Source organism: Dryocola clanedunensis, from assembly GCF_038405435.1.
GTDB lineage: Bacteria > Pseudomonadota > Gammaproteobacteria > Enterobacterales > Enterobacteriaceae > Dryocola > Dryocola clanedunensis_A.
On the sequence record NZ_JBBYHZ010000003.1, the window covers coordinates 1 to 54,120 of the forward strand.

Sequence of the window (54,120 nt, forward strand, 5' to 3'; positions counted from 1 at the left end):
CATTTGTCAGCAGACGCTCGGCAAAATCGGTGAGCACCGGAAGAGTGTCGGGCTCCGGCAAATCCAGTTGCTGCCAGAAACGCTTTTTATCATCCACTGATGGCGCGGGATTCAGCCAGCGTACCAGCCAGCGGTGGATGGCCTGTTCATCCTGGCGGAGCGCGGAAATCCCCGCCGCTTTCAGGCCCGCCGTCAGCCGCTCACTGATATGGTTCAGCGCTTCTTCCGGGGCAATATCCTCCGGCGAAGGGGCGGGCAGCCAGCGGTAAACCACCATCCGCGTGCGCCGCCAGGTCGCCCGCCAGCGGGTATGCGTCACGGTGGCGTCATAAAACAGGCCACCCTCGCGGGTGAGCGTGCTCATATGGTCTGCCATCTGTGCCAGCCATTCTCGGGTAAAGGCGCAGTGGCGGACCTCCGGTGCGGCATACGCTTCCAGCATTGCCAGCCATGCCTCGCTGTCGTCCTCATCCTGGCAAAAAAACTGCACTACCCAGGGGGCGCGTTCCTGCTCGTCAAAGGCATCCTGTAGCGCATCGGTGATCGCATCGCGCGCCTGTTCAAGAAACGCCTGAGAGCGGCCTTCCGTGCCCAGCGGTAGCAGCTCGAAGACTGCACCCACCGACCGACCATCTTCCAGCAGCAGTGTCTGCGAGTCAGGTAAAAACTCCACCCACGGCAGCCAGTCCACAAATGAAGGCCCTTTATGGTAGCTGGCGTTCAGCGTCTGTTGGGTGAGTCCGCGTCGCTCACTCATGGCGGCGTCAGGCGCTCACCCGGCAGCGCATACTGCGGACGAGTGTAGAAGGGGAACACCGTGCTGTAGCCGGGAACGGGCGTGTTGCCGTTAAGATGTGGAAAGACATACAGCACCATATCCGGGTTGGGCAGGCGGGGGAACTGCTGGCGGATTTCGCTTCTGGCATCGCGGGTATAGGCAGCCTGAGCGGGGGAGACATCCGGCGGGCGGCGGAGCTGCGCTCTGGCGTCCAGCAGCGAAGCATTGCCGCCACTTTGCTGCTGCCACAGGTTTTGCATGGTGGTGTCGGGAGCGACCGGCATCAGCTCTTCCTGTGAGGTACTGCACCCTGCCAGCAGGATTATCAGAATAATGAAGTAACGCATTAGTCCAGCCCTCCCGTTGCAGTGGTCTGCGGGTATTTCACTTTGCGCCCCTGCGGCTCATAGTCGATGGCAAGTTCTCCGGTGAGATGCACTGCCACTTTGTGGCCCGGCGGGACATAAACGGCATCAAACATCTGGCCGTAGTGCTGTTTCATCCAGTCGGCGGTTTCCTTCAGCCCGCCGCCGATGGCCTGGCCGAGCACGTACTGCCCGTTGTCGCCGGTGACCGCGCTGGTGATGCTGCCATCCTCCACCACGGAGGTGCTTTCGCCATTCGCAAAGGCCTGCGCTGCTGCGCCCGATCCCGCCAGCAGAAACTGCGAGGTGAGGTATTCCTTCGCATTGCTTTTGCGCGTGCCGGGAATGCAGGGCAGCCCCTGTTCGTCCGAGAGCCAGCCGATATTTTGCTGCTGGCTACCCGACTTTTCGCTCTGCGGGACGGTGCGGACAGTGCCGTCATGAAACACAAAGGTCAGCGAGGTGATTTGCCCGCGTACACAGGAGAGCGTCCAGTCGCCCGAGGCAGTGCCGGAGACCACCGCGCCTGCAACATCCGGCAGTTCAGTGCCGTTAGCCGTCAGGTTGTCCTCGCCAATAAGCAGTTTGAACGGGTAAGGATCGCTGACCGTACCATTGACCGGAACCCGGCCAATCAGTGCGGTCATGGCAACCGAGCCGGTCAGCGTGGCGTTTTGCGGCAGGGTCCAGACCTTCACGTCGGGTGGGGTGTCTGGTTTATCCGCTGCTTTCAGATTCACGCGCAGCGGCTTGTCATGGGTTGCCGGGGGCGCGTCAAGCGGCTCCAGCCAGCGCACCTCCTGCTGTACACCCGCAGGCAGTTCGCCGGACGTCAGCCCCAGCCCTGGCGGAATGTCGTCGCTGTGTTTATCACCGAGCTGGTCAAGCTTAGCCAGCAAATTTTGCTGGCTCTTGAGCCATTCATTGCGTAATGCATCCTGCTGTTTGCGTATCTCGTCGCGCAATTGCGAGGCCTGGCTTTGTTGTTGCGCTTTCAGCCGTTTCTCGCTGGCCTGCTGACTTTCCGTGCTGTTCTGCAGGGTTTGCAGCTCGCGGCGGTACTGTTTCATTTGCCCGACCAGGGTGGCGACGGTGTCCGCCGGGGTATCGCCATCAATACCCAGATCGCGCAGTTCTTGCGGCGTGAGTGCTGCCACGGTACGCGACGGGGTTTTATCCGGCGCACTTTTGCCCGGCGAGCGTAGCAGCACCACGATGGTCACCAGCACAATCAGCGGCAGCAGGATTTTCAGTATCACGTTCTGGCGCGGCATCATGGCTTATGCTCCGGTGGTTCCGCCAGCAGGGCATGAGCGGCGCGGCCTTTAGTGACCAGATACACCACAGTGGTGTCTTCCGGCAGGCCGTGCGCACCGAGCCAGTCGTGCTGGAAAGCTGCCGCGATAAACTGCCCCTGAAGCTCGCGGGGATCGAGAGGAATGCGCTGTGCGCTGCGGTTCTGTATGCGCAGGGCGGTCACCGTGATCTCGCCCACTTTCCAGGTGGCCAGCGGTGTGGTGGCGATCGGTTGTTGTGGCAGCAGTGTGGTGACGTTTTTTGCCAGCCCGGTGGGAGTGGGCGTTACACCTGGCAGCGGCTCGACGGTACGCAAAGGCGCGTAGAGATTCTGGGCGGCGTAGCGCACCAGCAGAACGGGCAGAGGTTCAGCAGGTGCAGAAACGGGTACGGTTTTATCGACCGGGGACGCTGCCTGGGGTTCATAGCGCAGTTGCAGCGCCTCCAGCGGTGATGTGCCTTCCGTCGCGTGGATATCCAGCAGGATCAGTTCACCGCTTCCGGTATCGCGTAGCTGAATACGGGTGGCCGGAAATGGGCTATTAGCCAGCAGGAATATTTTACCGCCCGCGCTTTGCAGGCGGACTTTGCCCTCAAGGCTGGCCGGGTAGCCAATGCGTACTGGTTTGCCGACATCGACAATACGCTCCTGGCCGGTGTGTAACTCAACCGGCAGTGGGATGTTCTCCCATTGTACGACTTCTGTAGCCAGTGCGGGCAGGCTGATAAACAGCAGCAGAAGCAGGCGCATCATGGCTTTGCCTCCGTGATCAGGCGTTGCGGCGTGCTGTCTGTGCAGTCAATCGCCAGCCCCCACGGGTTAATCTCTGCATCAATGGCATAGCGCACTACCTGCAACGGGTAGCGTACCAGTGCTTTTTTAACCGGTTCGTTCTGGTAATACTCTTCCACGGCAACATCCAGCGTCACTCGCCACGCATCGCGCCCCAGCACTTCGACGCGCGGATGCGGGCGCTTGTCGTCGCCCTCTACACGGCTGCTGTAGCCGTGGCCGGGCAGTTCATAGATCCCCCGCGTACGGCTTCGAAGTTCGCCCCCGTCACGCCGGAGCTGGTAATCATGGTCCAGCCAGTTCTGGCAGGCGGGCGTAAGATAAGCCCGGAGGGCGCGAAGATTACGGGTGTAGTCCTCCTCCCCGTTATCCGGCCAGCGGTTGAGCTGCTGGAAGATATAGAAAGTGAAGGCGTAAACACTGGCAGGCGGCACCTCCCACCACGGGCGGGTGCTGCCAGTGCGTAAGTCGGGCGGGAAGTACAGCGTGAGATTACGTGGCGCGGTGTACCAGCCATAGCCGACGCCCGCCAGACACAAACACAGCAGAACGATCACGCTTTTCAGCGTCAGGATATGGGCATCGCGCTCGGCCAGCGCATGACGGAAGCGACTCATTTCACACTCCTGCGCACCACCCATACCGTGCTGTGCTGGATAAGTTGTGGGCGTCGTAGCAGTCGATGGCGCTCAAGCCAGGCGAATAACGCCTGATACAGCCAGCTATCCGGCTTACCGCGTTTGATGCGTGCCAGAATGCGCCCGCCGCCCTGGAGAAGCAGCCCGGCACCAGCCAGCGCCGATCCTGGGATCAGCGGCCAGCTGTGCAGTAGTACAGCCAGCGCGATACCGAAAGTGGCTCCGCCGGAAAGCCCGCAGACCAGCGCCAGCAGCAGTTCACTGGTCGTCAGCCCGCGCCAGACAACAGGCTCACGGTTAAGCCGGTCGGGGAGAAAGGTTATTGTTGCCATCACAGAATGTCCGAAGCCTGATTAAGTAACCAGATGGTGATCACCAGTAATATCGCCCCAACACCGGCCATTGCGCCCAGATCTTTCCACTGCTTGCGCCCGGTCTGGATCTCGGAATAGGTGGCAATGCAACTGTTTGCCACTACCAGAAAGCCCACAGAGCAGATCGCCAGCGTCAGCAGGATCACGATGTCGTAGCCGTAATTCTGGATGGTTTCCATAATGCCATCCCCCTGGCCCCGGGACGGATCTTCCATCTCCGGTAAGTCGGCAAGAACGTTAAAAGCGGGGAGAAGTAACAGGAGTAAAAATCGCATCATGCCTCCTCAACTCAGAACCAGCCAGAAACTGACCAGTACCAGCAATACCGATCGTGCTACTACGGCACCAAACCCTTGCCAGCTTAAACGCTGCCGGCAGACACCCTGCCAGGCAACCAGCAATGACCAGGCACACCACAGCAGCATGGCGCTGGTGAACAGACCCAGCATCAGCAGATTGACCGCTTCCGGCTTGCTCAGGCTGGCTGCCTGAAAAGCCGCGATCTGGGCTTCAGTCATGGGCGTTCTCCCGCTGGTAACTGGCGGTTAAAGGTTCCTGATTGCGTGGCTGGGCGCGGGAAGGGGAGAGGTAACGGTTGAGCCCTTGTTCAATTTCGCTGATATCCTGCTGTGCCGCCCGGTAGTCGAAGTAGTAACGAGATTGCGGATTAGTTTTTGTGCTGGCTTTCGCACGCTCCAGCGAGACTTTAACGCTGTCGAGCTGCTTTAACGCCAGGGCCAGCTGGGTGGATTCCGGCGTAGCGTCGGCCAGGGCCCAGAAGGGCAGGATCAGTATCAACAGTAGTGAGCGATATTGCATGGTGAAGCTCTCCTGGTGTTCGGCCTGGACAGGGTAGGAGAGTGGCTGGCAGAGGGTCACCAGGGTATTGTTTGTTGTTGAAAAAAGATTTCGACAGAGGTTAAGGTTCTGAGCGGCTTACATCACTTTGGCTGCTTTGAGCGAAAATCGGACGCCCGCATTGCGTAAACAGGCTTCCGATATTTTGAATATGGACAGACTACTTAACTCGCTTCCCCGTTTCGTCAATAATCTTCTCGCCATCCTCTTTGGTAAACGCTCCTTTCTGATCTTCCGGAAGAATATCCAGCACGATTTCTGAAGGGCGGCAAAGACGCGTACCAAGCGGTGTTACTACAACCGGTCGATTAATCAAGATCGGATGCTGAAGCATAAAATCAATCAACTGCTCATCAGAAAATTTGTCTTCATCAAGACCCAACTGCTCATAAGGTTCGACGTTCTTACGCAGCAATGCACGCACTGAAATACCCATATCTGAAATCAGTTTGCCAAGTTCATCACGAGTCGGGGGCGTATCGAGATAATAAATAATGGTTGGTTCGCTACCGCTGTTACGGATCATCTCCAGCGTGTTACGTGAAGTGCCACAGGCTGGATTGTGATAGATGGTAATGTTGCTCATATCAGTATCTCATTACAAAGTGATAGAGAGCCGCCACGCCAGCGCGGCCAGAGTGACGAAAAGCACGGGCAGGGTCATAATTATTCCGGTGCGAAAGTAATATCCCCAGGTGATGGTCATATTTTTCTGTGCCAGCACATGAAGCCACAGTAGGGTTGCCAGACTGCCTATCGGGGTGATTTTAGGACCTAAATCGCAGCCAATCACATTGGCATAAATCATTGCCTCTCTGACGATGCCGGTCGCAGTGCTCCCGTCTATAGACAATGCACCAATAAGTACCGTCGGCATATTGTTCATCACAGACGACAGGAACGCTGTCAGGAAGCCGGTACCGAACGTGGCAGCCCATAAACCTTTGTCTGCCAGTAAATTGAGTACGGCTGAAAGATACTCAGTCAGTCCTGCGTTACGCAGACCGTAGACGACCAGATACATACCCAGCGAGAAAATTACGATTTGCCAGGGCGCACCGCGCAGCACTTTCCCGGTATTTATGGCATGACCACGCTTTGCTACCACGAAAAGCACCGCAGCCCCAACAGCTGCTATCGCACTAACAGGGATCCCCAGCGGCTCCAGAACAAAGAAACCGACCAACAGGAACAGCAGAACAACCCAGCCCGCCCTGAACGTAGTAGGATCTTTAATCGCATTGGCAGGCATCTTGAGTAGCGAAACGTCATATTTGGCGGGTATATCGCGGCGGAAGAATATATGGAGCATGACCAGCGTGGCAGCTATAGCCGCCAGGTTCACAGGGACCATCACGGAGGCGTACTGCGTAAAGCCCAGTCCGAAGAAATCCGCTGAGACAATATTGACCAGGTTGGAAACTATCAGTGGCAGGCTGGCGGTATCAGCAATGAACCCTGCTGCCATGATAAAGGCCAGAGTCGTCGCCTGGCTGAACCCCAGTGCGAGCAGCATCGCAATCACAATCGGCGTCAGAATCAGTGCTGCCCCGTCGTTAGCAAACAGCGCAGCAACAGCAGCGCCAAGCAGTACTATCCAGGTAAACAGCAGGCGGCCACGTCCGTTACCCCAGCGGGAGACGTGCAATGCTGCCCATTCAAAGAAGCCGGACTCATCGAGCAGCAGGCTGATGATGATGACCGCAATAAATGCCGCTGTCGCATTCCAGACGATATTCCAGACCACGGGAATATCAGCGATATGGATGACACCGGTTACCAGCGCCAGCACAGCCCCGATACTCGCGCTCCAGCCAATACTCAGACCTCTGGGTTGCCAGATCACCAGTACCAGCGTCAGTAAAAATATACTCCCTGCCAAAAGCATCTCAGACTCCGTTATATATGATTATGTGAATATGTATCCTGTCTCAGCAGGAGGTGTAAGCTGATTTGTCCAGCCATTTACGCACATCCTCTCGCATACATTGCCAGGACGTCGTGACCGTCTCTGCCGCCCATGCTGGCATGTGGGGAGACAGGCGGTAGTGAATCCATTTGCCTTCCCGGCGGTCAAGTACCAGTTCTGCTTCACGAAGAATCGCCATGTGGCGAGAAATCTTGGGCTGTGACTCAGTGGTGGCCGCACAGATATCGCAAACGCACAGTTCTCCGGACTCCCGCAGAAGCATGACGATGGCGAGCCGTGTTTCATCCGACAGGATTTTGAAAAGCTGAACAGGTTGTAGCATTTTTCACTCCGTTCCCTTTATAATATACACATATGGTAAATCATATGTGTATATTATAAAACACCAAAGTATCCCGGAGGAGAAATAATGGAACACTTTCCTGCACTGAACGCTGACTGCTTTGATCAACACATCGCTGAACAATTACACCTGCAGGAGCCGCCACGGATTCTGATCCTGTATGGCTCAGTAAGAGAGCGCTCTTACAGCCGCTTTGCCGCGGAAGAAGCAGGCCGCCTGCTGACAGCGATGGGCGCAGAGGTGAAACTCTTTAACCCCTCCGGTTTACCCCTGCCGGATGATGCGCCAGACACGCATCCTAAGGTCACCGAGCTGCGTGGTCTGGTCAGATGGTGTGACGGGATGGTTTGGAGTTCTCCTGAACGGCACGGGGCTATGAGCGCAGTTATGAAGGCACAGATCGACTGGATACCCTTAAGTGAAGGTGCGGTACGCCCTTCGCAGGGCAAAACTCTTGCGGTAATGCAAGTATGTGGCGGCTCGCAGTCCTTTAATGCCGTGAACCAGATGCGTATTCTTGGACGCTGGATGAGGATGTTCACTATTCCCAACCAATCTTCAGTAGCCAAAGCCTGGCAGGAATTCGATGAGAACGGGCGAATGAAACCTTCGTCCTGGTATGATCGTATCGTCGATGTCGCCGAGGAGTTGTTTAAAATCACACTGTTGCTCAAGGGGCAAACCGGTTACCTTGCCGATCGCTACAGTGAACGAAAAGAGAGCCATCAGGAGCTTTCATCTCGCGTCAATCAGGACAAAATATAACGTCGTTGCTTATTGAGCTCAGACGTCCGCTCCTGGCACATAGCCGATTGTCAGGTTTAAACAGACAGATACTGTGCGCAGCAGTGAATATTGTCCCCATCCTCCCCTTACAGCCAGCGTTTAAAGCTGCTCGCCGTCACTCTTAGTACTATTCCTGTCCACAATGCGGCAGCAAACAACAGGGTATTTGACGAAGGGAACACCGGTTGTGCCAGATAGATCAACCAGAGGTTGGTTGTCACCGATGCGCCAAGCTTTCTGGCACAGCAATGAACAAAAACGGATTCATTCCCTGTACCAAAGATCCTTAAATCACGCTGCATCACCCCTTCAGCGATGCCTGTTGTTGCACACAGCAAAAACAGCGGTAACGTGACAATCAGCCTGAGCAGGCGGGCCATAAAACTTATCAGCGCATAAGCCATCGCATGGGTTAGGGTTGCCAGCATCACTTCTGGAAAAATATGCCGGAGCAGTGAATAACCCCATTCATGGAAATTCAGTAGTCCCGTCTGCCCATATTGCAGCAATGCCAGCGCTCCAGCTCCCAGTGGATGGGGTTGTAGATCCTGCGCTAACGCAGCCTGCTCCTGGATCATCACCCGACAGACATGTTCTGCCCCCTCCTGTGGCCACCAGAAATACAGTCCTGCTAACTCCAGTACGATCCGCAATATCAACGCCCCAAGAACCAGCCCGATAATGCGTCCGGCCAGTGATAGCAGCCAGCTAATGGGGCCTTGTGTAGGTCTGGAGGGGGGCGGACGCTGCTCACTCATGCCTGGTTTTCATCGTGCTGGCGCGCCTGCATCCACTCTGTGAGCTGCTGGATGGAGTCCGGCAGCGGCCAGCGTTTGTCGCCGATGGGCAGCGGCAGGCGGATTTTCCACAACTGGCCGCCTTCGAGCAGGGCGAAGGCCTGGCCTTTGGGAAGCTGGATCAGGGCAGCGGTATCCAGCAGCGGAACGCTGCGGGTGACAACCTGCTCGTGGGTGCTGCTGACAAAACTGTTCTGCCCGCCGGGCGTATCGGTGACGCCGGAACTGACCTGGCGGCTGCGGATCTCCACCTGCGGCAGTTGTTTTGTCAGCAGCTCAGCGGTGGCGGTTTCGCGAACGCGTAACATGATCAGGTTGTTGAAGTTCCCCACCACCTGGCCTGCTTTGGCGGCGTTGCCGATCCGCGCCTGAATGTCGCTCAGCGTCTGGGTGTAGGCGGTAACCTGAATGCCCGCACCACCCCCTTTGTTGATCAGCGGGATAAACTCCGGCCCCATCAGTTCGTTAAATTCATCGCAGTGCAGGTTGATAGGCGGCGGTTTTTCGGTGCTGCCGGGGAGAGCGTCATTAAGGCCAAATTTATAGAGATGGCCTGCAACACTGACCAGATCGGCAAACATGGAGTTACCCACAGCAGCAGCGACCACGGCGTCGGAGAGTGCATCCAGCCCGACGTAAACAATCGCTTTCTGGCGGATGGCCTGTTGCCAGTCGAGGATCGGACGCGCGTCATCCAGGTCGTGATAATCCGGGGCGAGCAGGGCGGCCAGTGAACCAGTGGTGAGTTTTTCCAGCAGCGGCAAAAGAGAGGCGACGATTTTATCGAAGTAGGTCTTGTCGTAGCGCACCGCAGAACGCAGGCCATCGAGGATCGGATCGTAAAATTTTTCCTCATTCAGGTACTGTTCCAGCGCCACGACATGGCGGTCGCGTCCCTGCAGGTTACGCGGTGTGTTTTTATCGTTGATCCGTTCAGCCAGTTGGGCCACCACTTCCCAGGCTCGCGCGTTGTGGCGCGGCAGAACGATGCGGGCATAGTCGATAAACAGGGCGTCGATATTCACCACATGACGGGAGATAAGCTGGTAATCCGGGCGCTGGCCCAGCGCGACCAGGGCGCGGGCAATGATATTGACGAAGCGCCAGGCAAATTCCCTGAAAGCGGCACTGTTGCCCTCGCCGGAAAGCTGCCCGGCGATGCGTGATGCGACTTCGGATATGCGGCCAAAGCGTCCGATAGCGTTGTAGCGTGCGCTGGTCGCCGGGTAAGCCAGATGAAACAGGATAAACCGATCGCTGCGTCCGGCACGCTTCGCTTCCACCCACAGGCGTTTGAGCAGATCGGCATCCCCTTTCGGATCAAAAACAATCACCACCTCGCCACGGTGAATATCCTGCGTGGCGAGCACTTCCGCCAGCCGCGTTTTGCCCACCCGGGTGGTGCCGAGTACCAGCGTATGACCGACGCGTTCTCCCAGCGGCAGGGTGACTTCACTTTCTTTCAGCTCCACACCGTGCAGCCACGGATTGCCACCGACGGGTGGCAGCGGGCGCACCGGGTTCAGCCAGTGGTCGGTACTGAGCAGATGAGTGAGCCAGGGCAGGGCGTGTTCGCAGCGTTTTTCAAGTCTCCGCGCCAGTTGGTGGCACAACCCAGGATGCAGAAAACGTGCTGCTTCTGGCTGCAGGCAGTCATACAACCGCTGAGTGTGGATGGGTTGCCAGCGAAACCCTTTTCCCAGAAACAGCCGCCTGCGGCTGACCGGAATCTTCCGGGTGGTGAGGGCATAGCGCGGCAGACGCAGCAGGTTGCGGTGGTAACGAAGGATTTGCCAGCCCTGCCAGCTACGGCGTAGCGCCAGCAGGAGAAAACCGCCCGCAAGGAGGCATGATGCGATGGGGGAAAGCATCAGCAGGGCTGCGCTATTCAGACACAACAGGGCGGCACATAGTGCACAGACGGCACTGTAAAGCTCCACGGGTGGGCGCAGTAACGCCTCCAGTGTATAGCGGCTCATGGCTGTTGCGTCCGTTGCTGCAGTATCCGGCCAACCTGCTGGCGGTAACGGGCTGCCGGTACTCCTCCTGCGGGACGGTGATATCGGGCGGCGGCGTTCAGCCAGCTTCCGGGAGATTCGTCGTAGCGTTCGCGCAGCAGTCGGGCAGTGAGCGTAAGGTTGCGGTAAGGATGCAGTGCGTCACAGGGAGAATCAAACAGGGTGCGGTGCCAGCCAATGTTGATTTGCCCAAGGCCTGCGTCAATGCGTTTCAGCGCGGTCGTGCGGGTGGCGGCAAGCAGTGCATGACAGGCTTCATTCCTGCTGCGATAACGGTAACTTTTTCCGGCGATATTCAGCGTCCATGGCCAGGGCAGACGTTGTGTCCCCAACCGTGAACCGCTTTCGGTCTGTGCCACCGCCCATAACAGTTCTGGCGGTACCTGCCAGCGGTTTGCCGCCTGCTGATAGGCTTCCGGCAACGGCTGAGCCAGTGCCAGACAGGGCAGTAAAGCCATCAGGGCAACACTTCGCGCCATTGTTCACCTCGCTTCTCCAGCGCGACGGGGATTTTGCCCGCACCGGTCTGTAACCAGCGGCCTGCATCGTGGTTGAGGGTGATATTGCGTTCACTGACCTGTTTCGCATCGATACCGTGAGTCTGCGCCCAGCGGCGTACCCGGCTGTCGTCGCCCTGGCTTCCGATCAGCCAGATATCCAGCGGACGTTTCTGGGCCAGCAGGGTACGCAGCAGACTGTCGCAGGCCGGGCAGTTCTCTTTGACAAACAGGGAGACGCGGGAGGTGCTGGCCGCTGGCGTTTTCAGTGGCGTCAGCCCCGGATATAACCGCTGCCAGGCTGCGTCATAAGCGCGCTGAAAGGCGAGTTCTTTTTCCAGCCGCTGAGACTCTTTTCTGACCAGCAATTCGGCGAAATGCTGGCGTTGCGGGTCGGTTTCCGCTTCCACACCCAGCGTGGTGAGGGGATCGAGACCCGGTGACCAGATACCGCGCTCCTGCTGCTTCAGCGCAAGGTAGCGTTGCCACTCCTGCGGGGTGATGCCCCATAGCATGGCCTGTTGTTGCGGCGTCAGTGGTTGAAGGGCCGTGGTGGTGTTCTGGCTGTTTTGTACCTGCAAGGGTTGCGCCTGCACCGTGGCCGTGAAAAGCAGAACCAGAAAGGTACGTTTCATGGCTTACTCCGGTATCTGAAGCGTCAGACGGCGTTTGCCCTGACGGAAAACTGCCCACTGTTCATTCAGCTTTTCCAGCCTCCATCCCTGCCACTGCTCTCCCGGGCGTAGCCAGACGACCTGGTTAAGCCAGAGAGCTTCGGGTGGAACGATGACCGCCAGCCGGGTATCGCCACGCTGTATCACGCCCGCCAGAAAAAACGGGGCCATTGCTGGCCCCAAAACAGGGTGGGACAGGGGACGACGGTGAATAACCGCCGGGAGGAGGGAATCATTAGCAGATGAGTCAGGCTGCGGTTCAAAACAGATTTCGCGGCGCAGATCGTTTACCTCCAGACGCCATGCGCTTCCGGCCAGCATCCGAAGAGCTGCATCAAGGCGCACCGGCCCGAAGTGGTACTGACCCAGCGGCAGCGGGAAGGCATACAGCCTGGCGCGCTGGCTGTCCGGCAGGCACAGGGTGTAGCCGCTGTCGCGCAGCAGATATTGCAGGGTTTCACCGAGTCCGGGATGAAAGCCCGGCGGAATCGACAGGCTGGTGAGCTGTTCCAGTGGCGGCTGTTGCGGCGCAGTATTCACCAGCAAATAGCGGTCGTAACGCACAACCGCGGGGGCGAACGTTGATGCGATAGTGGTGCCGGTGACGGCCATCAGCATCAGGACGATCATTATTGCCAGTAGTAACTTCATTATGGTTTCCCCCCGCATGGTTTTGAGGGAAGGATGCCGTGAGCGTAGGCAGGAAACGATAAACAACTCTTTATTTCAAAGAAAAGTTGCGCCCGAAAAACGGGCGCAACAATGGTTAATACTGCGATTCACGTTCAGGCTGTATCCGGGAAGCCGGTTGGGTTTCTGAACTCACCGGCTTGCTTTCTGCTTTATAGACTTCCTCGCCGTCTATCTTTATCAGCCCGATCCAGAGCAGATGTGCTTTAAGACTGACGCCGGTTTCGCCTTTACGCTCACCTTTACTGAAGGTAAAGGTCTCGGCATACAGATCGCCGAGCCGAAACTGGACCAGCACTTTACGTTTTTGCTCGCATGCATCGAGGCAGCGGCGTACCAGGATCTGGGCATCTCGGCCACTGACGCGGCAGTCAAACCAGGTGTGTTCTGCTTCACTGGCTTCGCCTCTGAGTGCGGCAATGTCGCAACACAGGAAAGGCTCACCTTTTTTTGGTGTCACTTCGCGAATGCGGTTCAGATAACCGATACCGCTGACGTGCAGGTTGAAGTAGTGGGTGTCGTTCATGGTGGTGTTCTCCAGATATACCCGTCGTCTTTCAAGTTGCAGGTGTGTTGGCTACGTTCACTCACCCGAATCACTTAGTTTACTAAGTGATTCGGGATTCGTTCTCTTGCCCCCTTCCTGCAACTCGAAATCCATTGGGTGTTAAATTGCGGAGAAATGCCCATGGCGCGGGATTTCCCCGCTTTGGGTTTGATTTGGGCATTCCGCGCTGTGCGCCGCCGCGTTTTCAGGAATGCATGGCGGCTTTCTGGTTGTTACAAGAGACAGAAGAACAGGGATGAATTGAGCAAAACAGTCGATTTTATTTGTCGTTGCCAGATATTAAACACAAGGGTTTTATGGTGGTTAATTATTGCTCATGGGTATAAAGCGGCACAGAATTGTAAAAGGTAACACCTGATACGAGCGAGGAGGATTTATGCCATTAAGCAGTACGACTCTCAAACTGGAAGACGAGCTGAAAGCACGGGTCAAAAAGCTGGCGGATGTCCGCGACAGAACGCCGCACTACCTGATGGTGGCAGCGATCACCGAATATGTCGCCCGTGAAGAGCAGCGGGAAAGTTTTAAACAGGAAGCACTGGATTCCTGGCGTGAATTCCAGGAGACCGGGCTACACCTGACCGGTGATGAGGTCAATGACTGGCTGCAGTCCTGGGGAAGCGAGGCGGAACAGGGGAGCCCGCTATGCCACAAGTAAATATTACCCAACGGGCAACTGTAGGATTGCCGCTCCTCTGAACACCCGGAATTTTGCGAGCTGCTCATTGAATTTGGTGATTCCGGTTACGTTGCTCTGTATCGGTATAACCGTGAAGATGATCGAGTATATGTGCTGGCATTTCGTCATCAAAAGGAAGCAGGATATTAACGCACTTCAGAAGCGGTAGCTTAGCCCAATGCCACCCAACCAGGGTGACTCGATGCCCTCTCCTTTTTTATACGTCATACTGGCATACAACCGGGCCTGTGGCGTCACTTCTGCGCTGATACCCGCCTGATAGCTGCCCCGGCTACCTGCAATGTCGTTGTTAAAGCGATCCTCGTTCACCCTGACCTCATTGCTATGTACAAACTCCTGCTCCAGCGCCACTTTCAGCCAGGGCGTCAGTTGCGCCCCGTTGTCGGTTGAAATTTGCTGGCTGATGCGCACACCTGCCTGGGCCAGTGCCGATTTCGCGGTACCCGGATGTGCCTGCATCCCGTTAGACAGCGCGTAATCATCACTCTGTGAGGTGAAACCAGTGAAGCCGATAAAAGGGGAAAGCGTGGTATCGGCCAGAGGAAGATCGACGCCGGTTATCAGGCTGCCGCCGATGCCGGGCGTGGTGTAGCTGCCGTCAGCGCGACCGCCGGAGCTCATGCGGGCATTCAGATGCTGGTTAAACAGGTTACCTTTCAGAACACTCTCCAGCCAGAAGTGACGCCGATCAGAGTAACTGGCATAGAGCGCAGTGCTGTAGCTGTCCACGTTGCCATCGCTGTTGTTGGCCATGTCGAGATCGGAGCGGCTGTAACTGCCCGCCACGCCCAGGGTCAGAATGCCGTTTGCCACCATCCTGTGTGTGTCATAGCCCATCATCACCCCGCCCAGCGTCTGGCGATACGCGGCATTCCCGGTCCGGTTGACATTAAAACGGTTACTGAGTACTTCCGTCCAGAATTCTCCTTCGTGCGTGCGCGAACGCACTGCATCAAGCCGACGATGCAGTGCATCAATCTCTGTCTGGAAAATGGTGGGAGTCACGTTTGCCATAGCGAGAACGGCATCGGTAGAGGGGGTTGGCGTCGCCTGGGGCGTCAGTGCCCAGTTTCCCTGGCCATCCGGCACGAGTCCGTATTCCCAGGTGCCGAGATCGACCTGCTGATTCGGATTAAGCAGCGTAAACTGTGCATCCCCGCCGCCGGTATGGACAATCTGTAGTGACGATGGCTCCTGTGGCGAGACGCCGGTATCGGCGACCATGATCCCAAATTCGCCATTCGCTTCACCGCTGACGTTAATCATGTCGCCCTGGCCGTCTGCGATATCGGTATTCAGATAAAAATTGCCGTCGCCCGTGAGGGTACTCATGCTGAGCGTGGCGAAGGACGCCGGATCAAACCAGACTGTGCCGCCTTCGAGCGTCAGGCTGGCAAACTGATACTGGTGTGGCGTAGCGCTGCTGTTGTTATGCAGTGAAAGATTGCCTGCCAGCGTCAGATCCAGACTGGCGGTCCGTGCTCCTTCATTCAGGTTCAGTTCACCACTGTTACCCACGGTGCCACTGCCAGTGAGGATGGCTTCATCGCTGACGTTCATCAGCCCATACAGCCAGAAATCGTCAAGCGTGCCGTGATTGATTTGCGCGCTGCCGCCCTGCGCCACGGTAAGCTGGCGCGAGACACCATAGTTATCGAGTAAATATTGCCCGCCGGATTGCAGGGTTGTGCCTGTATCCAGGCCCCCCAGGTTCTGCATCTCTCCGTAAATGGCGCTTCCGTTGGCGGTACCGTAATACCAGGCGGAGGGCGCAGGATCCAGCACACTGTCGTAATGCCAGTTCCCACTGACAATTAGCGTACCGCCTGTTTCCACCAGGCTGTTTTTGCTGGTCCCGCCATTGGTGATCTGCTGCATGCCGCCACGTTGTATCGTCGCGTTTTGAGAAATGGCGGTATTACGGACTTCATAGGCATAATTCCGGCCAGTATCCAGCTCTCCTCCGGCTTCCACCACGGTAAAACTGTCCACGCCATAACGGTTAACCATGACACCGTCCGTACCGATAGTGGTGTTATGTGCCTGGCCACCCTGGTTTGGATCATTAACGCCATTTTCCCCTGCGTTAACGTAAATTTCACCACCGTTGTCGACATAGGAATTTTCCGCGCTGCCGTTGATCTGCAACTTGCCACCGCCGGTGACTGACGTGTGGTTAGCATACCCTCCGGGTTCGAGGAAAAGTGTACCCTGCCGGGTGACGATGATGTTGTCCGTTTGTCCGCCCGGCGCAACATAGCTGTAAGCGTTGCTGCCTGTGATGGTGGAGTCGGTGAGACTGCCATAGACATACTGATTGCCCTGGCGACCATCAATGATATCGCCGGAGATCGTTTCCCCGGCGTCAACGATCGGATGATAACCACCCCGGGCACTGGCGTGAACAGCGAGCAGGCTGATGGAAAAAAGAAACAGAAGGGGTTTCATATCAACTCTCCCGACGGTTAGCAATCGGGAGAGTTGAGCGTAACGGCGGATGACGTAACAGGGTTAAATCATTACCCACGGGTAAAAAATCAAGATGATAACACTGAGGGTTTTTTAAGACAGTGGGGCTCTTTGGCACAGCCGGTGGCTTTCCCGGACGAATGCCTGGTCTGGCGTTTCAGTGCGAGAGTAAGCATTTCTGAAACGGATGTCTGCGTTCGTATGGTTTTGAGGCTAAGCGAGCAGTTCAGTTCAGCTTCATCCTCTTGTGGGATTTTTTCGAGTGTTAACGTAAAAGTGTGTCTGGTCATGATCCTGCCTCCGGTGTGGCTGTGTCAGTTGTGTGGTCAGGGTAATAAGGGTACGCTGCTGTTGCGCCATAAATTGTTCCAGCGTCATTTTTCCGGCAGCCACCTCGTCGAGCATCTGCTCCTGTAGCGCAGTTGTAGCGGGATCTTTGAGAATGTCCGGGAGAAAATCGATCAGGGCTCTGGCATTGTGGGTCGCCAGCAAAAAGCGGCCACGTTTTTCCAGATAGCCGCGGCGGAAGAGCGTCCGGATAATCCCGGCACGCGTCGCTTCGGTTCCTATACCTGCATTCTCTTTCAGCCGCTGCTTCAGGCGTTTATTCTCCACAAACCGGGAGGCATTTTTCATCGCCGCAATCAGCGTGCCCTCGGTGTAATGTTCCGGCGGTTGCGTCTGGCGGGCGCGAACATCTACCTGTTCCACCCGGCAGGTTTGTCCCTGGCTGAGGACTGGAAGGCGCTGCGTCTCTTCCGGTTTAGTTTCATCAAGTTCACCTATAAACAGTTGCCGCCAACCGCTGATAACGGGTGTGGTTCCTTTTGCCGCCAGAGTTTCTCCGGCACAGTGAAGGCGTAGTTCTGTTTTATCTGCCTCATAATCGGGGAGAAACTGTGCGAGAAAGTGGCAGCGGATCAGCCCATATACTTTACATTCGTCGTCGCCCATGCGGGCAAGATCTACCGCATGGCGGGTGGGAATGATGCCATGGTGGGCGGTGATTTTTCCGTCATTCCAGATGCGGGAGCGATGCTGCGGATTAAGCTGGCTAACCATGGCACAAAGTGAGGCATCGCTGGTAACCAGTGCAGTCAGGATCTGTGGTGCTTCATCATGCATGGAAACGGGAAGCCAGCCGCAGTCGGTACGAGGATAGGTGATGGCTTTATGGGTTTCATACAGTCGCTGGGCGATGTCCAGCACCTGCTGCGCCCCCATACCCCACAGCGCTGAGCAGGTCTGTTGCAGGACGTTGAGGGCAAAGGCCAACGGTGGCGCTTCTTTCACGCGTCGGATAGTGATGTATTGTACCTGTGCCGCGCTGGCCTGTGCTAAGCGGCCAGCCGCTGCGCGGGCGGCAGATTCGCGAATACAGCGTCCCTCGCTATCACAGGATGTTTCATCAGGTTGCCATTGCGCCAGAAAAGTACGCTCCCCCTCCTGTAGCCGGACATCCACCCGCCAGAAGGGATGGGGAACAAACTGGCTGATTTCCCGGTCACGATCGACGATCAGACGCAGCGTTGGCGTTTGCACCCGGCCCACGGAAAGTATGCCGCTGTGGTGACGGTTTAACAGCGTGCAGGCACGGGTCATATTGATGCCGACCAGCCAGTCAGCGCGGGCGCGTCCTGAACCGGCCAGGTACAGCGGAAAAGTTCGCTCACCAGGCAGCAGGTTGGCGAGCGCATGACGGACGCTGACGTCATCGAGTGCGGATAACCACAGACGCCGGACCGGGCCATGCCAGCGGCAGTACGCCAGAATTTCCCGGGCAATGGTCTCGCCTTCGCGGTCAGCATCGGTGGCGATCACCACGCTGTTGGTCTGTTTCAGGAGCTGTTCAATAATGCGAAACTGCTTACGGGCATCCTGTCGTATTTTGAACTTCCATTGTTGTGGGATGATGGGCAGCGTTTCGGGTTTCCACTGTTTGAACTGTGGATCGTAATCTTCCGGCACCGCCATTTCCAGCAGATGACCAAAGCACCAGGTCACGGTGACAGAAGGGCTTTGCAGGCAGCCATTGCCCTTGCTGGTGGCGTTGAGCACACGGGCGATATCACGCGCCTGAGAGGGTTTTTCACACAGGTAGAGTTGCATAAGGTACCTCCCTTTGATGGGGAGGTTAGCATGGTGTTTTAAACGCGTCGTAGACAGGGAGAATTGAAAGTTCAGGCAGAAAATTGCACGTTAAAAGTGCATTAAACCGATAGTGCCTGTTTTCAGGTGCAGGATTCGGTTTAAAAAAACAGACAAAGTTAAACAGTGGGTATCACTTTGTTGGATTTTTTAACCAACAGAGTGACGGACGTTACTGGAGAAGAATATCGGCTTTACCCGGCTAAGCCGCTGCAGCATAAACGTCACCACCGAAATCTGCATATTCAGCACCTGCCGCTGGTGCTCGATCCTAAGGAGTGCTTCCTGTAATGCTTCTGACGAATCGGGCGATCCCAGTATTTCCTGCAACGCAGCGCTACCCGAACGGTTGTTATCCAGATTTCGCCAGCGCAAGTAGCTGACGCCGGAACGCGCCGGGTTACCGCACAGCACCAGCGGCAGGTAGCGTACCGGTAAATCCTGGACAGCCTGTTTCAGCCGGGGCTGGAGTTGTTGCAGCATGCTCTGTGTTTCCCGCAGCTCTTCTTCCAGGTTCGTGAGTTCTCCCTTACCCTTAAAGGCCTTAAAAAGGCCCTTTAGCGAGCTTTTGCGGGCGCAGCACTGATAGTCCTCGTCACTGAGCATGCTGTTCAATCTCCGCAAGTAAGCGTCTGGGCAACGGCCCGAGACGGTGGCTAACGGCCTGCGCCAGCGGTGTGTTATGGCGAATATCTTCACGGGTGACGCCCGTGGTGCGAAAGCGGTTTACGTAACTGTACAGCTGGCGTATCAGGCGGGGGATCTGCGCCAGCAGCGCCCCCTTTTCTTCCTGAGTGATGAGGTCCAGTTGCCAGGCCTGCAGGATGCGCCGGGCCAGCCGATCGTAATCGACAAGGATATTCAACAGGCGTGAACCGGGTGGCGAGAGTAGAGCCAATGGCAGGCTAAATTCCGCCGGGCTGGGGTTATGGCTGAGTGTTGTGGTGATGTCAGCTGACAGGCTGGCGAAGCGGTTGTCCAGCAGGGTGTTTTTTTGCTTGAGCAGGTAGTCCAGCACATTCAGCCGGATGTTGATATGCGCAAGCCAGTGTGTGGCCCAGGGATCGTCGCGCTGTTCCGCACGTAACAGGCGTATGAGCAGCGCCAGGCAAAGCAGCATGTCAGTGGGACTTGACCGCCATAACCGGACAGCGATGCGGGTATGCAGGGTGAGGCGGATATCGCTGAGGAGTGTGGTACCGGGCATGATTTCGCTCCGTAGAATCAGGTGCCTGGCAGTGTGCGATGCGGATACGCATCCGGCGATGGAAAACCGGGAGCCCATGCGTGAGAATTGATCTTTAATTAAATCGATGGATTTGCGCTGATTGATAGTGAATCACAATGTTTTATGCGGCGCGCATAAAATCATGGGAAAACCGATGAAAGAGGGGGTACTTAATAGCTTCGGACTATTATCGGGATCGCCTGCGTAGCTGGTTGAATTCCCCCCGGCGTGCCCGCTCCAGGGTTGCCAGAAGGTAAGCGAGAGGGCGTCGTATATCGCCGAAGGCGATCCGCCGGGCGCAGTCATCCACCACCTGCTGGCAGAGTGGGGTATCAAGATCCCGCATGGCGCGTTCTGCCACGCGGCGTTCACTCCGGCTGAAAATGTTATCCACAGGCCAGTGTACCGCTACCGTACTCTTTTTATTATTTAACTCTGTATCAGTAAGTACGGATCTGTCATCGAACAGTGCGCCAGGCCTTGTCGCACCACCCGGTCTTATTTTAAGACCCGGGCATTTTGTACCGGGTCTTCGATTGAGACTGAGCCGGGTCCTGATGGAAGACTCAGTGCAGGATTGTCCACTGTCCACAGGTCCGTCACGGTTCATCATCAACAGCAATGAGACAGCGGTGGTACGGATACGGCGGTTACGGTGTCGTGTGCAGTTGGCCAGCAGGGGCAGGTATTCTTCATCCAGATGGCAGGCTTGCATGGGGGAGAGGGGTTCATCATGCAGGGCGTAGATATTTCCCGCCATCTGGCCGGTTTTCTTATCGCGCAGACGCTGGCACAGGCTCAGCCAGCGCGTCAGGCGCAGCATGGTTAACGTGTTACTGACGGTGCTGCGTGACGCACTGTCGCTATCTGGTTGATCTGACAGCCAGCATTGCAGTTCATTGTAAGAGGGGAAAAGACCGTTACCGGCGTCATGGGCGTTAAGACGCAACAACTGCCAGGTGAATTTATCCCGGGGCGAGAGATTGCGGGCCAGCAGCAGACGGCGCGGCACTGTTTCATGCGGGTTACCGAGAAAAAACAGCTGATCTTGGTTGCTGCGTAGTGCCTGAAGCGCGTTATTCTTCATGTAACAGTTTCTCCTGATACCACTGCTTCAGCAGGTTCCAGATAACCGTCAGCGACAGATCATGCTCGCGGGCGATGTCCATCATCGCCTGTAATGCCTGTGGGGAATCGAGTTTCCTCACCCCCACTTTCTGCCAGGCATGCCACACCAGCGTTTCGGCTTCTTCATCCGGTGCAAGGTTGCGTCCCTGACGAACAAACAGACCAATCAGCCGCCGTCGGGCACAGACTTCAATCGTGGAAAGACCAAAGTAGTGGTTCACAAACTCAATGGAGGCACCGAGCGACAGGGCTTCTTCAAGCCGCTGCTGAAACAGCCGTTCCTGTTCGGTGCGGGCCAGCATTTTGCTCAGCATGTCGTGGTCGATGCTGATGCGCATAAACTGTACCGCGCTGTTGCTCAGAAACAGAATGTCGTCGGCGGTGAGACGTGTCAGTTCACACAGTTCTTGTGGGCTGAAGCCAAGGGATTCGCAGTAACGGATATGGCCTTCCTTCAGTGCCTGCACAACTTGCGTCAGCACAGCCTGGTTAATGGAGGGCGTCATGACAGGCCTCCCGGTTTCTCTGTTGTCGGCACAGACAAATCAGATGCAGCATGCGCTGGATCTGATCATCGTCGTACTCCGGCGAGAGTAAGAGTTCCAGGACGGGCATCGGGGTCGTGGTAACACCTGCGAGAGCCGCCAGAACCTGAAAACATTTTTGCGCTGTCGGTGTGGGGAAACGGGCGCAGGGGGCCAGAGTGAACCCGGCAGGTGAAGAGTTATCCGGATGAAGATAGGTTTCCAGCCCCCAGAAGGCGCAGATCTCCCGTGCGGTATCGATGATTTGCTTGTATGGCGATGTCTGGACGCTGGCGACAGGCGTTTCCTCCGGAACGTCATGCGCTTCAGGTATTTCTACAACTGGTGCGAAATCATCATCTTCTGGTCGTGCCGGTTTTTCCGGGGCGGGCGGGGGCGGCCAGAGCACTTTTTCGGCAGGCGGACCAAACAGCGCCTGGCGCTTACTCTGACCATCAGTAAGGTTTGCCAGCAGGGTGTTGTAAGCAATCCCGCTCTGGCGGCTCATTTCACCCAACAGTTCATCCTGCACCAGTTGCAGAATGACCCCTTCTGGCTCGGCGTTAAAAACGGCGAGTGCGGTGCTGAATATGCCCGCAAAATCCACGCTGTTATCTGCTGATACCAGCGTATTCCATACCTGTTCCGCTGCACTGCGTAATGCCAGCAGGCGTTCGATGACGGTACGTGTCAGCCCGGCGTACAGCGAATTCGGGATACAGGGCAGCAGCCAGTCAACGGTCTGCACCATCCGGCTGATTTTTGACTGGGTAATGGGATAGCCGTCAGCGGTGAGTTGTTCCGCCAGCGCCTGTTGCGAGGGACACATAATCCCGGCCTCACGGTAGAGATCGCGCAGTCGCAGGATACCTTCGGCACGCTCGATAAATGTCAGTCCATTATGCAGATCGTTTTCCGCCAGATGGCCGATCAGACACTGCAGTTCGCCTTGTTCCCGTGATACCTCTTCCGGCCAGGGGCGATATGGCCAGCAGAATCGATGAAAACGTTCCTCACGGGTTTCCTGCCACAGTTCATTGAGGATGGCGAGGCGGGTATTGCCGCCGCTGGCTAAGGTGTATTGCTGTTCACCGGGACGGCGGGTCAGTACTGGCGGATTGTCGAGCCCACGCGTACGAATGGACACTTTAAGCGTGTCGTAGCCGGGATTGCGAGTGACGCGTGGGTTAAGCGTGAAGGGCTGTATCTGCTCCAGCGTCACCTGCACCATTTCGGGATCCTGGCCGCTGGCGTCGCCATGGAGCCAGCGGTTCAACAGATTTGCGGCACACATCGTCAGCTCCTCCATCAGCCATTGCGACTGAGCCGTACACGTTGCTGGATCCACGCATCGATTTCGCTTTCCAGCCAGGCAACATGTGTGCTGCCGATGCGAATGGATGTCGGAAACTGGTGCAGGCGTATCTGCTGGTAAATCCATGATTTACCGAAGCCGGTTTTTTCCTCCACCTGGCGTAAACGCAGCAGTTTGTCACTGTTCATAGTCGTTCTCCTGTAAGCAGGTGCGTATACATCAGCACGATGAGAGGCGGTTATGTAAGCAGTTGGATCCTTGCCTGGCAGCAAAGAACCTTATTAAGGGTGGGAAGAGTTTTTAGATGAAAACCAGAGGTATGAGTGGTGAGGCAGGGATCAGGGGGCGCCGCGTTCCAGCGTGCGTTTTAAGGTGTCGCCATTGACGTGAACGGTGAGACCTTCTTCCCGCGCCCAGCTTTCAAAGATATTGGTGAGCTTATAAGGATGAGCCAGAAGATTATCATCCAGCAGGGGATTCTTCTTACAGGCCAGCCAGAAAAGGTGCGCGAAAGGCGTCGTTACTCGTGGATGCTTTTCAGACTGATAACGCTTCAGCAGAATGTCCATTTGCGACTTTCGGAGCACGAGGACGGCATCCTGCGGGAAGTGGTCCGGTAAATACCAGAACGGAATATTCAGTCTGGCATTCCGCGAAGCAAACCGGCTGTTATACAGGCGAGAAAGAACCCGATGGAAGGCATCCGGCAGTTTATCGTGGCGTCGGGCTACTTCAAGGGCGATTTCCCGCAGCGGTTTTCGGTCACATAACTGGTAGTGCTGGCCTGACAGGGAGCACACCACTATTCCTGATTCATGGCAACAGTCAGTGAGCGGTGGTTTGTGATATCCCAGAGCCTTCGCAAGCATTCGTTGGATAAACAGGCGTTCCAGACCGATGAGCGGTAGATCCCAGATGCTCCAGGCGGTGTGGCGTAAGCATGGATGGCGGCGAACTGAAAGAGGTAAAGGTACCGTGCACTGCTTGTGCTGGTCATCATTCTGACAGCCAGGATTGCATTGTGGGCCCAGCGGTCTGAGCTGTACGGGAGACTGAAACCAGACGGACAAGGTCAGATTGCCATGTAGCGCATGGCGATACAGGTCCCCCGGTAGCAGGCTGACATTGCGTTGTTTCATGACCTCTGCGACCTCATCAAGGGTGAGCCATTCTTGCTGGATATCATATGTCGTCATTGTCACCTACCTTGCAGATAAGGGGATTGAGTTTTGTTTTTACTGCGGAGGTAAGTGTGACTGATTTGATGATTGGCTGCTGTGAGTAGGAAGGGAATTAGGGGAACATGTTAGTTGATCTCGCAATTCAGTGATCTGCCGCCAGGATTAGATACAACACTCAGTTAGTAACGTCGGAATATTCATTCTCAGAATGACCCTTTCTCCAGCCCGCCGAAAATTCAGACGGTGTCTGATAATTCAGCGTGGAGTGCGGGCGGCATTCGTTATAATCCTGCCGCCAGTCATTAATGATTGTCCTGGCGTGAACGATATCGCTGAAACAGTGCTCATTCAGACATTCATCGCGAAATCGTCCGTTAAAGCTCTCAATAAATCCGTTCTGCATTGGCTTGCCCGGCTGGATTAAGCGCAACTCAACACCATGCTCAAAGGCCCATTGATCCAGTGCACGGTAAGTGAACTCCGGCCCTTGGTCAGTTCTTATCGTCGCCGGATAGCCTCGAAACATCACATATACCAACAGATACTACTTGATGTGGGTATATGTAGGTAGACTCTGAGAGAATTTCGACGCGCAAAAATTAGTCAACTTGCTGAATTTCAGGCATAAAAAAAGACGTCGGTTGACGTCTGCTTACTTCAAAATGGTACGCCCTACAGGGCTCGAACCTGTGACCTACGGCTTAGAAGTGCGAAGGTGATGTGCTTTTAAGCCTTTAAATAATCACCTAAAAATAAATTTCTTTATAAACATGATAATAACTGAAGCGTCGTGTTGATGTAAATTGATCGATGTTGATGCTTATAGCTATAATTTACTTACACCAGCCGTTACATCAGAATTTGGTGTAAGTATTCTCTCACGAGGCAACAAATGGCGCTTGCCAGACAAAAACTCACCTTTGAACGGTTGCGTAAATTCGAGCTGACTGAATAGACCCGGGTTTCGTAGACACTTTTTTGCCTCATAATGGAGGCTTAATGAAGGAGTGTTTATGTCAGCAAAAACGTTCACTGAAGAATTCAAAATCGAAGCCGTAAAGCAGGTCACTGAGCAGGGATATCCCGTATCTGAGGTCGCCTCACGACTTGGGGTATCGACTAACAGCCTTTATGCCTGGGTTAAGCGTTACCAAAAACCTGAACCCCAGCGCAAACAGGATGATGCTCTCCAGCTTGAAGTAAAACGTCTCAGACAAGAACTTAAGCGGGTAACTGAAGAGCGAGATATTTTAAAAAAGGCCGCCGCGTACTTTGCAAGAACATCCGGCTGAAGTACGCCTTTATTAAAAAAATGTCGCCATTTTACCCTGTACGCCGTATGTGCCTGGTCCTTGGCCTTCATTACAGCGGCTATTACCAGTGGCTAAAGCAGCCAGAATCATTGCGCGCCCGACAGGATGAACGCCAGACTGGCCTCATTAAGCAACTGTGGCTTGAAAGTGGTACGGTTTATGGTTACCGGAAAATCTGGCTCGATATGAAAGACCTGGGTGAACGCGCTGGACGTAACAGGGTTGCGCGGTTAATGAGGCTCGCTGAATTAGCATCCCAGACCGGATATCGAAAACGACGTTACTACGGTGGTGGAAAACCGTCGGTTGCCAGCCCTAATTACCTTGAGCGGCAGGTCATTTTACCGACCTCAAATACGCATTGGGTGAGTGACATAACCTATATAAGGACGCATGAAGGCTGGTTATATCTGGCCGTTGTTCTCGATCTCTTCTCACGTCGGGTTATAGGCTGGAGCATAGGAGGAAGAATGACCGCTGAGTTAGTGATGGATGCATTATTGATGGCAGTATAGCGGCTTAAACCAGCGACAGAGGTATTGATCCATTCAGATCAGGGTACTCAATATACCAGCGAAAGGTGCCAGCATTTTTGGAATCTCACAATTTAAAAAGCAGTATGAGTCGCTGCGGTAATTGCCATGATAACGCGGTAGCAGAAAGTTTTTTCCAGCTGCTGAAGCGAGAGCGTATCAAGAAACGGATCTATAAAAACAGAGCAGAAGCGAAAGCGGATCTCTTCGATTATATAGAGATGTTTTATAATGCCAGGCGTCGTCACAGCGCATGTGAAGATCAAGCACCTGCAGAGTATGAAAGTGCCTGGTTCATGAGGCACGGAACCGTCTAGGAAATCCGGGTCTATTCAATATTCGTACTGACCCGAGGTTCGCTCTGTCTCATGTACCGGGAGAGCCTGATCTACCACTGTGCTTCCAGCGAGACGAGTATGTGAAGATTGTCCGGGGCAGCAAAACGTTGCTGATCTATAAAGTTAAAACCGGATACTGACACCACCATTAATACAACATAAACCCAGCCCCTGTTGCTCACGCAACAGGGGCTTTTTGCATTTAAGAATCGCGTGATGTCTGAGCCAGTTTCGTCGTTAACGACGACTGAGTAAGAAAAAGAAAATACGCTAACTTTCAATACGGAAAATATGAAATTCAACCAATATATTCATATTTTACTGGTGGCGGGTTCCGCACTGATGACATTAATAACCCTGATTACCTCCGGCAGTCGGGGTTTTCTTTTTTTGTCGCTTAATATCCACCGATAGCCCTGGCAGTTCCGAACGACGAACGTAGTGGTTAGTTTCTATCTTCAGGTAAATGTATCCGCTTCTGGTTATAAAGTCTGCTGAGAGCGAAAACCGGAAGTTCGGAATGCATCCTTATATCGAGGTATCTTGAGTTATGGGAGCAAATCACATGCACTGCAGGACTTGGGCCAGATTAATCGTTTTGTTATTCAGGACGGATGCTTGTGCATCTGTGTATTCAATAAGAAAAATGTACATATCTGCAGTAGCAAAAAAAAGAGCTGCTTTACCATTTCACATAAAACAGCCCCTGTATTTCGCTTATAAATTACTGATTAAAAATCAACGAGTTCTAACTGACGTGCCATATTTAATTCATTACGCTCCACTATTTCTTCAACAATTTTGCCGGACGTATTGAACCTGAAATAGGTCAGACTGGTCCAGGTGACATCCCTGCCACTGATGTCAAAACCGTTCCATCTGTTAGAGCCTGTCGTCACATGAGTCAGGGCGACAACAACCTGGTCCTCAGCAACAACCTCTTTTTGAAATGTCGTCACAATGGTCTTATAGCGGTCGGTCACATTCTCGCGCAGCCCTTTTTTAAAAACCTCAAGACCGACTAGTGGCTCGGGGCAGTCAGGACGGCGAATCACCACGTTTTCATCAAAAAATTCCTTCACGCGTTCGACATCTTTTCCGTCGACACAGTATTTAAAATAAGCTTTTACCACATCCAGGTGAGTCATCTTCATTTCTCCGGGTTAATTAATCAGGGCTCCACCCTCAATATCCACTACCGAGCCGGTGACAAAGGGGCTATCAATGACAAACAGATACCCTTTTGCCAGGTCTTCTGCACGACCATACCTTTTGGCCGGTAGATTTTCTGCCGCCCGCGCCAGCATCTGTTCACGTGCTTCCGGTGCCATACCTGCATAGGCTTCAGTATCTGTCAGTCCCGGACTGATGGCGTTAACGCGCAGAGGAGATAACTCTTTCGCCAGCATTTTCACTGCAGCTTCCAGAGCCGCATTCATCGTGGTTTTCACCAGGGTGCCGGGAACGGTACGACGGGCAAGAAAACCGCTGGTCAGGGTCAGTGTTCCACCGGGTTTAATTTTCCCGCTCAGATGACGGGCAACCGCCAGACTGCCCCAGAATTTTGTATCAAACGCCTGTTTTGCGGTCTTCAAATCCAGGGTGGTGAATGCGCCACCCGGCGCCTGGGAGCCCGCCGTCACCACAATGTTGTCCACCGGTTCAAGCGTCCGGGCCAGGCGCTCAAGTTGCGCTTCATCGGCGATATCCAGTACCTGGCTTTCCACTGTCGCACCGGTTGTCTGAAGTTGCTGGCAGGCTTGTTGAAGCTTATCGTGATGGCGACCGGCAAGAATAATATGCTCTCCACGGATTGCCAGATGCTGTGCCACGGCGAAACCAATCCCCGTAGCGCCACCAATAATGAGTGTTCGTTGTGTCATGATTCAGACCTCAGTCGTCAGGAACGGATAATCGGTATAACCGACTTCAGTACCGCCAAACAGTGTCGCCGGATTGCCCATCTCTGCCAGCGGCAGGTTTTGTTTCAGACGGCGCGGGAAGTCGGGGTTGGCAATAAACGGGCGACCGAAGGCCACCAGGTCCACCACACCCGCCGCCAGCAGTTTGTCGGCTTTTTCACGCGTGTAATTCCCCGCCACAATAATGGCGCCGCTGAAGGTTGCCCGCAGGGTTTCACGGAACTCATAAGGCACCTGCGGTGCATCATCCCAGTCAGCTTCAGCCAGATGAATAAAGGCGATGCCCTTTGTTTCACACCAGGCCGCCAGCGCCAGAATCGCTTCGATGGCCTGTGGGTCGTCCATGCCACGCTGGGTGATAAAGGGGGCAAGGCGAATACCGGTGCGGTCTGCACCAATCGCGTCGCTGATGGCTTCCAGCACTTCCTGCGCGAAACGCACGCGGTTTGCCAGGCTGCCGCCGTATTCATCGGTCCGTTTATTCGAGGAGCGACGCAGGAACTGGTCAATCAGGTACCCGTTGCCACCGTGGACTTCCACACCGTCAAATCCGGCTTCCATAGCATTGATGGCCGCCTGGCGGTAATCCGCAATCACCTGCTGAATATCGGCATGGGCCAGCTCACGCGGGACCGGGCAGTCAACCATTTCACCCACACCTTCGCGGTTAACTACCCACACCTGTGCCTCCGGCGACAACGCTGAAGGAGCTACAGGCTTGCCGTCCGGGTGAAAACTTTCGTGAGACATACGCCCCACATGCCACAACTGAGAGAAGATTTTTCCGTTCACTTTATGAACCGCATCGGTCACCAGACGCCAGCCTTCGATTTGTTCAGCGGAATGGATCCCCGGCGTCCAGGAGTACCCCTGACCCTGTGGTGAAATCTGCGTCGCTTCGGTGATGATGAGACCTGCACTGGCGCGTTGCTGGTAATATTCGGCCATCAGTGCAGTGGGGATATTGCCCGGCTGCGCGGTACGTGCACGGGTCATCGGCGCCATCACAATACGGTTTTTTAGCTCAAGATGGCCAATCTGTGTGGTTTCAAAAAGCGGTTGTTGTTGCATGTTCTGTTCTCCAGGGCGGTCAGTTATGGCTTGACTTTACGTCCTGCGCGTCGCTTTGATAATGGCGGGAATAACTGATTCTATTTTCAGGAAAACGGAATAATGGGCAAGTTTGAAGATATGACGTTACTGGTGGAAGTCGTGGAGGCGGGTGGACTGGCCGCAGCCGGACGGCGGATGAATCTTTCTCCTGCCACCATGACGGCCCGGTTAAAGGCACTGGAAGAACGCTATCAGACCCGGCTGTTTAATCGTTCCACCCGGGCAATTGCACTGACACGCGCCGGTGAGGATTTTTACCACGCCGCACTTCGCGTGATGGAGGAAATGGCGCAGGCCGAGTCGAAACTGACACAGAAAGACGGGATGCTCAGTGGCAGCCTGCGTATTTCAGCGCCATCAGATTTTGGCCGACAGTATCTTTCGGCCGCACTGCTCGATTTTTCCCGTCTGCATCCTGAAGTCAGAAGCTTTGTCTATCTGAGTGAAAGTGTGGTGGATTTGATTGCCAACCGTCTGGACATGAGCGTGCGCTTCGGCAACCTCCCGGACAGCAATCTGGTGACGAAATTTATCCGCCCCAATCACCGTGTACTGGTTGCGTCAAAAAGCTACCTTGAAACACATGGGAAACCTGTGCATCCGGATGACCTGCACGGGCATCGTTGCCTGGTGATGGAGCAGCGCGGCACGCTGATGAACGAGTGGCGTTTTGAAGAGCATGATGTGCCCTCCATGGTGCGGGTCACGCCTGCCATGGTGTGTGATGATGGTGCCCTGCTACGCCAGTGGGTGCTGGCCGGGGCGGGTATCGCCAGCAAATCATGGTGGGATGTGAAGCGCGATGTCGAACAGGGGCGGCTCATCGTCTTATTTGCCGACACCTTTATCGGTTTCAGTCGCCATGACAAAAAACAGGTTGGCCTCCAGTTTGTCTACCCGCAACGCCGTTTTCAGCCTTTGCAGGTGACGGCTTTCAGCGAGTTTTTCATCAACTGGCTGGATAAGGAATGATCCGGTAACAGGTTTATTCATAAAAACAAAATAATCCATTCCATATTACTGCCATTATCAAAAGTGATTCTTTAGCCCAGAATGACTCTCATCATTCATCTGTCAGAGTCACTTATGAAACCGCAACGTATCCCTTTACAGGTCTGGATACTGACCTTATCCGCTTTTGCTATTGGCACCGCCGAGTTTGTTGTCGCCGGGTTACTCACCACCATGGCGCACTCCCTCAATATCACCGATGGCCAGGCGGGAAATGTGATCACCGCTTACGCCATGGCGATTGTTATCGGTGGGCCGGTTCTGACGCTGTGGCTTGCCCGTTTTGAAAAACGTAATGTCCTGGCCGGACTGATGGTGATGTTTATTGCCGCCAACCTCGTCAGCGCCTTATCCACCAGTTATTCGGTGCTGCTGGTCAGCCGGGTGCTGGCAGGCCTGGTACAGGGGCCGTTTTACGGTATCGGTGCGGTGGTCGCAACGCGTCTGGTGGCAGAGAATCTTGCGGGCCGCGCTGTGGGGCAAATGTTTGCCGGGCTGACGCTGGCCAACGTGTTGGGTGTGCCGTTCGGGGCCTGGATTGGCAATATCTTCGGCTGGAACGTGACGTTTTATGTTGTCTCCGCCCTGGGTGCGGTGGCGCTGGTTGCTATTATGCTGACCATTCAGCGCCAGCCTCCTGAGCCGGGTAAGAGTGTGCGTCAGCAGCTGGCGGTATTCCGTCATGGCCCGTTACTGGCAAGCCTTGCGATTACCGTTCTGTGCTGGACGGGCTTTATGACGCTGTATGGTTACATTGCACCACTGGCAGAGCAGGTGGCAGGTTACAGCGTACAGGCGTTAACCGTACTGCTGTTTGTGGTCGGGCTGGGCCTCGTGGTGGGTAACCATATCGGCGGTATGACAGCAGACCGCAACCTGCGCCAGGCGCAGCTTTTATGGCCGGTCCTGATGGTCGTGTCACTGATTGTTGTTGGCCTGGTCAGCAGCCATTACTGGTTGTTTATGGTGGCGACGTTCCTGTTCGGCATTGCCTCATTCGGTAATGTCCCGCCATTACAGATGAACGTACTGAAACATGGCAGTACTGCACCGGAACTGGCGGGTACCGCTAATATCTCAGCCTTCAACCTGGCGAATGCACTGGGCGGGATTATCGGTGGTCTGACCGTCGACAGTGCCCTCGGCGCGGCAGGTATTCCGTGGGTGGCGATACTGATCCCTGTGGCCGGCATTGCGTTTGTGCTGTTTAACCGTCGTACCACTGGCCTGAAAGTCCAGGCCGCGAGGTAACTATGTACATCGACCATGCGACATTCCGAAGCAGTGACATGGACGCCACGCGAGACTTTTTTATCGCAGTCTTTGATTTACAGCCCGGGGCGCGCCCCGGTCTTATCGGCAGCCGCATTCCCGGTTACTGGTTATATGCGCAGGACAAACCGCTGGTGCATATTATTCCTGCGGGCGATGAAGGGTACCCTTTACCCGCTGCGGCGTTAAAAGAAAGTATTGACCATGTGGCATTTCATCTGGAAGGTTACGGTGCCTTTCGGGAAAAACTCCAGGGTCTTGGGATACATTATTCCCTGATGGACCTGGCTGATATTCAGGAGCGGCGAGTTTTTATACGAGCCCCCGGAGGGCAGTTAGTTGAAGCGGTGTTCAGTGAACCTGTTCCGGAATCAACTTCTTGAAGGACAATGCCATTTTCTGAAGCAGTTCGGATCTGTATGCATGTCACTCTGCTGTCAGCGCCCGGTTTATGGTGGTATCCGTTGGCGGGCAGTACGGCGGGATAGCGAACAAAAATACAGCTGTGCAGGGATAACGGGCAAATTGGGGGCCAGTTATCCCGCTTATTTTCACTTTTGAAAGATAAGTCTTATCGTTCAGTCATTATTTTTAAGCGGTTCGATTTACGCTATTTTATAACCTGAGATTTTAACGGCATTAATAAGACATTCTGTCTCTTACTATAAATTAACAGGTATCACTTCTGTGATAGTTATATTGGGTTCTACACAGTGATAAAGACCAGAGCGGATTTGCTCTGTTGGTGATGGTTCCCGTAAGTCCGCATACTGAATCAAAAATATCATTCAGCCGCGCCCCGGTATTAAAGTTCGACGTAGTAACAGAAATGTTACTTTTACGCTATGGCTAATACAGCATAGCGTTTTTTTTATCCAACTCCATTCCTTTGAGGACGAGCATGAAAAAAACACTTCGTATCGGTCATATTGATTTAAGTTTCCACGCGGCCAGTGCAGCGCTGGTTTGTACTGTATTTGAAAAATATGGCTGGCAGGTTGAAATGACAGCCAGCCCTCATGAAGAGATGTTTAAGCGCTATGGGAAAGGAGAAGTGGACATGCTCATTTCAGCCTGGCTCCCTGCCAGCCATGATGTCTATCTGGCCCCTTATCAGGATAATACGGTTAAATTAACAGTCCTGTATCATCCTTACTGTATATGGGGAGTCCCTGATTATGTCCCCGTCAGCGATGTGAGCTCTGTTGAAGACTTACTCAGACCCGATGTCCTGTTGAAAATGGAAAAACGGATCCTGGGTATTAACCCGGGGGCCGGGATCAGCCGTTTTTCTCGTACAATGATCGAGGAATATCAACTTTCCGATTCCGGTTATTATTTTGAAAATGGCAGTGAATCGGCGTGCTACAGCACTTTTGAGCAGGCTGTCAGCGAACAGCGCTGGCTCGTTATTCCCTTGTGGCATCCGCAGTTCCTGCATCACAGATATACCATCCGGGCATTAGAAGAGCCAAAAGGGTTACTTGGCGGACAGGATGAAGCTACGCTGATAGCGTCCAAATCGATAACAGAGACATTCGAACCCCAGTTACTTGCTGAGCTTCAGGCTTTATCACCCGGTAATACCGTCATCAGCGAGCTGGATTATCTCATCTGCCGGCAAAATAAAACACCCAGTCAGGCCGCTGAAATCTGGCATCAACACCACTATCAGGAATAGCCTGTTGTGGGAGAGCACAAAAAAACGGCGAGCAGGCTCGCCGTTGCAAACTGTCTTTAATTAGCGGTCTTTTAAACTGGCATCCACGCCCGAGAAGAGATTAATGATGGGCTGGAACGCCGTTTTCCATTCGAAATCCAGTGACAATTTACCTGCGGAATTAGGCAGTAAAAACGGAATAGTGACCATAAAATAAAAGAAGGGAAATTCCCAGCCGCCACCTGGCATCATCCATGTGTAACCGATACCAAAATGTCCACTCATTAACTCGGCCGCAATAAGATAAATTGCTGCAATAAAAGCGCCAGCGCGGGTCAGAAAACCGAAACCAATCGATACTGCTGCTGTGAGTTCGGCAAGCCCACCGAGAATAATCATTGTAACGGCAACGTTTTCACTGAGCACGGTACCGAAAGTATGCATACCCACGACATTCTGAAAGAAACCAACCAGACCGGCATCATGATGCGACAAAAACAGTTTTTCAGTACAATGCGTCAGGAAATTAAATCCAACAAACATTCTTAAAAAGGAGAGTGCTACCTCCTGGTGACCATATTGACGTATCCCCTCCCTGAAGATAATGATGGCCTGGAGCAGCAGAGGAATGAATGTGATGGCGGTTAACCAACCCACCCGTGACCAGTCATGCTGATCGGCATTTCGCACGACAATCAACGTAAAGAACAACGTTAACATAAAACTTATCAGGCGGTTTTTACGCCATAAGAGTGCTGTCAATGGGATCAGGAATGAAAACAAAACCATCACGATTGCAGACCATGTCCCGTCGTAATGATTCAGATATGTCACCGATGCAATAAAAGAAATCAGCCCGGTAATAAAGGTTAAATAATAAATTTTAGCTTTCATTTATTTGCCGCCTGTTAAGAAATACTAAGGGTCACTGATTTCTGACAACTTTGAGTGTAAGAGTGGATGTGGCAAGAGTATGCTGATTAATAAAATACCCGGTCAGTGGTGCGGTTGAATTATCCGGTACATCGAGTTTTTCAACATCAAGAGCGTGTAGTGTATAAATATAAGAATGGACTTTTCCCACGGAAGGACAAGGACCGAGATAATTGCGCTTGCCGGTATCATTTGCTTTTATTGTTGCGCCATCCGGTATTTCATTTCGTGAGAGATGATTGCGTGCTGCGGGAATATCAATTAACATCCAGTGCCAGAAACCACTGCCTGTATCAGCATCTTTATCGTATAAAGTGATGGCATAACTGCGTGTTCCTTCAGGGGACGATTGCCATGATAATTCAGGCTGGATATTCTTCCCTTTGCATCCGAAATCATTTGCCATTAAATCAACAGAGATATTTTCACCATTATGCAAAACCGAACTTTTCAACGTCAGCCTGGCAGCATATCCCGTTGCTGATGATACCCCAGCCCACAGAATCAACGTTGCTATCATTACTTTTTTACTGAATCTCATACGTCCCCCATAAATATCCAACTAAAATACAAGTGAGGAATATATTTATAACGCTGGATGGCTTTGTTCTGCTATCTATTAATACTGAATAAATAATTCACCTGAAACGAATAATATATTTTGAATTATGAGGTGTAGATCTTGTTTTTTTAGGTTCGTTATAATCCCAAAAATTAAAATTGCCGACAGGCGGTAGTGCTGTAACGTATTTACCCAAAGAGTTCTGAAAAGGGATATGAACTGCTTAATTAAAAAATGTCATGTAAGAATATCTTCGGCCGTAGGCTCCTTTGTCACGTACTGATTTTCTCTGGGCATTAGTTGTGCATGCAACTGACGCATTTGCTTTTTCCATTCCGAAAAATTAAGTCCGGCTTCTGCCGAGACTGCGTTTTAGTGTGAATTATCTAAAATAACAGCTGAAATTTGTAAAAGTTGAATTGATAGCTGATTACAGATTTAAAGTATTTTCAGATAGATATTACATCCATGAACATACCCAACTATTGGCCGGATTCTTGCGATCCGGTTTTTTTATTTATCTGAGGAGATGTTATGGAACTTAAAGATCCGTCTGAGCCTTTGCGACAAGTGCTTTCCGGATTACCTGCATGGGTCAGCGGTAATAGTGCGGATGGCTACAACGGTCAGGCGACGCTGAACGTCGCCTTCTTATAACTCATCAGCCCCGGAAACGGGATATTGCATCACTACTCAAGGCCCCTGTTGCTCACGCAACAGGGGCCTTTTGCATTCAGGCCTAACACCGCTTTTTGTCATCAGCCTTACCCGCTTTATCTCAGTATTTTCATTACTCATTTCATATCAGTCCTGACCGGCTGACTTTTTATATCTGGAGCAAAACCATGACTACACAAGCTGACACCACCCATTCACCGATTAGTGATTCACAAATGACTACCGTCATTACGACCACCCTGGTACCTGATGAACTGCGTGTTAACTTTTGGCCGCAGCACTTCGGGCGTATCCCACAGTGGATTTTTATCAAAACCCATGTTTTCGGCTGGATGGACCGCTTCTGTGAAGACTACAGCGGTGGTATCTGGCATTTCCATACACTCAGCAACGGTGGTGCATTTATGGCACCCGAAGATGTGGATGACAAGAAATGGGCGCTGTTTAACAACATGAATGGCAACAGTGCGGAAATGAGTGCGGAAGCCGCAGGCATTGCCATCTGCCTGATTGAGTACAGCCATCACGCCTGTCGTACCGAATGCGATGCCATGACAGAGCATTACTACCGACTGAGGGATTACACCCTTAGCCATCCCGAATCCCACGCCATTCTCGCCATCATCGATTAAGGAGTTCTGCCATGGAAAAACAACTGACTCTGTTTACTCCGGAACTGCCGTTGACCTCACTGCGCACCATCAAACGTGCCCTGAGTCTGCTAGACCATCACCTGCGTGAACCGGGTGTGGCATTTACCTCCACACAAGCCGCACGCGACTGGCTCAGGCTGAAGATGGGAACCCTTGAGCGGGAAGAGTTTGTCGTGCTGTATCTCAATAACCAGAACCAGCTGCTTGCCCACGAAACGCTTTTTACCGGCACCCTCAGTCACACTGAAGTTCATCCTCGCGAGGTGGTGAAACGCGCGCTGTACTTTAACGCAGCGGCGGTGATATTTGCCCATAACCACCCTTCCGGGGAGGTAAACCCTAGCCAGGCTTACAAAACCATTACCCAACGACTGGTAAAGGCGCTGATGCTGGTGGAAATCCGGGTACCCGACCACCTGATTGTCGGCGGCAGGCAAATATTCTCATTCGCCGAACATGGTCTTCTTTAACAGGAATAAAATGATGAATAAAGACACTACCCAAACCTGGGGTCTTAAACGAGATATCACGTCATGCTTCGGAGCACGGCTGGTGCAGGAAGGTAATCGTCTGCATTTTCTGGCAGACCGGGCAGGATTCACCGGTATGTTCAGTGAGGTACAGGTCCTACAACTGGATGAAGCCTTCCCGCATTTTGTCGCACATCTGGAGCTGATGCTGCTTTCTGGTGAATTAAATCCCCGAGATGCCCATTGCGTCACGCTGTACCGTAATGGGTTGACCTATGAAGCCGATACGTTGGGCAGTCATGGGTATGTATATATCGCAATTTATCCCTCAAAATAGGTTAAAGACTGATCTTTAGCTTTATCCCTGCATCGTAATCCTTCAAACCTTTTCCTCCTTTATTAAGAGACTCCACTCATGCAAACCTCAACTGTACCGGCCACGTTGCCGGTTTCGTCACGCCTGTCGCCCGTGCAGATCTGGCAGCAACTTTTAACGTATCTGCTGGAGCACCATTACGGCCTGACACTTAACGACACGCCATTCCATGAGGACGCGGCCATTCAGGAACATATTGAAGCGGGAATAACACTGGCTGATGCGGTGAATTTTCTGGTGGAACGCTATGAACTGGTACGCACCGACCGCAAGGGATTCATCTGGCAGGGGCAGACGCCATTCCTGACCGCTACCGATATTCTCAGAGCAAGGCGAGCTACCGGATTAATGAATACGTAAATTCTTCGAGCCTCATTCCTGATTTTTACCTCAGCACTTTCCACCCTTTTTATTCATCGCTAAATGCGCCTGCCACTTTCGGCAGGCGTGTTTGCTTTAATGGATGATTAACGATGCAAACAGAACCCGACGTGTTAACAGATCACAACGAACTCATCCTTTCGACCAATATTGAACGTGTGGTCACTGGCTGCGATTCCGCACTGAAACAGATTGAACAACTTATTCAGCAGCTTGATGCCATTTCACGGCTAACCTCAGAAATTGGCGGTGGTACAGCGCAAGACTGGGCGATGAAAGCAGGGCACCGTTACGATAGCTGGATGACCGAAAAGGTAGATAAAGCGCTGCCTGCCGTCACCCGCAATATTGACCGTAGTATCTGGCGAGACTTGATGCTGAAGTCTGGCATGATGGCCTTGATGGATGCTCAGGCCCGTGACCAGTGGCATAAGTACCTGGAGGAGGGGGAGCTGCCTGCCATCAGCGAGGCGAATATCCTCAGTACTTTTGAGCAGCTACATCTGAACAAAATGGATGTATTTGAGCGTGGCATTATCAATGTCTTTAAAGGGTTGTCGTGGGATTACAAAACCAATAGTCCCTGCAGCTTTGGTAAGAAGATCATCGTCAACAATCTGGTGACGCATAACCGCTGGGGATTTAGTCTGAACAGGGGTTGGCGTAGGGATCAACTGGCGGATCTGGAGCGAATGCTATTTCTGCTGGATGGTAAACCGATACCCGACAATCGTGGCGATGTTACTACTCGATTGATGGAGCATATTCGGGACAACCCTTCGAAGGATGTTTACGAAGATGATTTCTTCAGTATCCGTTACTTTCAGAAAGGAACCGCGCACATCACTTTTAAGCGGTACGATCTGACAGAAAAGATGAATGATATTGTGGCGAAGCACTATCCGGGGATGCTGGCTAATCCGCGTTAACGTTGATGGGCGTTGAGAAAATTTACTTACACCATCCGTTACATAAACTATTTGAATACGTGGTTTTTGGTGAGGGGTTTTGCGTAACTCATTGATTTTAAATGGTACGCCCTACAGGGCTCGAACCTGTGACCTACGGCTTAGAAGGCCGTTGCTCTATCCAACTGAGCTAAGGGCGCACTGGGGAAGTGCTGTTCCGGACTGTACGTATTATTCGGAATGCCCGGATTATACGGTCAACACCTTTCTAGTCAATGGCTTTTCAACTGCCTGCGCGACAATTGACCATTCTGGCAGATCTTTGCCTGACAGGACGCGCGGCTTCTGACAAAATAGAAACAATCCCCCTCCTTTTTGATTACAGCGGAATTATTCGACTGATGGCAGCAAAGATTATTGACGGTAAAACGATTGCGCAGCAGGTACGGCTTGAAGTTGCTGAAAAAGTGCGTGCGCGTGTTGCAGCGGGAAAACGGGCGCCGGGACTGGCCGTTGTGCTGGTTGGTGAGAACCCTGCGTCGCAGATTTATGTGGGCAGCAAGCGCAAGGCCTGCGAAGAGGTGGGCTTCCTCTCACGCTCTTACGATTTGCCGGACACCACCACGGAAGCGGAGCTGCTGGCGCTGATTGATACCCTCAACGCGGACAGCGAGATCGACGGCATTCTGGTGCAGCTGCCGCTGCCTGCGGGCATCGATAACGTGAAGGTGCTGGAACGCATCGACCCGGACAAAGACGTGGATGGCTTCCATCCCTACAACGTTGGCCGCCTGTGCCAGCGTTCGCCGCGCCTGCGCCCCTGCACGCCGCGCGGTATCGTGACGCTGCTGGAGCGCTACGGTATTGATACCTACGGGCTGAACGCCGTGGTGATTGGCGCGTCCAACATCGTTGGCCGTCCGATGAGCATGGAGCTGCTGCTGGCCGGCTGCACTACCACCGTGACCCACCGCTTCACCAAAAACCTGCGTCATCACGTCGAGAACGCCGATCTGGTGATTGTCGCCGTGGGCAAACCGGGCTTTATTCCCGGCGAGTGGATTAAGGAAGGGGCGATTGTCGTGGACGTCGGTATCAACCGTCTGGAGAGCGGCAAAGTGGTCGGTGACGTAAATTATGATGAAGCCGCCGTCAAAGCCTCGTATATTACGCCGGTTCCGGGTGGCGTTGGCCCTATGACCGTCGCCACTCTTATTCAGAATACCTTGCAGGCCTGCGAGGAATATCATGATGTCGATGGAGAGTAATATGACGACCTTCTCATTAGGAAAACACCCCCACGTTGAGCTGTGCGATCTGCTGAAGCTGGAAGGCTGGTGCGAAAGCGGCGCGCAGGCGAAAGCGGTGATTGCCGAAGGTCTGGTGACCGTAGACGGCGAAGTGGAAACCCGTAAGCGCTGTAAGATCGTCGCCGGTCAGACGGTCAGCTTCGAAACCCTGAGCATCACCGTTCAGGCGTAGTCGTAAAAGTGGCGGATGGCGCTTTTGCTTATCCGCCCTACGCTAATCTGCGCGCAATCCCTTCTTAAATCCCCCTACAAAAAACAGGTTAAAACCTGCGCAGCTTCAAATATTCGATAACAGTATGGCTACATCTCAGATTTTAGTTGCCGGGCGAAATCCGTTTCGTCACTATAAGTAGAACGTTCTAGTAGAACGTTCTACTTACCATAAAAACGCGTAATTCAGACAAGCGCGATGGCGGCATCAACACCGGGGGGAGTTTCTATGAGTTTTTTATCGAGAGTAACAAAATCGTTATCAAAGCTGTCGATGATCGGGCGCGCGCTGATGCTGCCCATCTCGCTGCTGCCCGCTGCGGGCCTGCTGCTGGCGTTTGGCGATAAGTTTCATTTACCGCTGATGATGAACGCGGGCGGGGTGATTTTCGACAACCTGCCGATGCTGTTCGCCATCGGCTCCGCCGTTGGGCTGGCGGCGGAGTCCGGCATTGCGGCGCTGTCGGCGGCGGTGTCCGTGTTTATTATCAACGTAACTATCGGCACCGTGCTGCACATCACGCCGGAGATGGCGGCGGCGGGCGGCAAATACGCGATGGTGGTCGGCATTCCAACGCTGCAAATGGGCGTGTTCGGCGGCCTGATTTCCGGGATTCTGGCGGCGTGGTGCTACAACAAGTTCCATACCATGCAGCTGCCGGAGTTCCTCGGCTTCTTCTCCGGCAAGCGCTTCGTGGCTATCGCCACCGCGTTCCTCTCTTTCCTGCTGGGCATGGCGCTGCCGTGGATCTGGTCCTACATCCAGTCGGGTATCGACTCCCTGTCGGTTGTGGTGAACGGTGATAACCAGGCGCTTTCCACCTTTATTTTTGGGCTGGTAGAGCGTGCGCTGATCCCGCTGGGCCTGCACCACATCTGGTATCCGTCGTTCTGGTACTCGTTTGGGTCATACACCACCGGGGCAGGCCAGGTCATTCACGGCGACCAGACAATCTGGTTCAAAATGCTGGAGGAGGGCGTGAAGTCGTTCAGCAGCGACAGCTACCAGAACGCCGGCAAGTTTATGCAGGGCGAGTTCCCGCTGATGCTGTTTGCGCTGCCGGCGGCCTGTCTGGCGATGTATCACGAAGCGAACACCAAAAATAAGAAGATTGCCTCCGGCATTCTGTTCTCCGCGGCGCTGACCTGCTTCCTGACGGGCATCACCGAGCCGGTTGAGTTCACCTTTATCTTCGTCGCGCCGATTCTGTACGTGTTCAACGCGATAATGGCTGGCCTCTCTTATATGTGCATGTACCTGCTGCATGCCCATATCGCCAAGTCCTTCTCGGCGGGGATGATCGACTACATCTCCTTTGGCATCCTGCCGTCCTTTAACGGCTACCAGACCAACTTCCTGATGGCGGTGGTGGTGGGCGTGCCGATGGCGCTGATTTACTACTTCACCTTCCGCTACGTTATCCGCCGGTTTGACGTGAAAACGCCGGGCCGTGCGGACATCACCGCCAATGCAAATGATAAAACCGATACCGAAATCGCCGGGGATATCATCGGCCTGCTGGGCGGGGCGGAAAACATAAACTCCGTCGGCTCCTGCATCACGCGCCTGCGTCTTGAGGTCGATAAGAGCGAGAAGGTCAACAAAGACGGCCTGAATAACCTGGGCGCACGCGGCGTAGTCTTTGTTGGCGACTCGGGGATCCAGGTGATCTTCGGCGCCAGGGCGCAGTTTATTGCCCAGACGATGTCGACCATGATAGGCAAATAGTGGGGGAAAACCTTCAGCCCCCGTAGGATTATCGGGGGCTTTATGGTATGGATAACAAGGAATTTAGGCGTTAAGGAACGGGATGAAAAAGGTCAATATTATTGATGTGGCGCAGCGGGCGGGCGTCTCCGTTTCGACGGTGTCGCTGGTGCTGCGTCAGAAAGGGAAAATCTCTGAGGCGACCATCGACAGGGTCAACGCCGTAATTGCAGAGCTGGGCTACGTGCATAATACGGCTGCGGCAAACCTGCGCTCGAACACCTCAAACCTGATTGGCCTGATCATCCGCGACTTCAGCGACTCCTTTTCCATTAACGTCACCGCAGGCGTCGTGCAGCAGCTCCAGCTGCAGGGCTATATGGTGTTTCTCGGCCAGCCGCAGGATGATTCGCAGCAGCTTCAGCAGTGCCTGACCTCGTTTGCCCAGCAGGGCGTGGCGGGGGTTATCTATCTGGATGCCAACAACCGCTCGGCCAGCGTTCCGCAGCTGATTACCGACTGCCCGCTGCCTACCGTCGTCATCTCTGAATCTTCGGTAAACAGCACCCGCGATATTATTGGCCGCGACAACCGGCAGGCGGGCAACCAGGCCACGCGCTATCTGATTGAGCGCGGGCACCGCAATATTGCCTACCTGGGGGGAAGCGGCGGCTGCCTGATCCGCCAGGAGCGGCTGCTGGGCTACCGCGGCGCGCTTGCGCAGTACGGCCTGCCGTACCGCGACGAGTGGGCACCCGTCTGCGACAACGACACGCTGGCGGCGGCCATCGCCACGCGGGAACTACTCGAAACCAGCAACAAAATAACCGCCATACTTTGCCACTCGCCGCCAGCGATTATCGGCTGCCTGAGCGGCATTCAGCAGGTCGGGCGTACCGTGGGTAAGGACGTGTTTTTAACGCAGGAGGTTTCGCTGATTGGCTTCGAAGACATGATGCACATTAATCTGACCTCGCCGCTGTTCAGCTACGTCTCGGCCTCGAGCGATGAAACGGGCCGCCAGGCGGCGACGCTAATCGTGAATAAGATCAAGGCGCCGACCCTGCCCGCACAGAAAATCATTATTTCCGGTGAGCTGGTGCTGCGCGAGTCGGCATAACTAAAACTTCCTGGTGGCGAAGGAGAAGACGACCCACATTTTGTGGGCCGTATTTATTAGCGTTTTTTCAGAACCTCATTTAATCGAACCAGATCGTGTTTTAACAGCACGACGCCCGCGCCGATTAGCAGAATATCTTTAATAATAAAGCTGTCGACTTTACCCAGTTGCGGTAAAAGGCTCAGGGTGGTGATGCCCGTAATAATCACCAACGCTGCGCCGAGCGCGCCAAAAAATGGTCGGGAAAAACCGACGAGCAGCGCGAGAAAAGTGACCGTCTCCATTACCCCAAGAAAGTAGCTGCCGCCGCTGACCCCAAAAAGAGTGTACAGCACGTTGAGCCATGTAGTTGATATCAAAGGCTCGAGGGCCTGCACCTCAAAGTCGAACCACTTATAGGTTCCAAACAGGGCAAAAATGAAAATGACGGACAGACGCAAGATCGCTATATCGGTTTTTGACAATATCCGAATCATTTTATTTAGCAGGGGATGCTGAGTTGTCGTATGCATAGTCTTTTTCCTTTTGAACATTACTTATTATTATTGCGTTAATGTTTAGCTATCTACTGGATGGTAGGTTGGTAGGGTAAATAAAGTCCGGAACACCGGACTTCAATACGCATTTAATCAGTAGTTAGCATCCGCAGAAGGGCTTCCTTTGTGCGGGCGTGTATTTCATGCGGTGGTGTACGGTTGAGCATCAGCGCGCCTTTAAAAGCGTTGCACACAATAACAGCCATGTCTTCAGCGGGGACCTGGAAATGTAACTGACCCGCTTTTCTGCCGTTTTCCAGAATATCGCTAAGTATTCGTAATTCAGCCTGCGCCAGCTGACTTACCGCGCTCTGCAATTCAGGGGTAAAAAGATTGCTGTCTGAGAGCATGGCGTAAACACCACACATTTGCTTTTTCTCAACGCAGTCCGAGAAAGCCTCCAGATAAGCGAGCAGCTGTGCTTTTCCCGCCGGTAAGGTGTCTATCTGGCTTTTCAGTTTATGAAAAGCTGCCATTTTCTTATCGCAGTAAGCCAGACCAAGATCCGTTTTAGAGGGAAAATGGTGATGAATACTGGCTTTACGGATACCCATACGCTCTGCCAAATCCGCATAGCTAAACCCGGCATAACCATTTTCCTGAATCAGGGTATCAGCTAAATCCAGAAGGTTATCGTAGGTGGACATACTTGTTCTCCCGGCACAGGCACGGCTGTGCAGATAATCAGATGCAACGTCGTCCGGCGGCCATCGTAACCGGGCGTTTTTGCATAGAATAACAGGAAATTAGCGATAGAGGGTGGCCGTCCCGTGCAGCAGATTGTTCCCGCCAACGCTGGTAATACGATAGCTGCTGGCCCCCGCCTCCTCAGCCTGCATACGAAGCTGATTGTTTAACTCGCTGATGCTATAGGCCGGGCCGGATAACACAACGCCGATTTTCATCAGCGCATTTGCCTCAGCGGTGTTGACCTCTTCGGCAGCGTTCGCAAAACCAGCGGTCGCTAAAATCATTGCGGCAAGTGCGGTACGGATAATGTTTGTAGCTTTCATCATGTTCTTCCTGAGCTGTGTTTTCGTTTATTGGAGTTGAGTCGACAAACTCAATCTACCTACCAGAAGGTAAGTGGGCAATGAAAATATATTCCCGTCATTAGCATTGTGATCTTAATCACATTAATTCGCTGTGGAATTGAGAGGTTATCCAGCGTTAACGGCCGCAGATAAATGGTTAACGCTATGAAAAAATTATGCTTTTATAATGCGTAGGTACCGATTTGCGTTAGCTGATATCAGAAGCTGCTGACGAAGAATTATCTTTCTTCAAACTCCCGGCAAATTAGCGTTGTGTTCTCTGGCGGAATAGCTTCGTTAGTTAATTCGCAAAAAGGGAAGCCGTTTTTCTGCTGATGGAAACGGCAATGCTGGCAAACGCCGAATAGCCTCACGCCTTCGTTCTGCTGAACGATTCTTAGGATCTGTTTGAGCTGCTGTTCCAAATCCAGGCCGCCATCGGGGAGGGACCGCTCCGCCTGAACAATACCTTCATGGCGCATTGCTTCTTCCAGCGCTTCCTGTGTGCGCGCAGACAGATACAGCTTCACCTTCCGCTTATCCTTCACATCACTTTCCCGGGTGATAAATCCTTGCTCTTCCAGCTTGCGTAATGACTGTGAGACGGTGCCCTTGGTCAGACCCAGATACTCGGTTACCGCCCCTGGGGAATTGGAGTAGTGGTTGCAGCGGAAGAGATAGTATAAAGCACGGATTTGTACCGGAGGCAGATTTCTGAAGGCTGGAACGGCTGTAAAAGTATGGAGTTGCAGATTGGCCAGTCTTTCAATGATATCAAACAGGGACATAGTGGCGCTCGCAGTGAAAAGCAAATGGTATCGAATCACTACGGTGTTGACAAGGTCAGTGATTGTGATTAAGGTAATTTTGTATCGAATCGATACCATTTCAAAAGGAATTAAAATCATGTCAAAATCCGTGACTTTTTATCATGCTGGTTGCCCGGTCTGTCTCAGCGCTGAGCATTCGATTCTGCAAATCATTGACCCGACCGTCTCTATCGACATCGTTCATCTTGGCGACAGCCCGGATCAAATTGCAGTAGCTGAGGCAAGCGGCGTAAAGAGTGTTCCTGCGCTGGTGATTGATGGCCAGGTGCTGCACCTGAACTTCGGTGCCAGCATTGCCGACTTAAAATAAAGACGTAAAACACTGATGTTCAACGTGGGTAGCGTGGCGTTGCCCACGATTTTTGGGGAGGATGAATGATGACGCAAAAAAATTATCGGCAGGCTCCTGAATGGGAGATCGAGCATTGGTTTAATTCACCGACACCGCTATCACTCGGATTCCCTGCGCGGCAAAGTGATTGTGCTGGAAGCATTTCAAATGCTTTGCCCGGGCTGTGTCTCGCATGGTTTGCCCCAGGCGAGTCGTGTCCATCAAACTTTTGATCGGACCCGCGTTGCCGTAATTGGGCTGCATACGGTTTTTGAACACCACCAGGTCATGACAAAAGATGCCCTCGGGGTTTTTATCCATGAGTACCGCATCCCATTCCCGATTGGCGCTGATACGCCAGGCTTCGGTAATGACATTCCTCGTACGATGAAGAGTTATGGTATGCAGGGCACGCCTACGCTTGTGTTAATCGATCAGCTTGGGCGAATCAGGCAGCAGCATTTTGGCTCTGTTCCCGATTTGCAGCTAGGTGCGGAAATATCAGCTTTGCTTTGTGAGTCTGAGTCAGCGAAGGCCGCGAATAATCAGCAGGTCGATACTGCATCAGATGTGGCGGCTCAGTGCTCAACCCAGGGTTGTCCGATGGAACGGTAATGTTTCCGGGCAACTCAGGCTGCTGGTGTTGTAGCCAACTACCATTTTTTTTCAAGTATCAGCACCGCAGCGATCAGAATCACTACGATCAGCAAAAACCCCAGGGATATGGCAAGGGCATCACCCATGTTATGTCCCGTTGAACGACAGGCATCGTGCAAGTCTGGTTACGATTTACCCTGGCGGAAATAAGAGGAAAGTATGAATTTTTTCGCGCAGCGGGCAGGCTGACGTCCGGTATTTATAAAATTTATAATTTTTCAGCTTATTGATCGTAAAGTGATAATTTAAAAATCATTTTCATTTTATCTTTTTATTTCCCTTCCTGTGGTATTAACCCCTGACACCTTTCCCCTACCTCTTTTTGCAGAGCTGAATTTAAGTTACATGTCATATTCAAAAAACCTGCTGACGCTGGCGATTATTGCCGCTGGATATATTCTGCCTATGCAGGCCCACGCTTTACCGCAGGTAAAAAAGGTTTCTTATAATACGACCCACAGCCACAAGCGAGCCAAAAAGCCCGTGCGCGATTCAGACAAGGCAACGAGCTTTGCCGCCCGGCAGCGTTAACGAAGTCGCAAACTCCAGCAGCAGCCAGCAGTACATGGAGCTGAAGTCGGGCCTGAGCCGCCGCTTTACCTTCGGCGATTCCCTGACGCTGAAACCAGCCGCTGGCGTGAAGTTCCGTCATACCGAAGAGGGCGGGGTAAACGAAACCGGCGCCAATGATTTCAACCTTAAGATGGACGCCAGCAAAGAGAGCGCGGTGGATGCCGTGCTGGGCATGCAGCTCGATTACGCGGGTCAAAACGGCTGGGCGAAGCTGGAGGGTGGACCGAACCTCTCTTACAGCAAGAGCCAGCGTAGCGCCGAGCTGCAGGGGGCCGCAGGCCAGCGCTTTACCGTCGACGACGGGCAGAAAGGCGGCGGCGTGAACGGGCTTGCCCAGGTGGGGATGCAGTACAGCAAAGAGAACACGACCTTCGGCGTTGACGCCTATTCATGGCGGGAGGACAGTGTCAGCGACAAAGGATTTAACCTGAAGCTGAAGATGAAATTCTGAAACTGACTGCTTAATCACAGGCTTTACGTAAAACAAATCCCCTTTAGCTCGTGCTGAAGGGGATTTTTACTTCTGGCACCGCCGCTTAGCGGTGATATTCCCCGGCCGCTTCGGGCTGGAACTCAATATCCAGCACTTCCAACTTCGTCTGGTTGCCGTTTGGCAGCGTCCACTCGATGCTGTTTCCCACGCGAACGCCCAGCAGCGCTGCGCCAACGGGCGCCATAACCGAAAGCTGGTTTGTGCTGTCCGTCAGGTTGGCCGGATAGACCAGCGTGCGCAGGTGCTCTTCGCCGGAAGTCAGATCGCGGAATTTCACGCGGCTGTTCATCGTCACCACGTCCGCCGGGATATTTTCCGGGCTGCACATCTCGGCACGGTCCAGCTCTGCGTTCAGCAACTCTGCAACCGGCAGGTTGGCATACTGTGGCTGCTCCAGCAGGCGGTCGAGGCGCTCGGCATCGAGGTCGTTAATGATGATGGCAGGTCTGGACATAATTCACTCCGTGTAAAAAACGTGCACTCATGTGCGGGAAACCGTACAAAGAAAAACCCCCACCGTAAACGATGAGGGTCTGGTCTTTCCTGATAATACTGGGCTTAACTCAGGGTTAAAAGCGACTTAAGTCACAAACCCGGCTCTCAGGCGATTAGAGGATGATACTGCCCACGAGGGCAAAGAGGAAGGCGATTGTGCCAATCAGCGTTTCCATTACCGTCCAGGTTTTCAGCGTGGTCTTCTCGTCCATCTCCAGGAAGCGGCCCACCAGCCAGAAGCCGGAGTCGTTCACGTGGGACAGCACGGTCGCGCCACCGGCAATCGCGATAACGATAAAGCACAGGTCGAACTGGCTCAGGCCCGTGGTGGAGGCCACCATCGGAGAAACCAGCGCGGCGGTGGTGGTCAGCGCGACTGTGGCAGAACCCTGCGCCACACGCAGCGCGGTGGCGATAACAAACGCGGCCACGATAACCGGCATCCCGGTATCAGACAGCACGCCCGCGAGCGCGTCGCCAATGCCGCTGGCACGCAGCACGCCGCCGAACATCCCGCCCGCACCGGTCACCAGAATAATGCCGCAGATTGGGCCAAGCGCGCCGTCGCAGATTTTTTCCAGATGCTCGCGGCTGTGTTTGCCGCTGAAGACCATCAGCGCGAAGAACACGGTGATCAGCAGGGCGATAGGGGTTTTACCGAGCATGCGCAGGAACTGCACTACGGTGTTGTCGGCGCTTACCCAGCCCAGCACGGTCGCGGTATTCAGGCCGGTATCCAGGAAAATCAGCACCAGCGGCATCAGCAGGATGCTCAGTACCGTACCGAATGCAGGCGGCTGGTGAGTGGGATCGGCCTCGATTTTGCCCAGGAAAGAGGTCGGCAGCGGCACGTCAAATTTCTTACCGGCGTACTGTCCGTAAAGATAGGCACCCAGATACCAGGTTGGGATTGCAATAATCAGGCCGGTGATCACCAGCAGGCCAATGTTAGCACCGAGCAGTTCACTGGCGGCAACCGGACCCGGATGAGGTGGCACCAGTGCGTGCATGACGGCGAAGGCACCCGCCGCCGGGAAAGCATACTTCAGCGTGGAGCCGCCAAACTGTTTGGCAACGCTAAAGATGATTGGCAGCATCACCACCAGGCCCGCATCGAAGAAGATCGGGAAGCCGAAGAGTAGCGATGCCACACCCAGCGCAAAAGGCGCACGGTGGGAACCAAAGGTGCCAATCAGCGTATCCGCCAGCACCTTCGCGCCGCCGGAGATCTCCAGCAGACGCCCGATCATTGCGCCAAGGCCAACGAGCAGCGCAACGCCCGCAAGGGTGCCGCCAAACCCGGTCAGGATCGTCGGAACGATTTTATCGAAAGGCACGCCGGTCACCAGCGCGGTGGCAACGCTCACCAGGGTCAGGGCTAAGAAGGCATGCACTTTAAAGCGCATGATTAATATAAGCAGAAGCACGACTGCACAGGCTGCGATCCCCAGCAGCGTTCCTGCGCCATAACTTGTTGTTAGTTCGGTCATAATTATTATCCTCGGGCCGACTTTACAGGTGACAAGCGGGTTAGCTTAGTACACCGATGTGCTGATACCGGTAACATGATATCGGTAACATTACGCCGTCGGGAACCCGCCCTGTCATATTTGTTAACATTTTGGGAGCAGCTTCAAACTATGGAAATAAAACGACCGAAATGGGATCCGGCGAATTGCCGTTCATAAACAAACCTGCCAGGCGCGTAGGATGCCGTGCCGCTTATCCAGCTTGCGATAAAGATCCTCCCTGTACCGGCTGCGCTATTCAGGGTTTAACCAGCTCAATTATTTGCAGCAGCTTTTCGTCATTTTTGGCCTTGCTGTGGATATAGGCATGCACATCGATAGTATCTTTTTCCATCCACGGGATATAGACGGCGCGAACGTTAAAAAGGCGGAGAGTATATTTCAGCAGGAGTTCAGGCAGGAACATAATGTAATCAGTTTTTTCAATGCAGCTCAGTACATTCAGCAGCGACTGAGAGCGATAGCGGATATTTCTTTGATAGGCATTTGAATACAGCTTTTCCGGAAGGTAGCTGTTGAGCTCGGCAGATTTCAGCGCGGCGTGCTCTTCCCGCATCCACTGCTCAAAGCTCAGGTCTGCGCCGATCCCTGGATGGTCCTTGCGGCAAAGCGCCACGATCCTTGATTGCGCAATTCTGACTGAAAACAAAGAGTTATTCGTTCTTATGGCCGTGCCAATGTCGATGTCCACCTCTCTTGAGACCAGCGCGGTAATACGGTCCTCTTCCTGCATGGTCTGGCTATCAAAGTTGAGGCATAGCCCTGCAGGGAGCTTATGATGATTGACCAGCCTGTCGAGTAAAAAAGACTCCATCAGGGTGTTGGTTCTGACATTGATGTTGTAAAGGCCCGGCGAAGTATCCTGACTGATCATCACTGACTGAGATATATCTTCATCAATTTTCTTAAAAGCGGGATAAAGTTTATTGGCCAGGGGCGTGGGTTTTAACCCCCTGGTAGACTTGATAAAAAGGGGATCGCTGTAATAGCTGCGGAGCTTATTTATAGAATAGGTTAATGTCGGAGCAGAAACACCTAAAGCCTGCGCGGCTTTACTCATACTTTTGGTTTCAAAAATAAGCACCAGCGTTTTGATCAGGTTGTAGTCAAACTTATTATTCATAAGGTTAATTCCATATTTATCAGTTGGTTAGTCTGTAGCTCCTAAGTAATTCAAAAAGCGACTTCTAAAAACCTCTATTGTGTATCAAATCATACAACTGTCTAATAACGGTACTCATTGGCCATTTTAAAAAAAATTTTATGAAGCTTCTTACCGATATGCCTGCTTTTGAAAAGTGGTTTCTGGAAGACTATCTGGATAGCAGCCACGATCCTCTTTCGCCCTCAATTTTCACCAACGAAGAGCTTAAATCTGTCATCGCAGAATCAGCGCCTTCTACCTTTCCTTGCCTGGCCTTTTTCGATCGGCACGATCTTGTGTTTGGTGGGACTAACCTGCGTTACGTCTATAAGAAGGAGTTAAGGCTAATCCAGGAATTGCTGCAAGATTGCGATCTGAGCGCCTGACTGCCGACCGCTGTAGCGCGTGATTAGCGATGCTGACGGCGCAAACATTTTGCCTTACCACCTCTCCTCTCCATGCTTTTCGGCGCTTCTCCTGCGCCAGCCGCGTAGCTTTTCCCCACTAAAAAACCAATAAAAAAACCAATACCGTGCAGTAGCTCGAGATTTTGCACAAAGAGTAGCCAGCTAATTTGCCGCCCGGTCCGATCGTTAACTACCGTCATTGATGGTGCGGATATATTCCGCCCGCCCTCCTGTCAGGTCTGAGCATAAGAGGAAATAATGAAAAAGCTGACGTTAAGTCTGATTACCTTAGCGCTGGCGGGCGTCTCCAACGCCGCGCTGGCCGATACCCTGCGTATGGAATGTCCGATTTCCCCCGGCGGTAAGGAATACTGCAGCTACGTCAAAGAGCGTTTTGAAAAACAAACCAATAACAAGCTGGAGTTCATTGAGTTCCCGGCGGCCTCTGATGAAAAGCTCGCGCTCCTGCAGCAGCTGTTCGCCGCCAAAGACGAGAAAGCGGTGGACCTGTTCCAGTCTGACACCATCTGGGTGGGCCTGCTCGATAAGCAAACGCTCGACCTGACCGATGCCGTGGGCGACATGAAAGGCGATTTCTTCCCCGGCCCGTGGGCTAACGACACGGTAAACGGCAAGGTGAAAGCGGTGCCTGCCTATCTGGACACCGGCGTGCTCTATTACCGCAAAGACCTGCTGGAGAAATACAAAGAGCAGCCGCCGAAAACCTGGGATGAGCTGACGCGCATCGCCACCAAAATTCAGGCCGAAGAGCGCAAGGCCGGGCATAAAAATTTCTGGGGGATGATCTTCCAGGGGAAATCGTACGAAGGGCTGACCTGTAACGCGCTGGAGTGGATTGACTCCTGGGGCGGCGGCACCTTTATCGACGAAAAAGGGAACGTGACCATAAACAATCCTAAGGCTGCGGCTGCGCTGGATACGGTCGCGGGCTGGATTGGTAAAATCACGCCGAAGGGCGCGCTGGGCTACAAAGAAGAGGAGTCCCGGGCCGTGTTCCAGAACGGCGACGCGCTGTTTATGCGCAACTGGCCTTACGCTTATCTGCTCTCGCAGGGAGAGGATAGCCCGCTGAAAGGCAAGGTTGGCGTAGCGCCTCTTCCTGCCGGGCCGGACGGCAAATCTGCCAACGCGCTGGGCGGCTGGCAGTGGTCGGTTAACGCCAATACCAAAAACAAAGACGCGGCGATTGCGCTGCTGAAGATCCTCACCGACGCGGACTCGCAGAAGATGCAGCTGAAATATCTGGGCTTCGCGCCAACGCGTTCTGCCCTGTATGAAGATAAAGCCGTACTGGAAACGGCCCCGCATTTAACGATGTTTAAAGAGATCTTCGCCAATGCGGTTCCGCGCCCGGCTACGGTAACCAAAAGCCAGTATCCGCGCGTCTCCAACGCCATCTACAACGTGACCTTTAAAGTGCTCAACGGCGGCAGCGACGGCAAAACGGCCGTCGCCGATCTGCAAAAGCGTCTTGAGCGCGTGAAAGGTAAGGACTGGCGTTAATTGGCGCACCCCGGCTACCAACAGCGGCGCCGCCGTATCGCATGGATACTGGTGGCGCCCGCGCTTTTACTCCTTGCACTGGCGGCGGGCTGGCCGCTGGTGCGCACCTTCTTTTTCAGCTTCACCAACGCGACGCTCGACAACCCTGGCGGGTACGAGATGGTGGGGCTGGCAAACTTTTACGCCACCCACGACGGGGAAAGCACGGGGGTGCTGGTTGACCCGCTCTGGTGGCAGGCCGTAGGCAACACGCTGTGGTTCACCGTGGTATCGGTCGGGCTGGAGCTGCTGCTCGGCATGCTGCTGGCGCTGCTGATGAACCAGAAGTTTCGCGGCCAGGGGCTGGTGCGCACCGCCATTCTGGTGCCGTGGGCCATCCCGACCATCGTCAGCGCCAAAATGTGGGGCTGGATGTTCCACGACCAGTACGGGGTGGTGAACGATCTGCTGGAGAAAATTTTTGGTTATCAGGCGCACCTGGCGTGGATCGCCGAGCCGTCGCTGTCGATGTGGGCGGTGGTGATCGCCGACGTCTGGAAGACCACGCCGTTTATGGCGCTGATGCTGCTGGCGGCGCTGCAGCTTATTCCCAAAGATCTCTATGAAGCCGCCAGGGTGGATGGCGCCAGTCCGTGGCAGCGCTTTAAGCGCATTACGCTGCCGCTGATTATGCCCGCGATGATCGTCGCGCTTATCTTCCGGGTGATGGACGCGATGCGCATCTTCGATCTGATCTTCGTGCTGACCTCCAACAGCGAAGCCACGATGTCCGTCTCCGGCTATGCACGGGAGCAAATCATCTCCTACCAGGATATGGGCGTCGGTTCGGCGGCCTCGGTGCTAGTGTTTATGATGGTGGCGGGCATTGCCGCCTGCTTTATCCGCGTCTCACGTTTAAACGACAAGGAGAAGCGGTGATGAAAATATCCCGTCGGCAGCGCAGGCTTGGCCACAGGCTGGTTATCTTTCTGGGGGCCACTTTCGCCGTGCTGTTCTGCGTGTTCCCGTTTTATTACGCCATTCTTACTTCTCTGCGAACCGGGCAGGAGCTGTTTTTGCCTTCGTATCTCCCCAACGGCTATCACTGGCACAACTATGTGGTGGCGCTGGTGGATAACGGCATCGCCCGCAGCCTGCTGAACTCGGTGCTGGTGGCGACGATAACCGTGGGGATTTGCCTGCTGGTATCCGTCACCGCTTCTTTTGCCCTGGCGCGCGTGCGGTTTCGCGGGCGTAAGTTCCTGCTGTTCACCATTCTCTGCGTCTCGATGTTCCCGCAGGTGGCGGTGCTTAGCGGCATGTTTGAACTGGTGCGCTTTCTGGGGCTGTATGACTCCCTCGGCGCGTTGATCCTCTCCTACACCACGTTCTCCCTGCCGTTTACCGTCTGGGTGCTGACCACCTTTATGAAGTCGATCCCGGTGGAGCTGGAGGAGGCGGCAATCGTCGACGGGGCGAATACCTGGACGATTATCCGCCGCGTATTTGCGCCGATTCTGGCACCCGCGCTGGTGACCACCGGGCTGCTGGCGTTTATCGGCGCGTGGAACGAATTCATGTTTGCGCTGACGTTTATTATTTCTGGCGACAGGCGCACGGTGCCGGTGGCGATCAGCATGTTCAGCGGCGCGTCCACCTTTGAGCTGCCGTGGGGCAGCATTATGGCTGCCTCGGTGGTGGTGACGCTGCCGATTATCGTGCTGGTCCTGATCTTCCAGAAACGCATTGTCAGCGGGCTGACCAGCGGGGCAATTAAGGGATAACCATGGCGCAACTTGTACTCGATAAAATCCAGAAACGATATGGCAGCGCATCCGAGGTGATTAAGCCCCTCGACCTTGAGATTAACAGCGGCGAATTTGTGGTGGTGGTTGGCCCGTCCGGCTGCGGAAAATCCACCCTGCTGCGAATGGTGGCGGGGCTTGAGGAGATAAGCGGCGGCGAAATGCGTATCGACGGGGTTTGCGTGAACGACGACTCCCCGTCGGAGCGCGGCAT

64 protein-coding genes, 1 tRNA gene and 2 pseudogenes (1 of these 67 only partly in view) are annotated in these 54,120 nt (G+C 53.8%); 26 read left to right on the top strand and 41 right to left on the bottom strand.

What is annotated here, in order from left to right; genetic code table 11:
* The 12 genes from AAE045_RS07470 to AAE045_RS07525 form a co-directional block, all read right to left on the bottom strand.
* On the bottom strand, positions 1–757 hold a 757-nt coding region (locus AAE045_RS07470; protein ID WP_455547183.1), incomplete at its 3' end, for a TraC family protein.
* Positions 754–1,125, bottom strand: coding sequence for a TIGR03751 family conjugal transfer lipoprotein (locus AAE045_RS07475; protein WP_455547184.1), 372 nt, complete (start codon positions 1,123–1,125; stop codon positions 754–756). The genes AAE045_RS07475 and AAE045_RS07470, both read right to left, overlap by 4 nt.
* Positions 1,125–2,420 carry a TIGR03752 family integrating conjugative element protein gene (locus AAE045_RS07480; RefSeq protein ID WP_455547185.1) on the bottom strand — a complete coding sequence of 432 codons (1,296 nt, stop codon included), beginning with the start codon at positions 2,418–2,420 and terminating at the stop codon, positions 1,125–1,127. Before AAE045_RS07480 ends, AAE045_RS07475 begins: the two co-directional genes overlap by 1 nt.
* Positions 2,417–3,193, bottom strand: a complete 777-nt coding sequence (locus AAE045_RS07485; protein WP_455547186.1) for a TIGR03749 family integrating conjugative element protein — start codon at positions 3,191–3,193, stop codon at positions 2,417–2,419. Before AAE045_RS07485 ends, AAE045_RS07480 begins: the two co-directional genes overlap by 4 nt.
* Positions 3,190–3,849, bottom strand: a complete 660-nt coding sequence (locus tag AAE045_RS07490) for a PFL_4703 family integrating conjugative element protein (protein ID WP_455547187.1) — start codon at positions 3,847–3,849, stop codon at positions 3,190–3,192. Before AAE045_RS07490 ends, AAE045_RS07485 begins: the two co-directional genes overlap by 4 nt.
* On the bottom strand, positions 3,846–4,202 hold the full coding sequence (locus tag AAE045_RS07495; RefSeq protein ID WP_455547188.1) for a TIGR03750 family conjugal transfer protein: 357 nt from the start codon (positions 4,200–4,202) through the stop codon (positions 3,846–3,848). The genes AAE045_RS07490 and AAE045_RS07495 overlap by 4 nt, the downstream gene beginning before the upstream one ends.
* The gene (locus AAE045_RS07500; protein WP_455547189.1) at positions 4,202–4,519 is read right to left on the bottom strand and encodes a TIGR03745 family integrating conjugative element membrane protein; all 318 of its coding nucleotides are present in this window, start codon (positions 4,517–4,519) and stop codon (positions 4,202–4,204) included. Before AAE045_RS07500 ends, AAE045_RS07495 begins: the two co-directional genes overlap by 1 nt.
* A 9-nt stretch (positions 4,520–4,528) precedes the next feature.
* A complete protein-coding gene (locus AAE045_RS07505) occupies positions 4,529–4,762 on the bottom strand; it encodes a TIGR03758 family integrating conjugative element protein (RefSeq protein ID WP_455547190.1) in 234 nt (77 codons plus the stop codon).
* The gene (locus AAE045_RS07510; RefSeq protein ID WP_455547191.1) at positions 4,755–5,063 is read right to left on the bottom strand and encodes an integrative conjugative element protein, RAQPRD family; all 309 of its coding nucleotides are present in this window, start codon (positions 5,061–5,063) and stop codon (positions 4,755–4,757) included. The genes AAE045_RS07505 and AAE045_RS07510 overlap by 8 nt, the downstream gene beginning before the upstream one ends.
* A gap of 199 nt (positions 5,064–5,262) precedes the next feature.
* Complete coding sequence (arsC, locus tag AAE045_RS07515) at positions 5,263–5,688, bottom strand: glutaredoxin-dependent arsenate reductase (RefSeq protein ID WP_455547192.1); 426 nt, start codon at positions 5,686–5,688, stop codon at positions 5,263–5,265.
* Between the two features lie 12 nt (positions 5,689–5,700).
* Complete coding sequence (locus tag AAE045_RS07520) at positions 5,701–6,990, bottom strand: arsenic transporter (RefSeq protein WP_455547193.1); 1,290 nt, start codon at positions 6,988–6,990, stop codon at positions 5,701–5,703.
* Positions 6,991–7,033: 43 nt separating this feature from the next.
* Positions 7,034–7,354, bottom strand: a complete 321-nt coding sequence (locus AAE045_RS07525; protein ID WP_455547194.1) for a metalloregulator ArsR/SmtB family transcription factor — start codon at positions 7,352–7,354, stop codon at positions 7,034–7,036.
* Positions 7,355–7,441: 87 nt separating this feature from the next.
* On the opposite strand from AAE045_RS07525, the gene arsH reads away from it, so the two are divergent.
* Positions 7,442–8,140: an arsenical resistance protein ArsH gene (gene arsH, locus AAE045_RS07530; protein ID WP_202300763.1), complete on the top strand. Its 699-nt coding sequence runs from the start codon at positions 7,442–7,444 to the stop codon at positions 8,138–8,140.
* Between the two features lie 107 nt (positions 8,141–8,247).
* Here arsH and AAE045_RS07535 read toward each other — a convergent pair whose 3' ends face one another.
* From AAE045_RS07535 to AAE045_RS07560, 6 genes are all read right to left on the bottom strand, one after another.
* Positions 8,248–8,919 carry a DUF4400 domain-containing protein gene (locus AAE045_RS07535; protein WP_455547195.1) on the bottom strand — a complete coding sequence of 224 codons (672 nt, stop codon included), beginning with the start codon at positions 8,917–8,919 and terminating at the stop codon, positions 8,248–8,250.
* The gene (gene traD / locus AAE045_RS07540) at positions 8,916–10,937 is read right to left on the bottom strand and encodes a type IV conjugative transfer system coupling protein TraD (protein ID WP_455547196.1); all 2,022 of its coding nucleotides are present in this window, start codon (positions 10,935–10,937) and stop codon (positions 8,916–8,918) included. Before traD ends, AAE045_RS07535 begins: the two co-directional genes overlap by 4 nt.
* Positions 10,934–11,455: a transglycosylase SLT domain-containing protein gene (locus AAE045_RS07545; RefSeq protein WP_455547197.1), complete on the bottom strand. Its 522-nt coding sequence runs from the start codon at positions 11,453–11,455 to the stop codon at positions 10,934–10,936. The genes traD and AAE045_RS07545 overlap by 4 nt, the downstream gene beginning before the upstream one ends.
* Entirely contained in the window at positions 11,434–12,108 is a 675-nt protein-coding gene (locus AAE045_RS07550; RefSeq protein WP_455547198.1) for a TIGR03759 family integrating conjugative element protein, read from the bottom strand. Before AAE045_RS07550 ends, AAE045_RS07545 begins: the two co-directional genes overlap by 22 nt.
* 3 nt (positions 12,109–12,111) lie before the next feature.
* Positions 12,112–12,798, bottom strand: a complete 687-nt coding sequence (gene pilL2, locus AAE045_RS07555; protein WP_455547199.1) for a PFGI-1 class ICE element type IV pilus protein PilL2 — start codon at positions 12,796–12,798, stop codon at positions 12,112–12,114.
* Between the two features lie 115 nt (positions 12,799–12,913).
* The gene (locus tag AAE045_RS07560) at positions 12,914–13,363 is read right to left on the bottom strand and encodes an STY4534 family ICE replication protein (protein WP_455547200.1); all 450 of its coding nucleotides are present in this window, start codon (positions 13,361–13,363) and stop codon (positions 12,914–12,916) included.
* 418 nt (positions 13,364–13,781) lie between these two features.
* Here AAE045_RS07560 and AAE045_RS07565 point away from each other — a divergent pair, with 418 nt between their 5' ends.
* Positions 13,782–14,063 carry a CopG family ribbon-helix-helix protein gene (locus AAE045_RS07565; RefSeq protein ID WP_455547201.1) on the top strand — a complete coding sequence of 94 codons (282 nt, stop codon included), beginning with the start codon at positions 13,782–13,784 and terminating at the stop codon, positions 14,061–14,063.
* Positions 14,064–14,240: 177 nt separating this feature from the next.
* Here AAE045_RS07565 and AAE045_RS07570 read toward each other — a convergent pair whose 3' ends face one another.
* From AAE045_RS07570 to AAE045_RS07615, 10 genes and pseudogenes are all read right to left on the bottom strand, one after another.
* Positions 14,241–16,553, bottom strand: coding sequence for an autotransporter outer membrane beta-barrel domain-containing protein (locus tag AAE045_RS07570; protein WP_455547202.1), 2,313 nt, complete (start codon positions 16,551–16,553; stop codon positions 14,241–14,243).
* A 258-nt stretch (positions 16,554–16,811) separates the two neighbouring features.
* Positions 16,812–18,683 carry a DNA topoisomerase III gene (locus AAE045_RS07575; protein WP_455547203.1) on the bottom strand — a complete coding sequence of 624 codons (1,872 nt, stop codon included), beginning with the start codon at positions 18,681–18,683 and terminating at the stop codon, positions 16,812–16,814.
* 189 nt (positions 18,684–18,872) lie between these two features.
* On the bottom strand, positions 18,873–19,328 hold the full coding sequence (locus tag AAE045_RS07580) for a DUF3158 family protein (protein ID WP_455547204.1): 456 nt from the start codon (positions 19,326–19,328) through the stop codon (positions 18,873–18,875).
* Positions 19,318–19,929 carry an AcaB family transcriptional regulator gene (locus AAE045_RS07585; protein ID WP_455547205.1) on the bottom strand — a complete coding sequence of 204 codons (612 nt, stop codon included), beginning with the start codon at positions 19,927–19,929 and terminating at the stop codon, positions 19,318–19,320. Before AAE045_RS07585 ends, AAE045_RS07580 begins: the two co-directional genes overlap by 11 nt.
* A gap of 208 nt (positions 19,930–20,137) precedes the next feature.
* Positions 20,138–21,037: an STY4528 family pathogenicity island replication protein gene (locus tag AAE045_RS07590; protein WP_455547206.1), complete on the bottom strand. Its 900-nt coding sequence runs from the start codon at positions 21,035–21,037 to the stop codon at positions 20,138–20,140.
* Entirely contained in the window at positions 21,027–21,584 is a 558-nt protein-coding gene (locus AAE045_RS07595) for a DUF2857 domain-containing protein (RefSeq protein WP_455547207.1), read from the bottom strand. Before AAE045_RS07595 ends, AAE045_RS07590 begins: the two co-directional genes overlap by 11 nt.
* The gene (locus tag AAE045_RS07600) at positions 21,568–22,896 is read right to left on the bottom strand and encodes a ParB family protein (protein WP_455547208.1); all 1,329 of its coding nucleotides are present in this window, start codon (positions 22,894–22,896) and stop codon (positions 21,568–21,570) included. The genes AAE045_RS07595 and AAE045_RS07600 overlap by 17 nt, the downstream gene beginning before the upstream one ends.
* Before the next feature lie 14 nt (positions 22,897–22,910).
* Positions 22,911–23,105: a helix-turn-helix transcriptional regulator gene (locus tag AAE045_RS07605; protein ID WP_455547209.1), complete on the bottom strand. Its 195-nt coding sequence runs from the start codon at positions 23,103–23,105 to the stop codon at positions 22,911–22,913.
* Between the two features lie 150 nt (positions 23,106–23,255).
* A complete protein-coding gene (locus AAE045_RS07610) occupies positions 23,256–24,113 on the bottom strand; it encodes a hypothetical protein (protein ID WP_455547210.1) in 858 nt (285 codons plus the stop codon).
* Positions 24,114–24,273: 160 nt separating this feature from the next.
* A pseudogene (locus AAE045_RS07615) lies at positions 24,274–24,624 on the bottom strand (integrase core domain-containing protein); the annotation flags it as partial.
* 487 nt (positions 24,625–25,111) lie between these two features.
* On the opposite strand from AAE045_RS07615, the pseudogene AAE045_RS07620 reads away from it, so the two are divergent.
* Positions 25,112–26,261: pseudogene (locus tag AAE045_RS07620) on the top strand (IS3 family transposase).
* 752 nt (positions 26,262–27,013) lie between these two features.
* Here AAE045_RS07620 and AAE045_RS07625 read toward each other — a convergent pair.
* The 3 genes from AAE045_RS07625 to AAE045_RS07635 are packed head-to-tail and all read right to left on the bottom strand — an operon-like array spanning position 27,014 to position 29,275.
* Complete coding sequence (locus AAE045_RS07625; protein ID WP_455547211.1) at positions 27,014–27,430, bottom strand: ester cyclase; 417 nt, start codon at positions 27,428–27,430, stop codon at positions 27,014–27,016.
* A 15-nt stretch (positions 27,431–27,445) separates the two neighbouring features.
* Entirely contained in the window at positions 27,446–28,165 is a 720-nt protein-coding gene (locus AAE045_RS07630; RefSeq protein WP_145573323.1) for an SDR family oxidoreductase, read from the bottom strand.
* 3 nt (positions 28,166–28,168) lie between these two features.
* Positions 28,169–29,275, bottom strand: coding sequence for an alkene reductase (locus AAE045_RS07635; protein WP_455547212.1), 1,107 nt, complete (start codon positions 29,273–29,275; stop codon positions 28,169–28,171).
* Positions 29,276–29,377: 102 nt separating this feature from the next.
* Between AAE045_RS07635 and AAE045_RS07640 the strand changes: the two genes are divergently transcribed.
* The 4 genes from AAE045_RS07640 (at position 29,378) to AAE045_RS07655 (ending at position 33,281) form a co-directional block, all read left to right on the top strand.
* A complete protein-coding gene (locus tag AAE045_RS07640; RefSeq protein ID WP_455547213.1) occupies positions 29,378–30,289 on the top strand; it encodes a LysR substrate-binding domain-containing protein in 912 nt (303 codons plus the stop codon).
* 114 nt (positions 30,290–30,403) lie between these two features.
* Entirely contained in the window at positions 30,404–31,579 is a 1,176-nt protein-coding gene (locus tag AAE045_RS07645; protein ID WP_123756877.1) for an MFS transporter, read from the top strand.
* A 2-nt stretch (positions 31,580–31,581) separates the two neighbouring features.
* The gene (locus tag AAE045_RS07650; protein WP_455547214.1) at positions 31,582–31,983 is read left to right on the top strand and encodes a VOC family protein; all 402 of its coding nucleotides are present in this window, start codon (positions 31,582–31,584) and stop codon (positions 31,981–31,983) included.
* Positions 31,984–32,501: 518 nt separating this feature from the next.
* Positions 32,502–33,281, top strand: a complete 780-nt coding sequence (locus AAE045_RS07655; RefSeq protein WP_455547215.1) for a glycine betaine ABC transporter substrate-binding protein — start codon at positions 32,502–32,504, stop codon at positions 33,279–33,281.
* A 60-nt stretch (positions 33,282–33,341) separates the two neighbouring features.
* Here AAE045_RS07655 and AAE045_RS07660 read toward each other — a convergent pair whose 3' ends face one another.
* Both AAE045_RS07660 and AAE045_RS07665 read right to left on the bottom strand, forming a co-directional pair.
* Positions 33,342–34,154 carry a DoxX family protein gene (locus AAE045_RS07660; protein ID WP_145573333.1) on the bottom strand — a complete coding sequence of 271 codons (813 nt, stop codon included), beginning with the start codon at positions 34,152–34,154 and terminating at the stop codon, positions 33,342–33,344.
* 31 nt (positions 34,155–34,185) lie between these two features.
* Complete coding sequence (locus tag AAE045_RS07665) at positions 34,186–34,734, bottom strand: YbhB/YbcL family Raf kinase inhibitor-like protein (protein WP_455547216.1); 549 nt, start codon at positions 34,732–34,734, stop codon at positions 34,186–34,188.
* Between the two features lie 555 nt (positions 34,735–35,289).
* Between AAE045_RS07665 and AAE045_RS07670 the strand changes: the two genes are divergently transcribed.
* From AAE045_RS07670 to AAE045_RS07695, 6 genes are all read left to right on the top strand, one after another.
* On the top strand, positions 35,290–35,412 hold the full coding sequence (locus AAE045_RS07670; RefSeq protein WP_455547217.1) for a hypothetical protein: 123 nt from the start codon (positions 35,290–35,292) through the stop codon (positions 35,410–35,412).
* A gap of 236 nt (positions 35,413–35,648) precedes the next feature.
* Positions 35,649–36,065 carry an antirestriction protein gene (locus tag AAE045_RS07675; RefSeq protein WP_455547662.1) on the top strand — a complete coding sequence of 139 codons (417 nt, stop codon included), beginning with the start codon at positions 35,649–35,651 and terminating at the stop codon, positions 36,063–36,065.
* 11 nt (positions 36,066–36,076) lie between these two features.
* A complete protein-coding gene (radC, locus tag AAE045_RS07680) occupies positions 36,077–36,556 on the top strand; it encodes a RadC family protein (protein ID WP_455547218.1) in 480 nt (159 codons plus the stop codon).
* Positions 36,557–36,569: 13 nt separating this feature from the next.
* Complete coding sequence (locus AAE045_RS07685) at positions 36,570–36,893, top strand: type IV toxin-antitoxin system YeeU family antitoxin (RefSeq protein ID WP_455547663.1); 324 nt, start codon at positions 36,570–36,572, stop codon at positions 36,891–36,893.
* A gap of 78 nt (positions 36,894–36,971) precedes the next feature.
* Positions 36,972–37,292: a TA system toxin CbtA family protein gene (locus AAE045_RS07690; protein ID WP_455547219.1), complete on the top strand. Its 321-nt coding sequence runs from the start codon at positions 36,972–36,974 to the stop codon at positions 37,290–37,292.
* Positions 37,293–37,405: 113 nt separating this feature from the next.
* Positions 37,406–38,242, top strand: a complete 837-nt coding sequence (locus AAE045_RS07695) for a DUF4942 domain-containing protein (protein WP_455547220.1) — start codon at positions 37,406–37,408, stop codon at positions 38,240–38,242.
* A gap of 102 nt (positions 38,243–38,344) precedes the next feature.
* Here the strand turns inward: AAE045_RS07695 and AAE045_RS07700 are convergent.
* A tRNA-Arg gene (locus AAE045_RS07700) sits at positions 38,345–38,421 on the bottom strand.
* Positions 38,422–38,622: 201 nt separating this feature from the next.
* Between AAE045_RS07700 and folD the strand changes: the two genes are divergently transcribed.
* The 4 genes from folD to malI all read left to right on the top strand — a co-directional run bounded on the left by folD (position 38,623) and on the right by malI (position 42,569).
* Entirely contained in the window at positions 38,623–39,489 is an 867-nt protein-coding gene (gene folD, locus AAE045_RS07705; protein WP_455547221.1) for a bifunctional methylenetetrahydrofolate dehydrogenase/methenyltetrahydrofolate cyclohydrolase FolD, read from the top strand.
* 1 nt (position 39,490) lies between these two features.
* The gene (gene ybcJ, locus AAE045_RS07710; RefSeq protein WP_202303734.1) at positions 39,491–39,703 is read left to right on the top strand and encodes a ribosome-associated protein YbcJ; all 213 of its coding nucleotides are present in this window, start codon (positions 39,491–39,493) and stop codon (positions 39,701–39,703) included.
* Between the two features lie 267 nt (positions 39,704–39,970).
* Positions 39,971–41,470 carry a PTS transporter subunit EIIC gene (locus AAE045_RS07715; RefSeq protein WP_455547222.1) on the top strand — a complete coding sequence of 500 codons (1,500 nt, stop codon included), beginning with the start codon at positions 39,971–39,973 and terminating at the stop codon, positions 41,468–41,470.
* Positions 41,471–41,552: 82 nt separating this feature from the next.
* Positions 41,553–42,569, top strand: coding sequence for a Mal regulon transcriptional regulator MalI (gene malI / locus AAE045_RS07720; protein ID WP_455547223.1), 1,017 nt, complete (start codon positions 41,553–41,555; stop codon positions 42,567–42,569).
* Between the two features lie 56 nt (positions 42,570–42,625).
* Here malI and AAE045_RS07725 read toward each other — a convergent pair whose 3' ends face one another.
* From AAE045_RS07725 to AAE045_RS07740, 4 genes are all read right to left on the bottom strand, one after another.
* The gene (locus tag AAE045_RS07725; RefSeq protein ID WP_455547224.1) at positions 42,626–43,081 is read right to left on the bottom strand and encodes a DUF417 family protein; all 456 of its coding nucleotides are present in this window, start codon (positions 43,079–43,081) and stop codon (positions 42,626–42,628) included.
* Positions 43,082–43,194: 113 nt separating this feature from the next.
* Entirely contained in the window at positions 43,195–43,752 is a 558-nt protein-coding gene (locus AAE045_RS07730; protein ID WP_455547225.1) for a TetR/AcrR family transcriptional regulator, read from the bottom strand.
* Positions 43,753–43,851: 99 nt separating this feature from the next.
* Entirely contained in the window at positions 43,852–44,121 is a 270-nt protein-coding gene (locus AAE045_RS07735) for a YdgH/BhsA/McbA-like domain containing protein (RefSeq protein ID WP_455547226.1), read from the bottom strand.
* A gap of 257 nt (positions 44,122–44,378) precedes the next feature.
* A complete protein-coding gene (locus tag AAE045_RS07740) occupies positions 44,379–45,047 on the bottom strand; it encodes a MarR family winged helix-turn-helix transcriptional regulator (protein WP_455547227.1) in 669 nt (222 codons plus the stop codon).
* Here AAE045_RS07740 and AAE045_RS07745 point away from each other — a divergent pair.
* The 4 genes from AAE045_RS07745 to AAE045_RS07760 all read left to right on the top strand — a co-directional run bounded on the left by AAE045_RS07745 (position 45,046) and on the right by AAE045_RS07760 (position 46,981).
* Positions 45,046–45,279, top strand: a complete 234-nt coding sequence (locus AAE045_RS07745) for a thioredoxin family protein (protein WP_455547228.1) — start codon at positions 45,046–45,048, stop codon at positions 45,277–45,279. The two genes, AAE045_RS07740 and AAE045_RS07745, sit on opposite strands and share 2 nt — an antisense overlap.
* 171 nt (positions 45,280–45,450) lie before the next feature.
* The gene (locus AAE045_RS07750; RefSeq protein WP_455547229.1) at positions 45,451–45,915 is read left to right on the top strand and encodes a peroxiredoxin family protein; all 465 of its coding nucleotides are present in this window, start codon (positions 45,451–45,453) and stop codon (positions 45,913–45,915) included.
* 387 nt (positions 45,916–46,302) lie between these two features.
* Complete coding sequence (locus AAE045_RS07755) at positions 46,303–46,488, top strand: hypothetical protein (protein ID WP_455547230.1); 186 nt, start codon at positions 46,303–46,305, stop codon at positions 46,486–46,488.
* Positions 46,469–46,981: an autotransporter domain-containing protein gene (locus tag AAE045_RS07760; RefSeq protein WP_455547231.1), complete on the top strand. Its 513-nt coding sequence runs from the start codon at positions 46,469–46,471 to the stop codon at positions 46,979–46,981. The genes AAE045_RS07755 and AAE045_RS07760 overlap by 20 nt, the downstream gene beginning before the upstream one ends.
* An 85-nt stretch (positions 46,982–47,066) precedes the next feature.
* Here AAE045_RS07760 and rnk read toward each other — a convergent pair whose 3' ends face one another.
* From rnk to AAE045_RS07775, 3 genes are all read right to left on the bottom strand, one after another.
* Positions 47,067–47,477, bottom strand: a complete 411-nt coding sequence (rnk, locus tag AAE045_RS07765; protein ID WP_455547232.1) for a nucleoside diphosphate kinase regulator — start codon at positions 47,475–47,477, stop codon at positions 47,067–47,069.
* A 154-nt stretch (positions 47,478–47,631) separates the two neighbouring features.
* On the bottom strand, positions 47,632–49,008 hold the full coding sequence (locus tag AAE045_RS07770; RefSeq protein WP_455547233.1) for a GntP family permease: 1,377 nt from the start codon (positions 49,006–49,008) through the stop codon (positions 47,632–47,634).
* A 277-nt stretch (positions 49,009–49,285) separates the two neighbouring features.
* Positions 49,286–50,170: a LysR family transcriptional regulator gene (locus tag AAE045_RS07775; protein ID WP_455547234.1), complete on the bottom strand. Its 885-nt coding sequence runs from the start codon at positions 50,168–50,170 to the stop codon at positions 49,286–49,288.
* A gap of 140 nt (positions 50,171–50,310) precedes the next feature.
* On the opposite strand from AAE045_RS07775, the gene AAE045_RS07780 reads away from it, so the two are divergent.
* The 5 genes from AAE045_RS07780 to AAE045_RS07800 all read left to right on the top strand — a co-directional run.
* Positions 50,311–50,577: a hypothetical protein gene (locus AAE045_RS07780; RefSeq protein WP_455547235.1), complete on the top strand. Its 267-nt coding sequence runs from the start codon at positions 50,311–50,313 to the stop codon at positions 50,575–50,577.
* 279 nt (positions 50,578–50,856) lie between these two features.
* Positions 50,857–52,122 carry an ABC transporter substrate-binding protein gene (locus AAE045_RS07785; RefSeq protein ID WP_455547236.1) on the top strand — a complete coding sequence of 422 codons (1,266 nt, stop codon included), beginning with the start codon at positions 50,857–50,859 and terminating at the stop codon, positions 52,120–52,122.
* Positions 52,123–53,040 (top strand): carbohydrate ABC transporter permease, encoded by a 918-nt coding sequence (locus AAE045_RS07790; protein ID WP_455547237.1) that lies wholly within the window; start codon positions 52,123–52,125, stop codon positions 53,038–53,040.
* Positions 53,040–53,885: a carbohydrate ABC transporter permease gene (locus AAE045_RS07795; RefSeq protein ID WP_455547238.1), complete on the top strand. Its 846-nt coding sequence runs from the start codon at positions 53,040–53,042 to the stop codon at positions 53,883–53,885. Before AAE045_RS07790 ends, AAE045_RS07795 begins: the two co-directional genes overlap by 1 nt.
* A gap of 2 nt (positions 53,886–53,887) precedes the next feature.
* Positions 53,888–54,120 carry the 5' end (the start) of a sn-glycerol-3-phosphate ABC transporter ATP-binding protein UgpC gene (locus AAE045_RS07800; protein ID WP_271127389.1) on the top strand. The gene runs 862 nt beyond the window's last position, so only the first 233 of its 1,095 coding nucleotides appear in the window; its start codon is at positions 53,888–53,890; its stop codon lies off the right edge, out of view.

What these genes read in the sequence shown, in the direction of transcription:
- AAE045_RS07485 (WP_455547186.1), bottom strand. Translation starts at nt 3,193, where the DNA reads ATGATGCGCCTGCTTCTGCTGCTGTTTATCAGCCTGCCCGCACTGGCT.
- AAE045_RS07740 (WP_455547227.1), bottom strand. Translation starts at nt 45,047, where the DNA reads ATGATTTTAATTCCTTTTGAAATGGTATCGATTCGATACAAAATTACC.
- AAE045_RS07595 (WP_455547207.1), bottom strand. Translation starts at nt 21,584, where the DNA reads ATGACGCCCTCCATTAACCAGGCTGTGCTGACGCAAGTTGTGCAGGCA.
- AAE045_RS07690 (WP_455547219.1), top strand. Translation starts at nt 36,972, where the DNA reads ATGCAAACCTCAACTGTACCGGCCACGTTGCCGGTTTCGTCACGCCTG.
- AAE045_RS07755 (WP_455547230.1), top strand. Translation starts at nt 46,303, where the DNA reads ATGTCATATTCAAAAAACCTGCTGACGCTGGCGATTATTGCCGCTGGA.
- traD (WP_455547196.1), bottom strand. Translation starts at nt 10,937, where the DNA reads ATGAGCCGCTATACACTGGAGGCGTTACTGCGCCCACCCGTGGAGCTT.
- AAE045_RS07525 (WP_455547194.1), bottom strand. Translation starts at nt 7,354, where the DNA reads ATGCTACAACCTGTTCAGCTTTTCAAAATCCTGTCGGATGAAACACGG.
- AAE045_RS07645 (WP_123756877.1), top strand. Translation starts at nt 30,404, where the DNA reads ATGAAACCGCAACGTATCCCTTTACAGGTCTGGATACTGACCTTATCC.
- AAE045_RS07550 (WP_455547198.1), bottom strand. Translation starts at nt 12,108, where the DNA reads ATGAAACGTACCTTTCTGGTTCTGCTTTTCACGGCCACGGTGCAGGCG.
- AAE045_RS07730 (WP_455547225.1), bottom strand. Translation starts at nt 43,752, where the DNA reads ATGTCCACCTACGATAACCTTCTGGATTTAGCTGATACCCTGATTCAG.
- AAE045_RS07745 (WP_455547228.1), top strand. Translation starts at nt 45,046, where the DNA reads ATGTCAAAATCCGTGACTTTTTATCATGCTGGTTGCCCGGTCTGTCTC.
- rnk (WP_455547232.1), bottom strand. Translation starts at nt 47,477, where the DNA reads ATGTCCAGACCTGCCATCATCATTAACGACCTCGATGCCGAGCGCCTC.
- AAE045_RS07565 (WP_455547201.1), top strand. Translation starts at nt 13,782, where the DNA reads ATGCCATTAAGCAGTACGACTCTCAAACTGGAAGACGAGCTGAAAGCA.
- AAE045_RS07480 (WP_455547185.1), bottom strand. Translation starts at nt 2,420, where the DNA reads ATGATGCCGCGCCAGAACGTGATACTGAAAATCCTGCTGCCGCTGATT.
- AAE045_RS07650 (WP_455547214.1), top strand. Translation starts at nt 31,582, where the DNA reads ATGTACATCGACCATGCGACATTCCGAAGCAGTGACATGGACGCCACG.
- AAE045_RS07605 (WP_455547209.1), bottom strand. Translation starts at nt 23,105, where the DNA reads ATGAACAGTGACAAACTGCTGCGTTTACGCCAGGTGGAGGAAAAAACC.
- AAE045_RS07590 (WP_455547206.1), bottom strand. Translation starts at nt 21,037, where the DNA reads ATGAAGAATAACGCGCTTCAGGCACTACGCAGCAACCAAGATCAGCTG.
- ybcJ (WP_202303734.1), top strand. Translation starts at nt 39,491, where the DNA reads ATGACGACCTTCTCATTAGGAAAACACCCCCACGTTGAGCTGTGCGAT.
- AAE045_RS07610 (WP_455547210.1), bottom strand. Translation starts at nt 24,113, where the DNA reads ATGACGACATATGATATCCAGCAAGAATGGCTCACCCTTGATGAGGTC.
- AAE045_RS07490 (WP_455547187.1), bottom strand. Translation starts at nt 3,849, where the DNA reads ATGAGTCGCTTCCGTCATGCGCTGGCCGAGCGCGATGCCCATATCCTG.
- AAE045_RS07735 (WP_455547226.1), bottom strand. Translation starts at nt 44,121, where the DNA reads ATGATGAAAGCTACAAACATTATCCGTACCGCACTTGCCGCAATGATT.
- AAE045_RS07685 (WP_455547663.1), top strand. Translation starts at nt 36,570, where the DNA reads ATGAATAAAGACACTACCCAAACCTGGGGTCTTAAACGAGATATCACG.
- AAE045_RS07780 (WP_455547235.1), top strand. Translation starts at nt 50,311, where the DNA reads ATGAAGCTTCTTACCGATATGCCTGCTTTTGAAAAGTGGTTTCTGGAA.
- AAE045_RS07770 (WP_455547233.1), bottom strand. Translation starts at nt 49,008, where the DNA reads ATGACCGAACTAACAACAAGTTATGGCGCAGGAACGCTGCTGGGGATC.
- AAE045_RS07560 (WP_455547200.1), bottom strand. Translation starts at nt 13,363, where the DNA reads ATGAACGACACCCACTACTTCAACCTGCACGTCAGCGGTATCGGTTAT.
- AAE045_RS07600 (WP_455547208.1), bottom strand. Translation starts at nt 22,896, where the DNA reads ATGTGTGCCGCAAATCTGTTGAACCGCTGGCTCCATGGCGACGCCAGC.
- AAE045_RS07570 (WP_455547202.1), bottom strand. Translation starts at nt 16,553, where the DNA reads ATGAAACCCCTTCTGTTTCTTTTTTCCATCAGCCTGCTCGCTGTTCAC.
- AAE045_RS07675 (WP_455547662.1), top strand. Translation starts at nt 35,649, where the DNA reads ATGACTACCGTCATTACGACCACCCTGGTACCTGATGAACTGCGTGTT.
- AAE045_RS07630 (WP_145573323.1), bottom strand. Translation starts at nt 28,165, where the DNA reads ATGACACAACGAACACTCATTATTGGTGGCGCTACGGGGATTGGTTTC.
- AAE045_RS07625 (WP_455547211.1), bottom strand. Translation starts at nt 27,430, where the DNA reads ATGACTCACCTGGATGTGGTAAAAGCTTATTTTAAATACTGTGTCGAC.
- arsH (WP_202300763.1), top strand. Translation starts at nt 7,442, where the DNA reads ATGGAACACTTTCCTGCACTGAACGCTGACTGCTTTGATCAACACATC.
- AAE045_RS07475 (WP_455547184.1), bottom strand. Translation starts at nt 1,125, where the DNA reads ATGCGTTACTTCATTATTCTGATAATCCTGCTGGCAGGGTGCAGTACC.
- AAE045_RS07665 (WP_455547216.1), bottom strand. Translation starts at nt 34,734, where the DNA reads ATGAGATTCAGTAAAAAAGTAATGATAGCAACGTTGATTCTGTGGGCT.
- radC (WP_455547218.1), top strand. Translation starts at nt 36,077, where the DNA reads ATGGAAAAACAACTGACTCTGTTTACTCCGGAACTGCCGTTGACCTCA.
- AAE045_RS07585 (WP_455547205.1), bottom strand. Translation starts at nt 19,929, where the DNA reads ATGCCCGGTACCACACTCCTCAGCGATATCCGCCTCACCCTGCATACC.
- AAE045_RS07725 (WP_455547224.1), bottom strand. Translation starts at nt 43,081, where the DNA reads ATGCATACGACAACTCAGCATCCCCTGCTAAATAAAATGATTCGGATA.
- AAE045_RS07495 (WP_455547188.1), bottom strand. Translation starts at nt 4,202, where the DNA reads ATGGCAACAATAACCTTTCTCCCCGACCGGCTTAACCGTGAGCCTGTT.
- AAE045_RS07785 (WP_455547236.1), top strand. Translation starts at nt 50,857, where the DNA reads ATGAAAAAGCTGACGTTAAGTCTGATTACCTTAGCGCTGGCGGGCGTC.
- AAE045_RS07580 (WP_455547204.1), bottom strand. Translation starts at nt 19,328, where the DNA reads ATGCTCAGTGACGAGGACTATCAGTGCTGCGCCCGCAAAAGCTCGCTA.
- AAE045_RS07670 (WP_455547217.1), top strand. Translation starts at nt 35,290, where the DNA reads ATGGAACTTAAAGATCCGTCTGAGCCTTTGCGACAAGTGCTTTCCGGA.
- AAE045_RS07500 (WP_455547189.1), bottom strand. Translation starts at nt 4,519, where the DNA reads ATGCGATTTTTACTCCTGTTACTTCTCCCCGCTTTTAACGTTCTTGCC.
- AAE045_RS07510 (WP_455547191.1), bottom strand. Translation starts at nt 5,063, where the DNA reads ATGCAATATCGCTCACTACTGTTGATACTGATCCTGCCCTTCTGGGCC.
- folD (WP_455547221.1), top strand. Translation starts at nt 38,623, where the DNA reads ATGGCAGCAAAGATTATTGACGGTAAAACGATTGCGCAGCAGGTACGG.
- AAE045_RS07635 (WP_455547212.1), bottom strand. Translation starts at nt 29,275, where the DNA reads ATGCAACAACAACCGCTTTTTGAAACCACACAGATTGGCCATCTTGAG.
- AAE045_RS07545 (WP_455547197.1), bottom strand. Translation starts at nt 11,455, where the DNA reads ATGGCGCGAAGTGTTGCCCTGATGGCTTTACTGCCCTGTCTGGCACTG.
- AAE045_RS07795 (WP_455547238.1), top strand. Translation starts at nt 53,040, where the DNA reads ATGAAAATATCCCGTCGGCAGCGCAGGCTTGGCCACAGGCTGGTTATC.
- AAE045_RS07655 (WP_455547215.1), top strand. Translation starts at nt 32,502, where the DNA reads ATGAAAAAAACACTTCGTATCGGTCATATTGATTTAAGTTTCCACGCG.
- arsC (WP_455547192.1), bottom strand. Translation starts at nt 5,688, where the DNA reads ATGAGCAACATTACCATCTATCACAATCCAGCCTGTGGCACTTCACGT.
- AAE045_RS07505 (WP_455547190.1), bottom strand. Translation starts at nt 4,762, where the DNA reads ATGACTGAAGCCCAGATCGCGGCTTTTCAGGCAGCCAGCCTGAGCAAG.
- pilL2 (WP_455547199.1), bottom strand. Translation starts at nt 12,798, where the DNA reads ATGAAGTTACTACTGGCAATAATGATCGTCCTGATGCTGATGGCCGTC.
- AAE045_RS07535 (WP_455547195.1), bottom strand. Translation starts at nt 8,919, where the DNA reads ATGAGTGAGCAGCGTCCGCCCCCCTCCAGACCTACACAAGGCCCCATT.
- AAE045_RS07660 (WP_145573333.1), bottom strand. Translation starts at nt 34,154, where the DNA reads ATGAAAGCTAAAATTTATTATTTAACCTTTATTACCGGGCTGATTTCT.
- malI (WP_455547223.1), top strand. Translation starts at nt 41,553, where the DNA reads ATGAAAAAGGTCAATATTATTGATGTGGCGCAGCGGGCGGGCGTCTCC.
- AAE045_RS07715 (WP_455547222.1), top strand. Translation starts at nt 39,971, where the DNA reads ATGAGTTTTTTATCGAGAGTAACAAAATCGTTATCAAAGCTGTCGATG.
- AAE045_RS07640 (WP_455547213.1), top strand. Translation starts at nt 29,378, where the DNA reads ATGGGCAAGTTTGAAGATATGACGTTACTGGTGGAAGTCGTGGAGGCG.
- AAE045_RS07575 (WP_455547203.1), bottom strand. Translation starts at nt 18,683, where the DNA reads ATGCAACTCTACCTGTGTGAAAAACCCTCTCAGGCGCGTGATATCGCC.
- AAE045_RS07775 (WP_455547234.1), bottom strand. Translation starts at nt 50,170, where the DNA reads ATGAATAATAAGTTTGACTACAACCTGATCAAAACGCTGGTGCTTATT.
- AAE045_RS07695 (WP_455547220.1), top strand. Translation starts at nt 37,406, where the DNA reads ATGCAAACAGAACCCGACGTGTTAACAGATCACAACGAACTCATCCTT.
- AAE045_RS07520 (WP_455547193.1), bottom strand. Translation starts at nt 6,990, where the DNA reads ATGCTTTTGGCAGGGAGTATATTTTTACTGACGCTGGTACTGGTGATC.